49 protein-coding genes and 1 pseudogene (1 of these 50 running past the window's edge) are annotated in these 57,671 nt (G+C 35.6%); 30 read left to right on the forward strand and 20 right to left on the reverse strand.

The window, feature by feature from the left end:
• Window positions 1-1,114: pseudogene (locus CRV04_RS00005) on the reverse strand (hypothetical protein); the annotation flags it as partial.
• 162 nt (window positions 1,115-1,276) lie between these two features.
• Here CRV04_RS00005 and glmS point away from each other — a divergent pair.
• From glmS to CRV04_RS00090, 17 genes are all read left to right on the forward strand, one after another.
• Complete coding sequence (glmS, locus tag CRV04_RS00010) at window positions 1,277-3,085, forward strand: glutamine--fructose-6-phosphate transaminase (isomerizing) (protein ID WP_128994578.1); 1,809 nt, start codon at window positions 1,277-1,279, stop codon at window positions 3,083-3,085.
• Between the two features lie 108 nt (window positions 3,086-3,193).
• Window positions 3,194-4,405 (forward strand): methionine adenosyltransferase, encoded by a 1,212-nt coding sequence (gene metK, locus CRV04_RS00015; RefSeq protein ID WP_228126414.1) that lies wholly within the window; start codon window positions 3,194-3,196, stop codon window positions 4,403-4,405.
• Window positions 4,406-4,423: 18 nt separating this feature from the next.
• Window positions 4,424-5,287, forward strand: coding sequence for an acetyl-CoA carboxylase, carboxyltransferase subunit beta (gene accD / locus CRV04_RS00020; RefSeq protein WP_128994580.1), 864 nt, complete (start codon window positions 4,424-4,426; stop codon window positions 5,285-5,287).
• Window positions 5,288-5,330: 43 nt separating this feature from the next.
• A complete protein-coding gene (locus CRV04_RS00025; protein ID WP_336470497.1) occupies window positions 5,331-5,894 on the forward strand; it encodes a thiamine phosphate synthase in 564 nt (187 codons plus the stop codon).
• Window positions 5,891-6,349 (forward strand): 23S rRNA (pseudouridine(1915)-N(3))-methyltransferase RlmH, encoded by a 459-nt coding sequence (locus tag CRV04_RS00030; protein WP_128994582.1) that lies wholly within the window; start codon window positions 5,891-5,893, stop codon window positions 6,347-6,349. The genes CRV04_RS00025 and CRV04_RS00030 overlap by 4 nt, the downstream gene beginning before the upstream one ends.
• Before the next feature lie 53 nt (window positions 6,350-6,402).
• Complete coding sequence (gene dksA, locus CRV04_RS00035; protein WP_128994583.1) at window positions 6,403-6,756, forward strand: RNA polymerase-binding protein DksA; 354 nt, start codon at window positions 6,403-6,405, stop codon at window positions 6,754-6,756.
• A gap of 19 nt (window positions 6,757-6,775) precedes the next feature.
• On the forward strand, window positions 6,776-7,789 hold the full coding sequence (locus CRV04_RS00040; RefSeq protein ID WP_128994584.1) for a hypothetical protein: 1,014 nt from the start codon (window positions 6,776-6,778) through the stop codon (window positions 7,787-7,789).
• Between the two features lies 1 nt (window position 7,790).
• Entirely contained in the window at window positions 7,791-8,726 is a 936-nt protein-coding gene (locus CRV04_RS00045) for a tRNA dihydrouridine synthase (RefSeq protein WP_128994585.1), read from the forward strand.
• Between the two features lie 55 nt (window positions 8,727-8,781).
• Window positions 8,782-9,591 carry a 50S ribosomal protein L11 methyltransferase gene (locus CRV04_RS00050; RefSeq protein ID WP_128994586.1) on the forward strand — a complete coding sequence of 270 codons (810 nt, stop codon included), beginning with the start codon at window positions 8,782-8,784 and terminating at the stop codon, window positions 9,589-9,591.
• Between the two features lie 20 nt (window positions 9,592-9,611).
• The gene (ftsH, locus tag CRV04_RS00055) at window positions 9,612-11,702 is read left to right on the forward strand and encodes an ATP-dependent zinc metalloprotease FtsH (protein ID WP_128994587.1); all 2,091 of its coding nucleotides are present in this window, start codon (window positions 9,612-9,614) and stop codon (window positions 11,700-11,702) included.
• Between the two features lie 262 nt (window positions 11,703-11,964).
• Window positions 11,965-13,518 carry a 2-isopropylmalate synthase gene (locus CRV04_RS00060; protein ID WP_128994588.1) on the forward strand — a complete coding sequence of 518 codons (1,554 nt, stop codon included), beginning with the start codon at window positions 11,965-11,967 and terminating at the stop codon, window positions 13,516-13,518.
• A 15-nt stretch (window positions 13,519-13,533) separates the two neighbouring features.
• Entirely contained in the window at window positions 13,534-15,093 is a 1,560-nt protein-coding gene (locus tag CRV04_RS00065; protein ID WP_128994589.1) for an NAD-binding protein, read from the forward strand.
• A gap of 7 nt (window positions 15,094-15,100) precedes the next feature.
• Entirely contained in the window at window positions 15,101-15,796 is a 696-nt protein-coding gene (locus tag CRV04_RS00070) for a potassium channel family protein (protein WP_164969079.1), read from the forward strand.
• On the forward strand, window positions 15,797-17,782 hold the full coding sequence (locus CRV04_RS00075; protein WP_128994591.1) for a DUF1538 domain-containing protein: 1,986 nt from the start codon (window positions 15,797-15,799) through the stop codon (window positions 17,780-17,782). It abuts the gene before it with no gap.
• On the forward strand, window positions 17,766-18,104 hold the full coding sequence (locus CRV04_RS00080; protein WP_128994592.1) for a thioredoxin family protein: 339 nt from the start codon (window positions 17,766-17,768) through the stop codon (window positions 18,102-18,104). Before CRV04_RS00075 ends, CRV04_RS00080 begins: the two co-directional genes overlap by 17 nt.
• Window positions 18,101-18,520, forward strand: a complete 420-nt coding sequence (locus tag CRV04_RS00085) for a heme-binding domain-containing protein (protein ID WP_128994593.1) — start codon at window positions 18,101-18,103, stop codon at window positions 18,518-18,520. Before CRV04_RS00080 ends, CRV04_RS00085 begins: the two co-directional genes overlap by 4 nt.
• Before the next feature lie 3 nt (window positions 18,521-18,523).
• A complete protein-coding gene (locus CRV04_RS00090) occupies window positions 18,524-21,487 on the forward strand; it encodes a MutS-related protein (protein WP_128994594.1) in 2,964 nt (987 codons plus the stop codon).
• A 1-nt stretch (window position 21,488) separates the two neighbouring features.
• Here the strand turns inward: CRV04_RS00090 and CRV04_RS00095 are convergent, their stop codons facing one another.
• From CRV04_RS00095 to CRV04_RS00120, 7 genes are all read right to left on the reverse strand, one after another.
• Entirely contained in the window at window positions 21,489-22,808 is a 1,320-nt protein-coding gene (locus CRV04_RS00095) for an MFS transporter (RefSeq protein WP_128994595.1), read from the reverse strand.
• An 8-nt stretch (window positions 22,809-22,816) separates the two neighbouring features.
• Window positions 22,817-22,978: a hypothetical protein gene (locus CRV04_RS12790; protein ID WP_164969080.1), complete on the reverse strand. Its 162-nt coding sequence runs from the start codon at window positions 22,976-22,978 to the stop codon at window positions 22,817-22,819.
• Window positions 22,979-22,981: 3 nt separating this feature from the next.
• Complete coding sequence (locus CRV04_RS00100) at window positions 22,982-24,838, reverse strand: GGDEF domain-containing protein (RefSeq protein WP_128994596.1); 1,857 nt, start codon at window positions 24,836-24,838, stop codon at window positions 22,982-22,984.
• A 76-nt stretch (window positions 24,839-24,914) separates the two neighbouring features.
• The gene (hisA, locus tag CRV04_RS00105; protein WP_128994597.1) at window positions 24,915-25,622 is read right to left on the reverse strand and encodes a 1-(5-phosphoribosyl)-5-[(5-phosphoribosylamino)methylideneamino]imidazole-4-carboxamide isomerase; all 708 of its coding nucleotides are present in this window, start codon (window positions 25,620-25,622) and stop codon (window positions 24,915-24,917) included.
• A gap of 7 nt (window positions 25,623-25,629) precedes the next feature.
• A complete protein-coding gene (locus CRV04_RS00110; RefSeq protein WP_128994598.1) occupies window positions 25,630-26,487 on the reverse strand; it encodes a TIGR01777 family oxidoreductase in 858 nt (285 codons plus the stop codon).
• A 12-nt stretch (window positions 26,488-26,499) separates the two neighbouring features.
• On the reverse strand, window positions 26,500-27,108 hold the full coding sequence (gene hisH, locus CRV04_RS00115) for an imidazole glycerol phosphate synthase subunit HisH (protein ID WP_128994599.1): 609 nt from the start codon (window positions 27,106-27,108) through the stop codon (window positions 26,500-26,502).
• A 47-nt stretch (window positions 27,109-27,155) separates the two neighbouring features.
• Window positions 27,156-27,728, reverse strand: a complete 573-nt coding sequence (locus CRV04_RS00120; protein ID WP_128994600.1) for a ComF family protein — start codon at window positions 27,726-27,728, stop codon at window positions 27,156-27,158.
• A 188-nt stretch (window positions 27,729-27,916) separates the two neighbouring features.
• Here CRV04_RS00120 and CRV04_RS12920 point away from each other — a divergent pair, with 188 nt between their 5' ends.
• The 9 genes from CRV04_RS12920 (at window position 27,917) to CRV04_RS00165 (ending at window position 39,900) form a co-directional block, all read left to right on the forward strand.
• The gene (locus tag CRV04_RS12920) at window positions 27,917-30,157 is read left to right on the forward strand and encodes a methyl-accepting chemotaxis protein (RefSeq protein ID WP_128994601.1); all 2,241 of its coding nucleotides are present in this window, start codon (window positions 27,917-27,919) and stop codon (window positions 30,155-30,157) included.
• A gap of 165 nt (window positions 30,158-30,322) precedes the next feature.
• Window positions 30,323-32,470 (forward strand): TonB-dependent siderophore receptor, encoded by a 2,148-nt coding sequence (locus CRV04_RS00130; protein ID WP_128994602.1) that lies wholly within the window; start codon window positions 30,323-30,325, stop codon window positions 32,468-32,470.
• 10 nt (window positions 32,471-32,480) lie between these two features.
• On the forward strand, window positions 32,481-33,239 hold the full coding sequence (locus tag CRV04_RS00135) for a DUF4198 domain-containing protein (protein WP_128994603.1): 759 nt from the start codon (window positions 32,481-32,483) through the stop codon (window positions 33,237-33,239).
• A gap of 179 nt (window positions 33,240-33,418) precedes the next feature.
• A complete protein-coding gene (locus CRV04_RS00140; RefSeq protein WP_228126415.1) occupies window positions 33,419-33,934 on the forward strand; it encodes an RNA polymerase sigma factor in 516 nt (171 codons plus the stop codon).
• Window positions 33,934-34,917, forward strand: a complete 984-nt coding sequence (locus CRV04_RS00145; RefSeq protein ID WP_228126416.1) for a FecR family protein — start codon at window positions 33,934-33,936, stop codon at window positions 34,915-34,917. The genes CRV04_RS00140 and CRV04_RS00145 overlap by 1 nt, the downstream gene beginning before the upstream one ends.
• 172 nt (window positions 34,918-35,089) lie before the next feature.
• Window positions 35,090-37,438 (forward strand): TonB-dependent siderophore receptor, encoded by a 2,349-nt coding sequence (locus CRV04_RS00150; RefSeq protein ID WP_128994605.1) that lies wholly within the window; start codon window positions 35,090-35,092, stop codon window positions 37,436-37,438.
• 66 nt (window positions 37,439-37,504) lie between these two features.
• Window positions 37,505-39,091: a PepSY-associated TM helix domain-containing protein gene (locus tag CRV04_RS00155; RefSeq protein WP_128994606.1), complete on the forward strand. Its 1,587-nt coding sequence runs from the start codon at window positions 37,505-37,507 to the stop codon at window positions 39,089-39,091.
• Complete coding sequence (locus CRV04_RS00160) at window positions 39,088-39,393, forward strand: hypothetical protein (protein ID WP_128994607.1); 306 nt, start codon at window positions 39,088-39,090, stop codon at window positions 39,391-39,393. The genes CRV04_RS00155 and CRV04_RS00160 overlap by 4 nt, the downstream gene beginning before the upstream one ends.
• Window positions 39,394-39,405: 12 nt before the next feature.
• The gene (locus tag CRV04_RS00165) at window positions 39,406-39,900 is read left to right on the forward strand and encodes a hypothetical protein (RefSeq protein WP_228126417.1); all 495 of its coding nucleotides are present in this window, start codon (window positions 39,406-39,408) and stop codon (window positions 39,898-39,900) included.
• A gap of 98 nt (window positions 39,901-39,998) precedes the next feature.
• Here CRV04_RS00165 and lepA read toward each other — a convergent pair whose 3' ends face one another.
• From lepA to CRV04_RS00195, 6 genes are all read right to left on the reverse strand, one after another.
• Window positions 39,999-41,786 (reverse strand): translation elongation factor 4, encoded by a 1,788-nt coding sequence (gene lepA, locus CRV04_RS00170; RefSeq protein WP_128994608.1) that lies wholly within the window; start codon window positions 41,784-41,786, stop codon window positions 39,999-40,001.
• Window positions 41,787-41,899: 113 nt separating this feature from the next.
• Entirely contained in the window at window positions 41,900-42,913 is a 1,014-nt protein-coding gene (locus CRV04_RS00175; protein WP_128994609.1) for an OmpA family protein, read from the reverse strand.
• Between the two features lie 138 nt (window positions 42,914-43,051).
• On the reverse strand, window positions 43,052-43,987 hold the full coding sequence (locus CRV04_RS00180; protein WP_128994610.1) for a ribose-phosphate pyrophosphokinase: 936 nt from the start codon (window positions 43,985-43,987) through the stop codon (window positions 43,052-43,054).
• 70 nt (window positions 43,988-44,057) lie between these two features.
• Window positions 44,058-45,095 carry a tRNA 2-thiouridine(34) synthase MnmA gene (mnmA, locus tag CRV04_RS00185; RefSeq protein WP_128994611.1) on the reverse strand — a complete coding sequence of 346 codons (1,038 nt, stop codon included), beginning with the start codon at window positions 45,093-45,095 and terminating at the stop codon, window positions 44,058-44,060.
• The gene (gene folK, locus CRV04_RS00190) at window positions 45,092-45,574 is read right to left on the reverse strand and encodes a 2-amino-4-hydroxy-6-hydroxymethyldihydropteridine diphosphokinase (protein ID WP_128994612.1); all 483 of its coding nucleotides are present in this window, start codon (window positions 45,572-45,574) and stop codon (window positions 45,092-45,094) included. The genes mnmA and folK overlap by 4 nt, the downstream gene beginning before the upstream one ends.
• A gap of 63 nt (window positions 45,575-45,637) precedes the next feature.
• Window positions 45,638-46,663, reverse strand: a complete 1,026-nt coding sequence (locus CRV04_RS00195) for a M24 family metallopeptidase (RefSeq protein ID WP_128994613.1) — start codon at window positions 46,661-46,663, stop codon at window positions 45,638-45,640.
• Between the two features lie 66 nt (window positions 46,664-46,729).
• Here CRV04_RS00195 and aroQ point away from each other — a divergent pair, with 66 nt between their 5' ends.
• The 4 genes from aroQ to CRV04_RS00215 all read left to right on the forward strand — a co-directional run bounded on the left by aroQ (window position 46,730) and on the right by CRV04_RS00215 (window position 50,846).
• Complete coding sequence (aroQ, locus tag CRV04_RS00200; RefSeq protein ID WP_128994614.1) at window positions 46,730-47,206, forward strand: type II 3-dehydroquinate dehydratase; 477 nt, start codon at window positions 46,730-46,732, stop codon at window positions 47,204-47,206.
• A gap of 2 nt (window positions 47,207-47,208) precedes the next feature.
• The gene (gene mqnF, locus CRV04_RS00205; RefSeq protein WP_128994615.1) at window positions 47,209-48,429 is read left to right on the forward strand and encodes an aminofutalosine deaminase family hydrolase; all 1,221 of its coding nucleotides are present in this window, start codon (window positions 47,209-47,211) and stop codon (window positions 48,427-48,429) included.
• Window positions 48,422-49,303, forward strand: coding sequence for a signal peptide peptidase SppA (sppA, locus tag CRV04_RS00210; protein ID WP_128994616.1), 882 nt, complete (start codon window positions 48,422-48,424; stop codon window positions 49,301-49,303). The genes mqnF and sppA overlap by 8 nt, the downstream gene beginning before the upstream one ends.
• Before the next feature lie 184 nt (window positions 49,304-49,487).
• Window positions 49,488-50,846, forward strand: coding sequence for a DEAD/DEAH box helicase (locus CRV04_RS00215; RefSeq protein ID WP_128994617.1), 1,359 nt, complete (start codon window positions 49,488-49,490; stop codon window positions 50,844-50,846).
• A 31-nt stretch (window positions 50,847-50,877) separates the two neighbouring features.
• On the opposite strand, the gene CRV04_RS00220 is transcribed toward CRV04_RS00215, so the two are convergent.
• From CRV04_RS00220 to CRV04_RS00245, 6 genes are all read right to left on the reverse strand, one after another.
• Entirely contained in the window at window positions 50,878-52,077 is a 1,200-nt protein-coding gene (locus CRV04_RS00220; RefSeq protein WP_128994618.1) for an acetate/propionate family kinase, read from the reverse strand.
• A 31-nt stretch (window positions 52,078-52,108) separates the two neighbouring features.
• Complete coding sequence (pta, locus tag CRV04_RS00225) at window positions 52,109-53,101, reverse strand: phosphate acetyltransferase (protein WP_128994619.1); 993 nt, start codon at window positions 53,099-53,101, stop codon at window positions 52,109-52,111.
• Between the two features lie 244 nt (window positions 53,102-53,345).
• A complete protein-coding gene (locus CRV04_RS00230; RefSeq protein WP_128994620.1) occupies window positions 53,346-54,536 on the reverse strand; it encodes an acetate/propionate family kinase in 1,191 nt (396 codons plus the stop codon).
• Window positions 54,537-54,689: 153 nt separating this feature from the next.
• Window positions 54,690-55,307: a 3'-5' exonuclease gene (locus tag CRV04_RS00235; RefSeq protein WP_128994621.1), complete on the reverse strand. Its 618-nt coding sequence runs from the start codon at window positions 55,305-55,307 to the stop codon at window positions 54,690-54,692.
• Window positions 55,300-57,141: a putative nucleotidyltransferase substrate binding domain-containing protein gene (locus tag CRV04_RS00240; RefSeq protein WP_128994622.1), complete on the reverse strand. Its 1,842-nt coding sequence runs from the start codon at window positions 57,139-57,141 to the stop codon at window positions 55,300-55,302. Before CRV04_RS00240 ends, CRV04_RS00235 begins: the two co-directional genes overlap by 8 nt.
• 112 nt (window positions 57,142-57,253) lie before the next feature.
• Window positions 57,254-57,671 carry the end of a cation acetate symporter gene (locus CRV04_RS00245; RefSeq protein WP_128994623.1) on the reverse strand. It continues 1,232 nt past the right edge of the window, so the window shows 418 of its 1,650 coding nt (coding positions 1,233-1,650); the start codon falls outside the window, past its right edge — the gene reads right to left on this strand; it ends in the stop codon at window positions 57,254-57,256.

Raw genomic sequence — 57,671 nt, forward strand, 5'->3', positions numbered from 1 at the left:
CTTGTTTGGTTAATTGCACATCTAAATGTCCTTTTATGGCTTGTTCTACCACACTCAATGCTTCACTTACGGCTTCATTATCTTTAAGTAGTCCTGCTTGAATCTTTTTAATATTATCATTGACCACTGTGGACATCGCACCAAACTCATCTTTACTGTTTATTTCAATAAGGTGCGCCTCTCTCTCCTCTTTATTTAAGTATCTAAAGAAACTCAATAACCCGGTTTGAAACTGTGATAAAGAGTTATTGATGTTTTTTGAAAGAACCAACACCAATGCAACAATGATGAATATGATGATAATAGATACAACGATATTGATGATTTCAGTTATTCTAATAGACTCTTTTGTGTGCACATCAATCTCCTTGATGAGTTTGATAATATTCTCTTCTGTTTGATGTACGGTTGCTCGCATCTCTTTTCGAATACCTTCATCACTTGATAAACCTAAAATAGTTTCCTCTTCTACTAATGCTAAAAAATGATTTCGGTAGTTTCTAAGATCTCCAAGTAATTCTTCAGAAATATTGGATTGTAGAAGTGCATCAATTTTCTTTTTAAAAATCTCTACATACTTTAAATCACTTCGAAGCATGAAATCTTTTTCTTGTTTTCTTAAGTCATAAACTTGTGATAACAACTTAAAGTCTTTTGTTTGTGTTGCTGTTTCTTGAACGTGATGAACACTCTCTCTTAAGCTTCCATACAGACCATCTTTGGAATTCAGACCAATTTTTTGCTGTGTTTGTACCAACTTTGAAAATATCTGTTGATAGGACGTTGTGATGGTTTGAAAATTCTTTAACTCTGTGATTTCTAATGCTTGGTTGGCAAAGAAGAGTTCAAGTGTTTGAACCTCCTCTTGCATTTTTTTGAAAACAGTGTTGAACTGTTCAAAATATTTTAAATCTTTTCGTAAAAGAAAATCTTTTTCATGTTTTCTCAATTCTAATATTGAGAGTTCCAGTTTTTCTATACTCACTTTGACATCACTGAGATTGACCAATGTAATAATGGTTCTTTCATTTAAGAAAATAAGTGCCACTAAACCAATAACAGTCATAGCAGTGAGTAAAAGAAGTTTTGATTTTATTTTTAAGTTATTTAACATGATTCACTCCATAAATTAGTTTCATTTAATACTTGTCACATTGTATACTGCCCATATGATATTTGCATGATATTTTGAAATGAGTTCAGAAGATTTTATAAAAGCCGAGTTTTAGTAAAATTTGAATAAAATGCAAGGCTATAATATATTTGAAGGTAAGCTATGTGTGGTATTGTTGGTTATATTGGTAAGCAAAAAACAGTCAATATTTTATTAGATGGATTAAAGGAGCTTGAGTACAGAGGGTACGACTCTGCTGGAGTTGCTTTACTGAATCAAAATAAAATTTCTGTGTATAAAGCTTTGGGGAAACTTAATAACTTAGAAGAGAAAATCAATACCAGCAACGACAATGAAAGTTATGACTTAGGTATTGGTCATACACGATGGGCCACACACGGTAAACCTACAGAACTAAACGCGCATCCACATTTAGGAGAGTACTCTTATGTGGTGCATAATGGAATCATTGAAAATTATAAAGAGCTTAAAGATGAGCTTATATCTCATGGACACAAATTTGTTTCTCAAACAGACACGGAAGTGATTGTGCATCTTTTTGAGTATTATCAAAACAGTTTGAACTCGTGTCAAGAAGCGTTTGAAAAAACTGTAGAACGACTTGAAGGGGCATACTCTATTTTACTCATTTCAAAAGCGTGCCCTGAGAACATCTTCTTCTTTAAACATGGAAGCCCTTTGATTGTGGCACATGGCATGAATGAAGGGGAAGTACTGTTCGCTTCTTCAGATGCACCTTTAATAGGGCTGTGTAAAGATGTGGTTTATTTAGAAGATGAGTGTGGTGGTGTGGCTTCAAAAGAGGGTATTGTCTTTTTTGATGAGAGCCAAGTGCAATGGGGAAGTTTGCCCAGTTCTAAGCAATTTGCTCAAAAAGAGGGTTATCGTTTCTTTATGGAAAAAGAGATTTATGAGCAAAGCAATGTGGTCAGTGATACGATGTTGGGACGACTTCAAGACCAAAGTATCACGTTTGATGAGTTTGATGCAAGTCTTATTCAAGGCATTAATGAAATCAAAATATGTGCATGCGGTACCTCGTATCATGCAGGAATCACAGCATCTTATCTTTTTGAGCGATTAGCAAAAGTGAAATGTTCGGTTGAGATTGCAAGTGAATTTCGATATAAAGAGCCACTTTTAACCAAAGACACACTTTTTATTGTGATTTCTCAAAGTGGTGAGACCGCGGATACATTAGAAGCTTTGAAAATGGCCAAAAAAAATGGTCTCAAATCAATTGTGGTATGTAATGTAGATAACTCCTCCATGACCCGAGTGGCGGACCACTCTGTTTTAACGCGTGCAGGAATTGAAAAAGGGGTGGCAAGTACCAAAGCCTTTTCAACGCAAGTTGTGGTACTTTGGATGATGGCCTTATATTTTGCACAACAAAAAAAGGTTCTTAGCCAAGAGGCAATGCATACAGAACTGCACGCTTTAAGAGAAGTTCCCTCTTCTTTATTGGTATTAGATAAAGTTCATGAAAAAACGCGACGTCTCTCAAAGCGTTATTTACATGGCCATGGTTTTTTCTTTATAGGACGTGATGTCTTTTTCCCATTGGCACTGGAAGGTGCTCTTAAATTAAAAGAAATTTCATATTTACACGCAGAAGGATATCCTGCAGGTGAGATGAAACACGGGCCAATTGCATTGGCAGATCCAGAACTTTTTACAATTGCTTTAATGCCTCAACACTTGCTTTATGATAAAATAAAGAGTAATGTCGAGGAGTTAAGTGCACGTGATAGTACGATTTGTGCTATTTCGCCATTGAGTTTTGATTTGGCTGATGATTTTATACAAACCAATGTAAAAGATCACTACATGTTAGAGTTCTTTGAGATGTTGGTGGTGTTACAGTTACTCTCTATGGAGATTTCTGTACGATTAGGAAATGATGTGGATATGCCAAGAAACTTGGCGAAGTCCGTTACTGTTGAATAGAGTATTCAACAAACAATTATTGTAATTTATTATTTTTTTTTAACAACACAGACGTAATGAATAAAAATAATGGAAAACAAAAATGGAAAACCTACGAGGAAAACAAAAATGGAAAACAAAAAAGAGTATTTATTTACTTCAGAAGTAGTAAGCCCTGGACACCCTGATAAGTGTGCAGATATTATCGCAGACAGTATCGTTGATCGACTGATCATGGAAGACAAAAATTCGCGTGTCGCATCAGAGGTTTTTGTAGCAGGGAAACATGTTGTAATTGGTGGAGAAGTAAAATCCAATGCAAACTTAAGCAATGAAGAGTATGAAAAAATTGTAAAAGAGGCATTGGCTAAAATAGGGTATGATGGAAAGGGAGCTTTTACAAAAGAGCAGTGCTTACACCCAGATGAAGTAGATGTACAAGTATTATTAAACCAACAAAGCCCGGATATCAACCAAGGGGTTGATCAAACGGATGGTGAGATTGGTGCGGGTGACCAAGGAATTATGTTTGGATATGCATCAAGTGAAACAGCAGACTTTATGCCTGCAGCAATTACTTATGCACGAATGCTGTGTGATAAAGTCTATCACTATGCACTCAATCATAATCAAAAATTAGGTGTGGATATCAAAACTCAAGTTACATTGGATTATGGAACAAAAGAGAATTTTGAAAATTGTAAACCACAAAAAATCCATACGATTGTTGTCAGTGCTCCAAGTACTGAGAGCATGGATATTAAAGAAGTAAGAGCGTTGATTCAAGGTTTGATTGATGATACAGGTCTTCCAACTGAGTTGTATGATCCAAAAACAACCATCATTCATATTAATCCAACAGGACGATATGTGAGCCACTCTTCACTGCATGACAGTGGATTAACGGGGCGAAAATTGATTGTTGATTCATTTGGTGGCTATGCACCTATTGGAGGTGGAGCTCAAAGTTCAAAAGATTATACAAAAGTAGACAGAAGTGGATTGTATGCAGGACGATGGATTGCAAAACATATCGTTGCAGCAGGACTTGCAAAAAAATGTATCGTACAACTCTCATATGCCATTGGAGTTGCCAAACCAACGTCAGTGTCAGTCGATACGTGTGGAACATACACGACGGTTAATGATAATGATTTATCTACATTTGTAAGTAAAACATTCAGTTTAACACCACGATGGATTACTCAGAAATTTAACTTAGATAAACCAAGTAAAGATACATTTTTGTATGCAGATGTCGCTTCACGAGGTCAAGTAGGGCAAAGTGATTATCCATGGGAACAACTTGACGAATTAGAGAAGTTTGAAGCATTAAAATAAGAATAGAAGGATTGAAGTATGGATTTAAAGAATCTGTTTAAAAAAATTAACTTTGACAGAAAAACACAACCAACCAAAAAAGATGCACCAAGTCACTGGGTAAAATGTCCAGAGTGTAATGCATTGATGTTTTTCAAAGAGGTTGAAAACCAAAATAATATTTGTCCAAAGTGTAACTTTCACATGAGAATTGGAGCACAACGACGAATAGAAATTTTATGTGATGAAGGAAGTTTTGTTGAACATGATGCAACTTTAAAACCGACGGATCCTTTGAAATTTGTGGACAAAAAATCGTATAAAAAGAGATTGGATGAAGCGTTAAACAAAACCAATCGAACCTCTTCCGTTGTAAGCGGTGAGTGTACTATTAATGGCATTGCTGCTCAAATGGCTATTTTTGACTTCTCCTTTATGGGAGGAAGTTTGGGTTCCGTTGAGGGTGAGAAAATCGTACGTGCAGTCAATCGTGCGATTGAGAAACGACAAGGGCTTATTATTATCTCTGCTTCAGGGGGTGCTCGAATGCAAGAGAGTACGTTTGCTTTAATGCAAATGGCAAAAACCTCTGCAGCACTTAAAAAACTTGATGCTGAAAAATTGCCATATATCTCAGTCTTAACAGACCCAACAATGGGTGGGGTTTCTGCTTCATTTGCTCTTTTAGGCGATATTATCATGGCTGAACCAGGTGCATTGGTTGGATTTGCTGGTCAGCGTGTTATTAAACAAACCATTGGAGCAGACCTTCCAGAAGGTTTCCAAAGAGCAGAGTTCTTACTTGAACATGGTTCAATTGACATGGTTGTAAACCGACGAGACATGAAACAGACAATTTCAGATTTACTGACACTTTTTTCAAACGAGAACAGAGCCAGCTAAAATGCTTCGAAACTATTTTAAATCTTTGCCTCAAGCCTCAAGCTTGAGTGCAAATATTTACGCTTTGTGTGATTTTGATATGTTAAATAAACATGACATCACACTGGAACAGTATGTACAAACATGCAAAGTAAACGAAGTAAAGTTGGTTCAATACCGAGATAAAACCAACTCCATTGAGATTCAAAAACTGCACTTAAACTATCTCACTTCACATTTAGATGTTCCGATTATTATTAATGACAAGCTTGAACTTGTCGAATATGCACATGGATTACATCTGGGGCAAGAAGATTTAGAACGTTTTTTCGCAGACAAATCCAAAGCTGTGATGATTTTGAGAAAAAAACTCAAAGATAAGCTCTTCGGTATATCTACTCACAATGAATTAGAGATATTACGAGCCAATGAGTGGGATTTAGACTACATTGGATTAGGAGCATACAGAAATACTTCCACAAAAGATGTCAGCACGGTATTAGGAGATAAATTGCCTTACTTAGCCAAAGTATCCAAGCATCCTGTATGTGCCATTGGTGGCGTTAAAAAAGAGGATGTTTTAGCCAATGTATCTATGAACGTGATTGGTTCAGGTTTGCTTGTATGACAAAAATCAATATTTATGCGATTGTAAAACCAAGCAATGATGCATTTGACACAGTGATAAAAGAGTTTATAAAAATGTCATCAAAGTATGCTAAAGTAGAGTATCATTGTTTGTTTAACAAAAAAATTGCTAAAGCTCAAACCATTGGTGAAAAAGAGGCACAAGACTCTTACAGTGAAGCATTTGAACCATTGATGAATGGCTTTAATATTGCTTTGGATGTTTTGGGTAAAAAAACAGACAGTTTTGCATTTGCCAAACTTTTGCAAAAAGATGCCAATATTAATTTTTTTATTGGCGGTGCATTTGGATTTCAAAGAGATTTTTTAAAAAAATTTGATGCGATTATCAGTTTGAGTGACTTGACCATGGCACATAAAATTGCAGCTGTAGTACTGCATGAGCAGGTCTTTCGATGTCTTTGTATAATTAATAATCATCCATATCATAAATAATTTATATAAATTTCTGTATAATCTTGGACAAATTTTGAAAAAGAGGTTCTATTTTGGCAAATAAAAAGCAGATTGAAGAGTTAAAAGAGACTCTGTTAAAACGAAAAGAATTAATTACTAAAAACATTCAAGAGAGTCGAAACAGCATTGACGGTTTAAAAAACTCTGAGTGTAATGATGATGTTGATTATGCAGAAATCAGCAGTGACAGTTTTAAAGAAGGAATCATCGCCAATCAACAAGTCAAAGAGCTTGCTGAGATTGATGATGCGTTAAAGCGAATTGACAATGGTACATACGGGATTTGTGAAATGTGCGATGAAGCGATTGCATTGGGACGATTACGAGCAAAACCATTTGCAAAATTTTGTACTCCTTGTAGAGAGATTTATGAGGTTGAACAGTAAACCACACTAAGGAATAAATATGGGACTAAAGAAATATATTGTTGCGTCGATTATTTTTATAGCAGTTATTGCTGGATATGTGTTCAGTATAGCTCAGACACAATATGAGATAAAACTGTTTGAAAGCACTTTTTCACTGCCAGTAGCTGTATGGGTAAGTATCCCACTTGTTGTACTGTTTATTGCATCCGTACTGCATATGATTTTTTATGGTTTAAAGAACTACATCTCTGATATGAGTGTGAATAAAGATGAAGAGAATATTTTAAAATCATTAAAAAACAGCTTGGTTCAAAAAGACGAAACAATCAAGTTTAAGAATCCTATATTAAAAGACATGCATGAACTTTTAAGCAGTGCAACCGTGAACTTAAAAAAAGATTCATTGAGCACGAATAACAAAGAACTCAATGAATTGGCTCAACAACTCATTGATATTAAAAATGGGAAGTATGTTAATTTAAGTGTGAAACTTCCATCAAACAATACATGGATGATTAAAAATACGATTAACAAAATTAACGAACAAGTTGAGTTTGCATTGGATGTATTAAAGCGACCAAACAACTACTCACAAGAAGAGGTTGAAGCAGCGTTTACGAAAGTGATTGATGAAAAATCAATGACGTCTGTGAAAAAAGTATTGCCTAACATTAAATTAACTAAAGCAATGCTTCAAGAACTTTTTAAAAGAGACAGTGTTCAAGAAGAGTTCTCTTTAAGCAAAGAAGAATTGCTTAAACAAATTAAGAGCGTTGAGTTTGATAAAAACGAATATCTTGATATTGCAAAACTTTATAAAAGCAGTTTAACTCCAGATGAAATCATTGAGATTTTTGAAGTGCTTTCAAACGAAAAAGAGGAAGCATTGAGTGCATACGTTTATGTGCTGTTTGAGTTTGAGATGATTGATAAAATCAGAGACATTTTTGCAAGCACTGCAGATGATGAACTCACGGCATTTAAAGCACTTTTAGATTTAAAAGATGCAGGGAAAAACTACACCCTCGACGCGATTTGCTACTATAACTAATATGAATAAACTTGATTTTAGCCAACCCCTTATGGTGTTGGCTCCTCTTGCTGGATATACTGATTTACCTTTTCGTTCGGTTGTTAAAAAATTTGGTGCAGATTTGACCATCTCTGAGATGATTTCATCCAATGCTTTGGTCTATAACTCTTCAAAAACGTACAAAATGCTTGAAAAAAGTGAAAATGAAGACCCTTACTTTGTACAAATTGCAGGTAATAAACCAGAGCTTGTTCGTGATGCGGTTGAAATACTCAATGACATTGAAGGCATTGATGGCATTGATTTAAACTGTGGTTGTCCTGCACCAAAAGTGTTTAATCACGGAAGTGGTTCAAATCTTTTGGGGGATTTAAAAAAACTGGAAACGATTTTAAGTACCGTTAAACAATATAACAAAAAAGCCTATACCTCTGCCAAAGTAAGAATTGGAGTGAATGAAAAAATCCCTGTAGAGATTGCAAAAGCAGTGGAAGCGTGTGGGGTTGACTTTATCTCAGTACATGGACGAACCCGAGCTGGGCAATACAAAGCACCTGTGGATTATGATGCCATAAAAATGATAAAAGAATCAGTGCGTATTCCTGTGATTGCCAATGGGGATATCAAAGATTATAAAAAATCTCAAGAGGTGTTAAATTACACCAAAGCAGATGGTGTGATGATTGGTCGAGGAGCCATTGGAAAACCGTGGATTTTTCACCAAATAAAACATGGGCTTGATGATGATGCCATTTCTAATGAACTAAAAAAAGAGATCATCTTAGAACACTACGATGCCACGCTTAAATTTCATGGAGAACATGGTGCAATCATGTTTCGAAAACTGTTGCACTCATACTCAAAAGGGTACACAGGAGCAACAGAGTTTAGAGATATTATTAACCGAATATCAGACATTCAAGTCATGCGTGACATGATAGAGAGCTTTTTTTAAACTTCTTTCAACTTACTATTGGATACAATATTTGACTTTTAAATAAAGGAAAATGTTGCAAGATTACTATTATGAATTAAAAGTCAAACCAGCACAACAGTATGAGCTTTTTTTAGACCTATTAACTTCATTAACCAATGAAGCCATTGAAGAAGATAATGGGGTTTTGATTTCACGAAGTGAAGAGGATTTAAGCGATGTGGAGTTTGGACTACAAGCCTTTGCACAAAAACTCAGTATTGAGTGTGAAACATCAATAACACAACAAAAAAATGAAGATTGGATTAATAAATATAAAAACTCGATTCAACCTGTCGAAGTAGGGCAGTTCTATGTCTATCCTACATGGGAAGAACCAAAAGAGAATAAAATTAATATCATCATCAATCCTGCGCTTTCATTTGGTTCAGGACATCATGAAACAACGAGCAGTTGCTTGCAAGCCATTGGTGAGAACGTTCAATCCCAGCAATCCCTATTAGACGTTGGGTGTGGAAGTGGTATTTTATCCATTGCTGCACAAAAGTTAGGTGCAGTAGTTGATATTTGTGATACCGATGAAGATGCGGTTGACTCAGCTAAAGAGAACTTTGAGTTAAACAGCGCTGTATTCAACGAGGCGTGGACAGGAAGTGTAACGCACGCTAAACAAACGTATGATGTGGTTGTAGCTAATATTGTTGCCGATGTTTTGGTGCTGATTGCGAGTGATTTAAAAAAAAGTGTGAAAGAAGATGGTATACTTATCCTTTCAGGAATTTTAGAACAGCATGAACACAAAGTGCAAAAGAAATTTTCTGATTTAAAAGAGATTGACCGAATCGCTAAAAATGAGTGGGTCACTCTGATTTATAAAAAAGCTTAAAATTTAAGGAGTTTATTAAAATGGCTAAAAAGAAAAACAGCAGTCAAAACAATAACAACAATGGAAATAATAATAATTTTTTTAACAACAACCCACTGTTGGTTTTTGTACTGTTTTCAATAGTTACAATTTTTGTATTTAAAACGCTTTTTCCACAAGAACAGAACATGGGTGCATCCAATGGTCAGATTCAATCTTATGGGAAAACCATCAATAAATCTATTCCGTATTCAGAACTGAAAAAACTGATTACTTCGGGTAGTATTGAGTATGTGGGGATTGGGAATACAACCATTAAAGCAATTTCAAAACAAGGGAACAATGGTGTTACTGCTTACAATGCACGACGTGTGGTGCCAGATGATACATTGATCCCAGAGTTAGAGAAAAATAGTATTGCGTATGGTGGTGTGAGTGAAGAGAATTTTTTAGCAGATATGCTTTTTGGTTGGATTTTACCTATTTTTATCTTCTTTGCAATTTGGATGTTCCTTGCTCGAAGAATGCAAAAGAGCATGGGTGGTGGAGGCGGAGGCCTTCTTGGAATTGGCAGTTCTAAAAAGATGATCAATTCTGAAAAACCAAAAGTGAAATTTGAAGATATGGCAGGAAACAAAGAGGCCAAAGAGGAAGTTCAAGAGGTCGTTGAATTCTTAAGTGCACCTGAGCGATACATCAAACTGGGAGCTCAAATTCCTAAAGGGGTTCTTTTAGTGGGACCTCCGGGTACGGGTAAAACACTTTTAGCAAAAGCCGTTGCGGGTGAAGCAGACGTTGAATTTTTAAGTGTTTCTGGTTCAGCCTTTATTGAGATGTTCGTAGGTGTGGGTGCAAGTAGGGTACGAGATTTGTTTGAACAAGCAAAAAAAGTGGCACCAGCCATTATTTTTATTGATGAGATTGATGCCATTGGTAAAAGCAGGGCTTCAGGTGGTCCAATGGGTGGTAATGATGAGAGAGAGCAAACATTGAATCAATTGCTTGCAGAAATGGATGGTTTCTCAACAGAACATGCCCCCGTTATTGTGCTTGCTGCAACCAACCGACCAGAAGTTCTTGACCCAGCACTTCTTAGACCGGGACGGTTTGACCGACAAGTATTGGTGGATAAACCAGACTATGAAGGAAGGATTGAAATTTTAAAAGTGCATATTAAAGGGGTGACTTTAGCCAAAGATGTGGATCTTGAAGAGGTAGCACGAATGACAGCAGGACTTGCAGGAGCAGATTTAGCTAATATCATCAATGAGGCTGCACTTTTAGCAGGTCGAGCAAATAAAGATGAAGTCGCCAAAGAGGATTTTAAAGAAGCCGTTGAACGACAAATTGCAGGTTTAGAGAAAAAATCTCGACGAATCTCTCCAAAAGAGAGAAAGATTGTAGCGTATCATGAGAGTGGTCATGCACTTATTGCTGAGATTACGCGTGGAGCTAAAAAAGTAAATAAAGTCTCTATTGTTCCAAGAGGTCTTGCCGCACTGGGGTATACGCTTAATACCCCTGAAGAGAATAAATATTTGATGCAAAAACATGAGCTTATTGCAGAAGTAGATACTCTTTTAGGTGGACGAGCAGCTGAAGAGGTTTTCATTGGTGAAATTTCTACGGGTGCAGGAAATGACTTAGAAAGAGCCACAGATATCATTAAATCAATGGCATCAGTCTATGGTATGAGTGATGTGGCAGGTTTGATGGTACTCGAGAAACGAAGTAATCAGTTTTTAGGTGGACAAACACAAAAAGACTTCTCTGATGAGATGGCTAAGAATTTAGATGAACACATCAAAACAGTCTTAAATGACCGATACAACCATGTATTGCAAGCATTAAAAGATAATAAAGATGCAATTGAACAAATGACCAAAGAGTTATTGGACATTGAAGTTCTTGACGGTAAACGTGTTCAAGAGATCATTCGAGAGAATGGTGGAGAGGTTTTTGAAGAAGAGGATTTACACTCTGAAGCCGTTGAACCAGAAGAAGAAACAACTTCTGATGAAACTTCAGATTCACAAGAACCAACTGAAAAAAACAGTGATACACAAGAGTCTTCTGAAACAACACCAGATGAAGCGCCAACTGAAGAAAATCCTTCTAAAGAGGATAAATAAGAGTAAAAAGGTCAACTTTGACCTTTTTTACTTGACAAAAGTTATAATATAAATTATAATTATCTCACTAATATATAAGGAGAGTACCATGAAAATATTTGATTTTCAAAAATGCAATTTTATTAAAAGCGTAAATACTCTTCTGCTGCTCAAAATTTCCCTCTAATTTTATACAAAATTAATACAGACACAATCACAAACTTAGGTTTTATTTTTTTATTAAAAAATAGATATAATATATGTAATTTATAAAGGCATTACAATGGATAGAAATAAAATTATTGTATTTGATACAACATTAAGAGATGGAGAGCAAAGTCCAGGTTGCTCAATGAACACAGAAGAGAAGATTAAAGTTGCTTTACAGTTAGAAAAATTAGGTGTTGATGTTATTGAAGCAGGTTTTGCAGCTGCGAGTCCAGGTGATTTTGATGCAGTAAGCAGAATTGCACAAACAGTTACAAATTCAAGCATCTGTTCTTTAAGTAGAGCCATTGAAAACGACATCAAACAAGCAGGTTTAGCAGTTGGGTATGCACCAAAACACAGAATTCATACGTTTATTGCAACTTCCCCTATTCACATGAAGTACAAATTAAAAATGAGTGAAGATGAAGTGATTAAAAGAGCAGTACATGCTGTTGAGTATGCACGAACATTTGTGGATGACGTTGAGTTCTCATTAGAAGATGCAGGACGAAGTGAAATTCCTTTCATGAAAGAGGTAATGGATGCGGTGATTGCTGCAGGTGCATCAACCATTAACTTGCCAGACACTGTGGGATACCGATTGCCAACAGAGTTAGGTGCCATGGTAAAAGAGTTGAGTGATTTTGCAGGTGATCGAGCGATTATCTCTGTACATAACCACAACGACTTAGGATTGGCAACGGCCAACACTTTAGCTGCGGTGATGAATGGTGCACGACAAATTGAAGTCACCATTAATGGATTAGGTGAACGAGCAGGAAACTCTGCATTAGAAGAAGCAGTGATGGCGATTAAAACACGAAAAGATGCCTTTGGTGATTTATACACAACCATTAACACGCCTGAAATCTATGCGACATCACGATTGGTTGCAACCATCACAGGTGTTGAACCACAACAAAACAAGTCAATTGTAGGTAAAAATGCATTTGCTCACGAAAGTGGAATTCACCAAGATGGTGTTTTAAAACATCAAGAGACATATGAGATTATGAAACCTGAAGATGTGGGTGTATATAAAGAGAGTACATTAATCTTAGGTAAACACTCAGGTAGAGCTGCATTCAGAGATAAAATCACGCAATTAGGGTTTGATAAAGTTACTGATGAAGAGTTAAATGCAGCGTTTGAGCGATTTAAGTTATTAGCCGATAAGAAAAAAGATGTAACAGATGATGATGTAAGAATGTTAATCACCGATGAAGCATTGAATTCAATTAAAACCTTTGAATTGGTTGGATTACAGATCTCTGATTGCTCAAATGGTGTACCTACTGCAGCAGTCTCTATCAAACATAAAGATGAAGTGATGACCGATGCAAATATTGGTAATGGAACCATGGATGCTATTTTCAAAGCCATTGACCGATTAACAGGGTATAACGGAGAGTTAAAAGATTATAAAGTAACTTCAGTAACTGAAGGAAAAGATGCATTAGCAAAAGTAACTACTCGGGTTGTTTTTGATGACAATTCACCTTCATTTGTGGGGCATGGTTTAAGTATTGACACCATGTTAGCAACAGCAAAAGCATATTTAGGTGCATTAAACTCGTATCTTTCACAAAAAGAGCGACTTGCCAAAAAAACAGAACACCAAGTGTAAGTACAAGGGGATCCCTTGTACGGTTTTATGAAGCAAAAATTTATTCACTTTCTTTATTATTTAGATGCTTCAAAACAATATCTGACCGTAAAAGAATTTATAAAAAACATCCTTGAAAATGTTCACTACCCTTATAAAAAATATTTTGATATCTTTATGATATTTTTGGTTTTAAGTACCATTGGAATTTTGATTTACGAAGTCAATCACCCCAAACTTTTGATTTTAAACTCATGGGAATATTTTGCAGTGATAGTTTTTATCATTGAGTGGTTAAGCCGTGTTTGGGTTTACAGTGATGTTCGTAAAACAGTCATTGCAGAGTATGAAGAGTCACTGTTTTTAGCCAAAGAGTACTCGCTGAGTACCTCTTTGAAAAAAGTTTTTAAACAGAAGGTTGATTTTATACTTTCCCCTATGTCCATTATTGACTTATTGGCTATTTTACCATACTATCGACCTTTAAGAGTACTTCGTATTTTTCTTCTGTTTCGTCTGTTTAAAATCCTTCGATACACCAACTCGTTAAAAGAGTTCTTACAGATTTTTGCAGAAAGAAAGTTTGAGCTTTATACCCTTGCCATGCTCAGTGGAATGGTCATCTTTTTTGGTTCAACCATCATGTTTGTCTATGAAGGCCCCGTAGGTGTTAATGAAAAAGTAAACACCTATTTTGATGCAGTGTATTGGGCACTGATTACTATTTCAACGGTGGGGTACGGAGATATTGTACCTCTCACACCCGAAGGGAAGTTTGTAACACTGATTTTGATTATCAATGGTTTTTTGGTCATTGCAGTAAGCACCTCGATTGTTACAACCGGATTGGCTGAACGAATGGAGAGCATCAAACACAGCCGTGTTGAAAATGAGGTGAAGAAACTGGATGATTATATCATTGTTTGTGGCTTCAATGTCATGGCGAACAATTTAATAGAAGAGTTTAAGAAAATTCATCAAAAGTGTTTGGTCATAGACCTTTCAGAGCGAAAGATAAAAAAAGCCAAAGAAAAAGAGATATTAGCCCTAAAAGGGGATGCCACCAATATGGATTTTTTAGAGAGCATTTTATTGAAAAAAAGTGCCAAAACGATTATTGCTCTGACCAGTGATGACGCCACCAACTTTTCAATTGTTTTGGGTTCACGAACACTCAACAGTGAGATTAAAATTGTCTCTTTGGTCAACAATGAAGAGGTAGAGAATAAACTCAAACTCGCTGGAGCAGATTTTATCATCAATCCCAATCAAATCAATGCATTTGTTGCCAGTGAATATATTGGTCAACCAGTTGCTTTTGAAGCCATTGATGGAATTTTGCTCAATGAAGATGTCTCCGCTGAAGTCGATGAGATGGAAATAATCAGTGGCATGAATGTCATTGGTAAAAAGATACATGACATTGAATTTGAAGAGTATAATTTAACGCTGGTTGCAATTATCAGCAGTGCAAATAATAATGAGTTTCTTTTTAATCCAACAACAACCTCTTATGTAGTGCAAGAAAAAGATATCTTTGTGATGATTGGGTATCGACAATCTTTGACACAACTCAAAAAAGACTTTTTAAGTTAGGTACATGATGAAAAAAAATATATTGATTTATGGTTACTCGGTGTTGGGGATGAAAATTGCCCATATTTTACACGATAAAGCATACCAAGTCACCATTGCTGATTATGAGGAAAAAAATGTTATAAAAGCACAAGAAGATGGGTTTAATGCTTATCATTTAACCCTTTTAAATGATTCCGAGTTGCTTGATATTAAAGTGGGTTCAGGCATCGATTCTCTTTTTTGTGTCAGTGGCAGTGATCCCAATAATCTTTTTGTAACGCTTTCAGCTCGGAATTTGGATAAAAAACTTAAAATAGTCTCCATTGCCAAAACACGTTCTGAAGCAAAAAAATTTATGATGGCAGGAGCAACAAAAGTTTTAAACCCGAATGAACTGAGTGCCTTAAGAGTGTTTCGTTATTTAACCAAACCAAAAATGTTGGAGGTGCTTGATGAAATTTTGTTCAACAAATCCAACTTGCAAATTGCAGAAATTTATATTGAAAAGAATTCAAAATTAAATGGCACATTTTTGAGAAATTTGAGCATGCATAAGCAGTTTAATATATTACTTCTTGGTATAATGGACCATGAAATAAGCAACAAATTTATCTTTAATACCAGAGGGATAAACCATAAAATTGATGAGGGAGATATTTTGGTGATTGTAGGAGATACCCATAAAATAGAGAAATTTAAAGAAAGTTTGGAAAAAAACTAAATGATGCAGTTTAACTTTTTTCTCAAACTTTTAAAAGAGTCGTTTCGTGATCTGATGCCAATTATTTTGGTGATTTTGTTTTTCCAATTGGCAATCATTCAAGCTGTACCTGAAGACTGGCAGTATACAGCTGTTGGACTTTTAATTGTTGGTGTGGGACTGGCCGTATTTTTACAAGGTCTTGAAATTGGAATTTTCCCTGTGGGAGAAGGACTTGCACAAGGTTTTGCAAAATCAGGTTCTGTTTTTTGGATTCTGTTTTTTGGATTTTTAATTGGTTTTGGTACCACCATTGCAGAACCAGCATTGGCTGTTATTGCAGATAAAGCTGCATCCATTTCAAGCGGAAGAATTGATGCAACCGTACTTCGAATTGTTGTAGCTGGTTCGGTTGGATTTGCTATTTTACTTGGGGTGTTTCGAATCATTAAGGGACATCCAATTCACTACTACATCATAGTAGGGTATATCTTAGTTGTTGGGGTGACCTTTTTTGCACCACAAGAGATTATTGGTTTGGCCTATGACTTAGGGGGTGTGACCACATCAACGGTGACGGTACCTTTGGTTGCAGCACTTGGTATTGGTTTAGCCTCATCCATTAAAGGGCGAAATCCAGTTATCGATGGTTTTGGTCTTATTGCGTTTGCATCATTAACCCCTATGATTTTTGTGCAAATTTATGGAATAGCTGTATACAATCTTGTTGAAGCAAAAGATGTCGCGCAAGTGGTTGTAGAAACCGTAGTTTCAACACCAAAAGATATGACACCTACGGCTATTTTGACGGGTATTTTTAATGTTATTAAAGACGTTGCCCCAATTATTTTTATCATTCTGTTTTTTCAATATGGGGTGCTTAAAAAACCAATCAATAACTTAAAAACGGTTGTCCTTGGATTTGCTTTAGTGATTATTGGTTTGTATGCGTTTATTCTTGGTTTAGAGATGGGGCTTTTCTCATTAGGTGAAACCATGGCGTATCAACTGACTAAAAGAGACTCGGTATTTGTTATTTATGCCTTTGCTTTTGCCATTGGTTTTTCAACCACAATGGCAGAGCCTGCACTCATGGCGATTGCTAAAAAAGCAAAAGAGATCAGTGATGGTAAAATCAACGATTTCGCACTTCGTATCTTCGTATCATTTGGGGTTGCTTTTGGTATTGCTTTAGGGGCATTCAGAATCATTGATGGTGGACACATTCACTACTATATCATTGTAGGATACCTCATTGTGATCATTTTAACGTTCATTGCGCCGAAGTATATTATTCCTATTGCATATGACAGTGGAGGAGTGACAACTTCAACGGTGACCGTGCCTTTAGTAGCTGCACTTGGTATTGGACTGGCAACGAATATTGAAGGACGAAGTCCTCTTATTGACGGATTTGGGTTAATCGCATTTGCTTCACTTTTTCCTATGATTACGGTGATGTTGTATGGGGTACTCACTGAAAAACTGGGTGTTAAATCTGATACTGAGATTGAAACAGCCAATATCTTAAAAGATGCATTGGTTGATGCAGAAGATATGAGTTTAGCCACGGTGAATATCGATGGAACAGACCGACGTCACTCACTTAAAATGCAATTTTATGCGGTGGTATTTATTGTACCAAAAGATAAAAAAGTGGATGCCATTCAAGCAGCAAGTGCAGCTGGTGCTTCAGGAGTAACGGTTTTAGATGCGGATGGAATAGGACTTAATGAAATGAATAATTTCTATCGTACTTCATTTGAAGCCAATGATTTATTGCTTCTGTTTTTATTGCCTGAAATTAAAGTTAAACCTGTCATTAACGCCATTATTCACAGCTTGCATATTACCACCAGTGGAAAAGGGGTAGTGTTTGCTTTCCCTCTTACACACATGAAAGGTATCAGCTTGAGTCGTCATGAGATTTTTGAAGTCAAACATGAAGAGAAAGTCAAAGAACAAGAAGAGCAAGAAGAACAAAAAGACGATGAAAATTCTAAATAAATATGATGATATCATGCAGTTCATTGAAAACAATGCAGCTGTACTTCTTTATTTTAGTGGTAAGAATTGCTCGGTTTGTACCGTACTTAAACCAAAAATAAAAGAGAGCTTTGAGACACACTTTCCAAAGATTGTTTTGGTTGAAGTTCCAACCGATGAAGCGCTGGAAACCACAGCAAAATTTGGTGTTTTCTCTTTGCCCACCATGATATTATATATTGAGAAAAAAGAGTTTTTAAAACGTGGACGAAACATGAGTGTACCTTTGTTTGTTGAAGAGGTCAAACGTGTTTATGAATTATATTTTGAGGATAAAAAATGAAAAATACATTGCTTATAATTTTTGTACTTTTTATAGCAGCACAAATCATACAAACCCCACGGGATAACCCACTAAGCGATCCACAAAAAGAGATACAAGCACCCAAAGAGGTACATGCAGTATTGAAAAAAGCGTGTTATGATTGTCATTCAAATCAAGTGCAATACCCGTGGTATGCAAATGTTGCACCTGTCTCTTGGATGATTTCACGACATGTGGATACGGCACGACAATGGGTGAACTTTTCTGTATGGGAAGATTATACACAAGAAGAGAAAGAGAAAAAACTCAAAGAGATATTCAGAGCAGCTTATGCAGCAATGCCATTGAGTTCATACATGGCAATGCATGAAAAAGCCAACATTACAATGGAAGAGAGAAAACTCATTCGAGATTGGACAGGGGTTAGGAAATAAATTTTGGTCATTAATGAAGTCAATGAAATATTAGAGAATAAAAAAGATCTTTTAACTGTCACCTATTTTAAACTGCAACGTTTTTTTGAAACCAAGTATGGAGCCAATACGGTTGTTTTAATGGAGATAGGAACCTTTTTTGAAGTGTATGAAGTCAATAATGATGAAGAACAAGTTGGAAAAGCCAAGGAGATTGCAGAGCTTTTAAACATACAGCTCACACGAAAAAACAAATCAATTTTAGAAAATTCGCAAGAGAATCCTATCATGGCAGGTGTACCAACAATCTCTTTAGAGAAACACTTAGCACGTATTATTGGGGAGAAGAAGTACACTATTGTCATCATTCGACAAAAGGGATTGCCTCCTAAAGTAACGCGATATCTTGACACGGTGGTGAGTCCTGGTACGAACTTTGATTTTGTCATTGATCAAGATGAAAACAACATCACGGGACTTACCATTGATTGTAATAAAGGGATTTTTTCTATTGGTTACAGTGCCATTGATGTAACAACAGGAAAGTGTTACTACAATGAAGTACACGGTACGAGTGAAGATAAATCGTATGCTTTAGATGAAGCGTTTAACTATATGAACATGCACAAAACTTCTGAAGTAGTGGTCTCTTTTGCAGATAAAAATATCAATCAAAAAGAGATCATAGAGTATTTAGAACTCTCACATAAAACGTTTCATATCAGCTCCTTTCGACCTAAGATTATCTATCAAAATGAGTTGTTTAAAAATGTTTTTAATATTGAGTCTTTGTTAACCTCAATCGAGCATTTAGATATGGAACGTGTACCATTGGCCACAGAGTGTTTAGCCATACTTATTGATTTCGTCATCTCACATGATGCCAAGATTATTCAAAAGTTATCACTGCCTATTAAATTGGATGTTTCGAAGTATATCTATTTAGGAAACAATGCGTTAGAGCAACTTAATATCATTGATACGCCTCATAACCCAAGTCTGCTTCGTTTGATTAACAATACGTCTACGGCCATGGGGAAACGGCTTTTAAAAGAGCGATTAACACATCCTGTAAAAGAGTCAAAAGAGCTGTTACGACGATATGCTTTGTCAAAAGAGTTGTATGATTACCATGCTCCTATAGAAAACGAGTTGGCCAATATCTATGATATTGAAAGACTGACACGTCGTATTAAACTCTCCCGACTGCATCCGTTTGAATTGAACTATTTGTATGATTCTCTTTTAAGTATCAAAGAGGTGGTGACCTTTATGGAGAACTATAAATTCTTTGAACCACCATGCAGTTCCAATGATTTACAAATTTTCATAGACTCTATTGATTCTACGTTTGATTTGAGTATCAGCGGTAAGTATATGCTTAAAGATGTTGAAGATAATATGATCAGTGAGGGGATTAACGCTCAAATTGATGAGCTTAATATTGAAAATCAAAAACTTTTTAGTAAACTTGAAAATATCAAAGCACATATTCTAAGCTTTTTAAAAACAAATGATTCTAACTTTGTAGGAATCAATCGTTTAGATAAAGAGGGCTTTTTTATCTCATTGACCAAAAACCGATACAATTCGATTAAACAAGAGTTAGAAAATGCGCATATGATTGTTGAGGATGAGTTGTTGCTTTTTAAAGATTTTAAAATCAAGGTACAAACGAATTCTGTAAAAATCACGTGTTCTGTTACAGAAGATGTTTCTGATAAATATGTGCATAATCTGCGAAAAATTATTGAGTTGAATAAATTGGTTTTTAAAGAAAAACTTTTAGAGTTTGAAACCAAGTTTTCCCATCTGTTAGAAGAGTTGGTGATTTTTATTGCTGAAATTGATGTGACGGTTTCTAATATTAAAACGGCTAAAAAGTACAACTATGTTTGCCCAAAGATTGTTAAAACCAAAGAAGAAGAGAATTTCTTAGAACTCATTGAAGTACGCCATCCTATTATTGAAGCCAGTGAAGAACAGGGCATTTACGTACCCAATGACATTATCTTAGGGGAGCTTTCATTAGCCAGTGAAGAGTACAAAAACAATGTCATCATAAAAAATTCCAATCCGGTGAACATCTATGATAACAAAATGCATGGGGTATTGTTGTATGGGATTAATTCAAGCGGGAAATCTTCACTCATGAAATCCGTGGGGATTGCTGTGATTTTAGCGCAATCAGGTTTTTACGTGCCGTGCAAGTCGATGAGGTTCTCTATATTTGATGCCATTTATACGCGTATCAGCGGAAGTGATAACATTGCTAAAGGCCTCTCTTCGTTTGCTGTAGAGATGTTAGAACTTAAAAATATTTTCAACCGTGCTACTAAAAAATCCTTGGTACTTGGAGATGAAATCTCACACAGTACAGAAACCATGAGTGGAGTGAGTATCGTTGCCAGTGCTATCTTGAAATTGGCCAAACTGCAATCACTGTTTTTGTTTGCCACACACTTGCATCAGCTTCCTGAACTTGAAGAGATAGAGAAGCTTAAAAATGTGATTTGTTTGCATCTAAGTGTGATGTACCAAGATGAAGAAGATAAACTCATTTTCAATCGAAAACTGCAATATGGAAGTGGAAGCAGCATGTATGGATTGGAGTATGCGAAGTCTTTGCATATGGATAAAGAGTTTTTGCGTATGGCCAATGATATTCGTAAAAAAATCACGGACGATTATGAACCGCTTGAACGAATCACGCAACAAAAAAGAAGCAACTACAACAAAAATATGATTGTCTCTACGTGTACGATTTGTGGAAGAGCAGTGGATGATGTGCATCATATCAAGGAGCAAGCACGTGCCAATAAAGAGGGCTTTATTGGGCATGTGAATGTCAACCACAAATATAACCTCATACCACTGTGTAAAGAGCATCACAAAATGGTGCATGAAGGAAAGATTAATATCAATGGGTTTGTAGCAACCTCTAAAGGTTTAGAGCTTCACTACACCATGGTGGAAGAGAAGAAGTAAGTTACTCCTCTTCTTGAACTTCGGGCAGTTTATAGGTTAAATAGACCCCAATAAAACCGACAATGGAAAGTGTCAGAATAATTGAACTGATACTCATGATGGCATTTAAACTTCCAACAAAACCTGTTAAAAGCAGAATAAAACCAATAAGAGTATTGCTCACAGAGACATAATCTGTACGTTTATTCCCTTCGGCCATATCAACCACATAGGTCTTTCTTCCCACACGAATACCATGATAACCAATACTTAAAAAGAAATACAATATGGGCATAAACCAAATATTGGCAAACCAGTGTGGTGCTAAAAGGTCAATGCAAAACAGAATCACACCTAACACAGAGGTAATCATGGCACCAACTATCATCACTTTTCTGCTGGATAAATCTGCAAAGTTTCCCCAAAAAGGAGCCGAAAGAAGAGCCGATAGACCATTGGCTAGAATGAAAAACCCAAGCAAATAGGTATTGGAGTTGGTGTACTCTTGTGCTAAGATAATAAAAAAGGGAGCACTTAACACAGAAGATAAAAACAATGCTCGACTGATGACAAACAGACGAAACATTTTATCGGTTTTAAGCAGTGAAATTTTTTTTATAGCAATCGCGGCTGCATTGCCTCCACCCTCTGTTTCTCCAGGATACTCTGTGATGTTTCCATAAAAAATTGCAGCCAATATCCAACAAAGTCCCGCTAAACATAGTAGCACTGCAAAGTTTTCAGGTGAGAAGGGTTTCTCACCAACAAAAAGCAAATATGCACCCAATACAATCACAACCAAACCTGCAAAACTGCTTGATACACCTGTGAGTTTTCCACGTCTTTTTTTAGGAATGGTTTTTCCTAAGACATCTTTGGCTGCAACGGAACTCAAACCTCGTGCTAAAGAAAACAGAAGTAATAAAGCAATGATGGCATACCCTGCAACCATGCCTTCAAGTGTATAAGCAACCAAGGCAATTCCACCCATAGTCAATGCTTGTAATAGGGCACCTAACACCCATACCCATTTACGTATGGGTTTTTGTCGTATGTAAGCCCCAATAAAAAGTTGTGGAAGCATGGCACCTGATTCACGAATGGGTACTAAAAAACTGATCAAAAAAACAGGGGCGTTGAGTGTTTGCATGATCCAAGGGATGACCACTTTTGCATTAGCAATGGAATCAGCCAGCGTGTTGAAAAAGTAGCTTATGAGTGTAAGAAAGTAGTTGCCAGGAACCACACGACAAGCACGCTCCTCTATCGCTTTACATGCGCGTGCATCCTCTTCGTTTTGTAAACGTTCATTGAGATGTTGAGTAAATTTTTTAATGGGCATAATAGCTCCTACGTTTTAGTACGTTCTTTTTTAGTTGTAATGATATTTCGAATAAGAAGTGCAATAAAAAAAAGAGCTAAAACAAGATTGATAGAAAAAAGAAGCCAGTTGCTCTCTTGAAAGAAGGTGTAAGCAACGGCGATAAAAATAAGTGAGAGTACCAAACACATGGTTTAGTACTCTTCTTTGTTCGCATTTTTAAGAAGTTCTGGTTTAAATCGAATGACTTTGTTTCGTCCGGTCTCTTTTGCTTCGTATAAACACAGATCAGCAAACTTGATACATTTCCAGATTTGATCGGTATCTTTAGGAAAGAAAGAGTATCCAATACTGACTGTTTTACTGAATGATTCATTGTTGAAGTTAAAGACCAACTTCGCAAATTCAGCATTAATGGTTTGAGCCAATTCTAACGCACTCTCTTCAGTTGGATTTTTCATAACAATTAAGAACTCTTCTCCACCAAAACGAATGATGACTTCATTTTCACTGATAGACTCTTTCATCGTTTTAGCTAATTTTTGTAAAATAGCATCTCCTGCATCGTGTCCATAGGTGTCATTGACCATCTTAAAGTAGTCAATATCTAAGAACATGATGGCATAGGTATGTCCAAGTTCCAACTCCATTGGCATTTTTTTGTCAATGAATTCATCCAGATATTTACGGTTATAAAGACCGGTTAAACCATCAATGAGGTTTCGCTCTCGTAAGACATCCATGAGCATTCGGCTCTCTAAAATAGGTTTGGTCTCTTCAAGATATTTTTTAATGATACCAATTTGGTATTTCACATGTTTCAAACACTCATTGTCTTTGCACAGAATATGAATAGTCACACTTTTTTGCTCATTGATAGAGAACGGAATACAGACATAATCTTTGCAAGAATTGCAATCTGCCATTCGACACACTTCAGGGAAGTTCTCAGATGAGACGATGATATCGGTTCTCTCTGCTCGACACAGCTCTTTTACATCATTGGTGATATTACAACACGCCGTATCCCCTTCAGTTTTATAAATCAGCTTTCTTTCATCTTTGGTTAAGTCATTTTCAAAAATAAAGAAGTGATTTACAAGCAGTTTGTCTTTGAGTACTTGCACCAATCGATAGTAGATATCTTCTCGTGAAATATCAGTTTCAATGGTTTTTTTGAAGTGGTAAATCTCTGAAATGTCTTCAATAATCTCTTTGGCTGTAAGCAGTTTGTCATTATTGACATTGATGGAACGGTTATGCACAAATGCCGTTAGGTTTTTCTCAATTCCAGTCAATACCGTTTCAAGTTTTTCAATGAGTTCATTGAGCCACATAGAAGCCTCTTTATCCTCTTTAAGCGCTCCCTCTTTGGCTCGTACAGAATAGTTTCCTTCATGAACCATTTTTAACGTTTTAGTAATTGAGTCAAACGAAGAGGTATATGGTTTGATTTTTCGGCTGATAAAAATCAGAATGAAAATCAAAAAAAGAACCACAATCACAATGATATTAAGTAAAATGGCAATGCTTGAAAGACGGTCTTCTTGAATATCAAATTTAACAGAGATGGCTCCTAAGACCTCTCCCTCTTTGGCATCATGACATGAAAGACAGTTGGGTTTATCTAAAGATGAAGCGATATAAGGAATGGTGATTCTAAGCGTTGCTCGTTGCAAGGACTCATTAATTACAATCTCCTCTTTTCCAGTTTTTAAAACTTTTTCATCTGTAGTGTCTCGTGGAATTTCATTGGCCAATGATGAAACACCAAACTGTTTGCTCACCGTTGAAGAACGTACGACCCATAGCTCATCAAGCTCTTTCATACGTTCAAGCGAATTTAAGAAGACATTTCTTTGATCCATGTTTCCATTCACCATGTGTGAAGTTAAAGCATTTTTGACAATATCGGCTGTTAAGTAGGCACGCTTTTTAGCACTTTCGTATCCACTTTCACGTGAACCAATTGCAACCAGTGCTACTATAATCAATGTCAGTAATGTTACCATTGAAAAAATAATCAGAGTAATCTTCTTATTGGTGTTCATCTTCCCAAACCTTAAAAATTTTTGCAATATAATATCATAAATAAAATTATTATAATCTAATTTTTTAAGTAAATTTTTATAAAAGCTTAAATGCCTCTTCTAAATCAAGCGTACCCTCATAGAAAGCTTTTCCCACAATCACTCCTGCAATCTCGCCATTGTTTTTGCAGTTGATAATATCTTGAATATCTTTTACGCCACCACTTGCAATGGTATCCACGCCGCTTGCTTGTGCTATGCTGTGTGTGAATTCAACATTGACACCGCACAACATTCCATCTTTGCTGATATCTGTACAGATAATTGCTTGCACGCCTGCATGGGCAAACTCTTGTGCTAAATCGGTTGCTTTCATGCTTGATACTTCTGCCCATCCTTCAACAGCAACCATACCATTCATGGCATCAATTCCAACAGCAATGGGGTATTTGGCTGCCATGTCTTTTACAAACTGTGGATTTTTTACAGCAATTGAACCTAAAATCAGACGGTCAACACCTAAGTCAACATACATTTTAATGGTCTCTTCATCACGAATACCACCACCCAGTTCGATTTTTAAATTACAGTTTTCTCGAATTTTTTTAATTTGCTCTAAGTTTGCTGGTTCTCCTGCAAAGGCACCGTTTAAATCTACGATATGCAACCATTTGCTTCCTAACTCTTCAAATCGTTTTGCGACTTGCCACGGTTCATCACTGTAAATTTTAGCACTCTCCATGAGCCCTTTACTTAATCGAACGGCTTGTCCATCTTTTAAATCAATCGCCGGTAAAATATCCATTGTTTTCCTACTCTCCTAATAAATTTTCTATGGTTTGTTCTATGTTGTGATATTTAAACTCAAATCCACAATCTAACAGATGTTTTGGAACCATGCTTTGTCCATCGGTTAATACACTTGCACCCTCTCCATAAATCAGTTGCAGTGCAAACTGCGGTACAGGAAAGAGTGTTGGTCGATGCAACGTTTTGCCTAAGGCTTTGGTCAAACCTTTGTTGGTTGTTGGTTCTGGCGCACCTAAGTTAAAAATCCCATTATGTTGTGCATGTGTGATGATGAACTCATAGGCTCGAAGTAAATCCTCTATATGAATAAATGAGAAGTATTGACTTCCATCCCCAATAGTACCACCCACACCAAATTTAAATGGCGGTAACATGGTTTGAAGTGCGCCGCCATCTTTTCCTAATACAATGCCAAATCTGAAGATACATACTCTTGTATCCTCTTTGGCTTTAAAAGCTTCTTCTTCCCACTGTTTACATACATTGGTTAAGAAGTTGTCACCGTATTTAAAATCCTCTTCTGAATTGACTTGTTCATTCGAGTAAATACCCACAGCCGATGTTGAAATCAACACAGCGGGTTTATTCTCTACCTTTTTAATCGCATCCACAATTTTTTGTGTGGTATCAATTCGACTGTGATAAAGCAACTCTTTGTAGGAGTCACTCCATCGATGAATGATATTCGCACCTGCAAGATTTATCACTACATCGCTTTTGGCAATTTTCTCTTGCAATTGTTGTTCGTTGGATAAATCACTTCGTGAAATACCCACCACTTCGTACCCTAAAGGGGTAAAATACTCTTTAATATGAGTTCCTACAAATCCTGAAGCGCCACTGATTGCAATCGTTTTCATGATGTCCTCCTGTTATTTAATGGACATAAAGTTCTTTAAAATCCTTAATCCATTATCATGTGATTTCTCAGGGTGGGGTTGAATACCGTAAATATTATCTTTATTCACGGCACTTGCAAATTTATACCCATATTCAGTGTAGCCAATGACATTTTCATCGGGAGTGTCTACATGATATGAGTGTACAAAGTAAAGGTATGGATTCTCTAATCCATGAAACAGCATGCTGTTTCTGTTTTGGATGGTGTTCCATCCCATGTGAGGAATTTTCGAATCTTCGTGCATTTGTGATTTATCAAACAGCACAATTTGTCCTTCAATGAGACCCAAACCTTTATTCAGACCAAACTCTTGTGAAGCGTCAAACAGCAGTTGCATGCCCAAACAAATACCAAGCATGGGTTTTCCTGTTTGTGCAAACTGCATGACGGCTTCTTGCATACCTGTACTTTTTAAGTGCTCCATCGCATCACCAAATGCACCTACTCCTGGTAAAATAATTCGGTTATAGTTTTTTAATTCATTGGGATCTCGTACAATGTGCGCTTTGGCATCTAAAAGATGACAGGCGTTATACACACTGGCTAAGTTTCCCATGTTATAGTCAATAATTCCAATCATACATCGTCCTACGTTTATCTGCTGTGATTATATCTTATTGAAGGTAATTATTGTATAAATGTTGATAAGGTTAAAGCAAACAGGGGAGTAACTTTGTGTTTAAGTAAGGTTTTCCGTGCTTCTAAAAGTGTGGTGCCTGTGGTGATTAAATCATCCACTAAAATAACCTCTTGGTAAGGTAAACCTTTATAGACAAATTTTCTTGGATTTTCTTCTCTGTATTTTAAATCTTTTCCTGCATATTTAACCTGATTGGTCGCTTTGAGTTGATTGTATTTGGGTTTGATGAATTCAGATTTTAGATATTTTGTTAAAAGTGCCGTTTGAGAAAAGTCATGCAGTGTATGATCATCTATAGGAATGGCGTGAATGGTTTTGTCGTAAGTAAATGTTTGAGCAAACTTTTTAAATGAGAGTTGAGCCAATATGTTATAAACCCGATCACCATGAAAGTAGTATTTGCTCTGTATAAGTTCCTCTATCTCTTCATAATTATAAAAGGAGTAAACAAAAAAGTTTTTAGCCAACTCTTTTTTGTACAAGTTGGGCGTAAAAAGCCTTTTTTGACAGCTTTTACAAATGATGTTAAAAGAGAAAGTTTGGCAGCTGATACATCTCATAAAAGTATTATAACATAATTTATAAAATTACTTTTTTGTAAAAAATAATTTTTATTACATAACTTATACATATATAATCATTTTTTATCTTCGATAAAATCGGGAAAAAATTAAAAGTAAATATAATTTTACCAATAAAATAACGAAAACTTTGATATAATTCTTCAGAAATTATACAGGAGTTAACGATGCTTTCTTTTAAATCATTAAAATCGAAATTTTTAGCATACATTTTATCAACGTTAATTATTTTGTTTTTAATTGTAACGATTGTCTTATCAAATATTATTTCAAATCGTTCAGTACAAGAATCAAAAAAAGGGTTTCAGGCCAGTGCAGATCATATCTCTATTGCTTTTAAAAGTTTAGACAGCAATTTACACAATGTCATGAATGACTTTATGCGTGTTTTTAAGAGTTATTTGCCGTATGAGTATGAGATTTTCCCCGAAGAGATTCAAAAAGTAGGGAGCATAGATGCCCCCGCTTTTTTTAATGGAGACGTGCTTTTAAATAATAACTTTCTTCCTTTAGAAAGTTTTACAAAACGTACAGGGGTTATTGCCACAGTCTTTGCGCGAATGGGGGATGATTTTGTTCGTGTCTCAACAACTTTAGAAAAAGATGATGGTACACGTGCTTTTGGAACCATGTTGGGAAATAAATCTCCGGCACTCAAACCCATTTTAAATAAAGAGACTTTCTATGGAAAAGTGAAACTTTTTGGAAAAGATTATTATGTGGTCTATGAACCGATTATTGAAAAAGGTGAAGTGATTGGTATTATGTTTATTGGGTATGATTTTACGTCTGTTTTAGAATCATTGAAAGAGGATATTAAGAAAATTAAAATTAATGAACAGGGTTATGCTTTTATGATGGATAATAAAGGGACACTGCTTATTCATCCAAGCCTTGAAGGTCAAAATGTCTTAGAAACAAAAGATGACCAAGGTCGATTTACTTTTAAAGAGATGATTTCAGGTGAAGATCGATTTATGGAATACAATTTTAAAGGAGAACCTAAACTGGCGTATGTTAAACATTTAAAAGGGTTTAATGCGATTTTAGTTGTAACCGATGGGGCTGAAGATGTCTACTCTTTTAGTAAAGAGGCGACAATGGTTATTGCCATTGCCTTTATTGTTACACTCATTGTTATTACACTGCTTTTAGTGATACTTTCATCAAAAATTGTTGAGACACCATTGAAAAAACTCAATGATGGTTTATCTCAATTTTTTGCATTTTTAAACCAAGAGAGTTCAAATGTCTCTGCGTTAGAAATAAATGGAGAAGATGAGTTTGCACAAATGTCAACGGTGATCAACCACAACATTGAACAAACACAATTGCTTCTGTCTCAAGACAGAGCATTGATTGAGGAAGTGACAACAGTGGTCTCTAAAATCAAAGAGGGGGATTTTACTCAAAGAGTGAACTCTACAACGCATAACAAAAGTTTAGAACAACTCAAAAACCAACTCAATGAGATGTTGGACGTAACCTCACACAACGTGTGCAGTGATGTGAATCAACTCAAAGCGCTGTTACTTAAGTTTAAAGCCCTTGATTTTACACAACGTGTGAAAAATGATAAAGGGTTAGTCGCTCAAGGACTCAATGATTTAGCTGAAATCATCAATGAGATGTTGGTTGAAAATAAATCCATGGGGATTCAACTGGGAAAAAGTTCAACACAGTTATTGGATAACATGAGTCAACTCAATGATTCCACCAATGATGCGGCAGCTAACTTAGAAGAGACTTCAGCCGCTTTAGAGCAAATCACAGGCAATATCAGACAAAACTCACAAAATGTTACAAAAATGGCTACGTTGTCTCAAAACGTATTGACTTCAGCTAATGATGGTGAGAAATTGGCCAATGAAACAACGGTCTCTATGGATGACATCAATGAGCAAGTGACGTTGATCAACGAAGCGATTTCAGTCATTGACCAAATTGCATTCCAAACCAATATTCTCTCCCTCAATGCTGCAGTGGAAGCAGCCACTGCAGGAGAAGCAGGGAAGGGCTTTGCAGTGGTGGCACAAGAGGTACGAAACCTCGCCGCACGTTCAGCAGAAGCCGCCAAAGAGATTAAAGAGATTGTAGAAAATGCGACACTCAAAGCCACTAGTGGTAAAGAGATAGCTTCAAAAATGATTGAGGGGTACACAACACTTAATCAAAACATTACACAAACAATTGATTTGATTTCAGATATTGAGATGGCTTCTAAAGAGCAACTTCAAGGGATTGAGCAAATCAATGATGCGGTGAACAGTTTGGATAAGCAAACCCAAGAGAATGCAGCCATTGCAAATCAGACGAATGATGTCGCTGAAAGAGCGAATGTGATTGCAAAAACTGTTCTTGATAATGCCAATGCCAAAGAGTTTATTGGTAAAAATGACATCAAATAATTTCTACAAAAGAAGAATCTCTCTTCTTTTGTAGAAAATCTACCTCTTCAAAACAACTTAATATTGTAGTAATAATTATTATCAAAATTAAGTACCCATTAAGCTGTTTTTGCTAATATTGTGTCTTTGCAACTAAGTTGCAATAGATAAATATAAGGAAAATATATGCAGAAAAAAGTTTTTTCTATTGTAGCTGCATCGTTTATATTCTTTCCCAATATAATGTATTCAGCAGAGATAAAAACTAATGATACCGTTTCTTTATCTGACGTAACCATTGTAAGTGGTTCTGATGGCAATGAACAATCTTATTATAAAACAGAAGCTTCTTCGGCGACTCGTACAGGTACGCCTCTTTTAGAAACACCACAATCGGTTCAAATTGTTACAGGAGAAGTGTTAGATGACTTCAATCTGGTCAGCCTTAATGAGACTTTAGATTATGCCAGTGGAATATCACGACAAAACAATTTTGGAGGAGTCTGGGACAATTTTTCTATCAGAGGGTTTTCAGGACATGAAAACACAGGAATAAGTCTACTTAAAAATGGGTTTGCTGATAACAGAGGATTTAATGCTCCTCGTGATGCAGCGAATATTGAAACAATAGAAGTTTTAAAGGGACCATCGGGTTCTCTTTATGGAAATACTGAACCTGGTGGAACAATAAATATTGTTACAAAACAACCAAAATTCAGTAATGAAAATTCAATTACAACAATGGTTGGAAGTGATGATTTCTATAGAGTATCAGCAGATATAACGGGACCATTAAGTGAATCTTTTGCTTACAGATTGAATGTTGCTGCAGAAAAGAAAAAAAGTTTCCGTGATTATATTGAAAGTGAAAGATATGTCGTAGCACCTTCATTTCTTTGGGAATTCAATGATACTACCTATTTATCATATATGGGTGAGTATATCCGACAAGAAGCTCCTTTTGATAGAGGGATAGTTGCTTTTGATGGCGATCTTGATGGTGTTGATCATAAAACATTTTTTGGAAATCCAACAGATGAAAAGATGATACTTGAAAACTATACGCATCAGTTGAAGTTAGAGCATCAGTTTTCAGACAATTGGAGTGCAAAAGTTGGTTTGGCTTATAAAACAGGAGATTTTAAAGGAACAGGTACGGAGGTAAAACCTTTTGTAAATGTTACAAGTGACAGTGTGATGCTTCGTTCTCGATACAGAGACTATGAGTCTAAAGATATTGCTTTTCAAGCAGATATCAAAAATGTTTCAACCATAGGTGGGGTTCAAAATACTCTTTTATTTGGTGTGGAGTCTTATCGTTATGAGCAGGATTCTTTATTGTATACCCTTAATAACTCTTTAAGAATGGATAATATACGAAGTAATCCAACATACACTACGTTAGCAACAGGGAAAGGAAGCTTAAGCAAAGATGAAAATCAAGTGCAAAAAGGAGCAGCATTTTTTGCACAAGATGAAGTGGCTTTCTCGGACTCTTGGAGGTTATTGGTTGGTTTGAGATATGATGAAATTGATACTCATTTAAAGAACTATAAAAATGACACTTCTTCTTCTCAAAATGATTATGCTTTATCTCCTAGAATAGGATTAACTTACATGATTAACTCCAATTGGTCTTGGTATGCCACTTCTGGAAAATCTTTCAGACCAAACTCGGGAGTAGATGTGAATGGAAACACATTTGAAGCAGAAGAAGGAATCTCTTTAGAGACTGGTTTAAAGTTTGAATCAGATGATAAAGACATAGGTGCAAGTCTCGCTTTATATAGAATTGACAAAGAGAATGTTTTAACAGGCTCTGATCCCAATGGTGTGTACTCTATTGCCGCAGGTGAAGTAAGAAGTCAAGGTATAGAATTTGATATTGGAGGACAAATTACTTCAAACGTAAAAATCAATGCGAACTATACCTATACAGATGCAAAAGTGACTAAAGATGCAGGCGGTGCCGTTGATTGGTGGAGTGGTGCCGTTGTTAATTTGGAAGATAAACAGTTGTCAAATGTTCCTAAGCACAGTGGAGCACTTCTTCTTATGTGGGAAGAAAACATATCCAATAGCTCTTCTTATGGCATTGGAAGTAATATTGTTTATGTTGGGAAAAGAGAAGGGAATTATATCAACAGTTTTACTTTACCCGATTATATTACGGTGGGATTAACTTCGTATTGGCAAGCAAGTAAAAATTTAAAAGTTAAATTAAATATTAATAATATTTTTGATGAAGAGTATATCGCAAGCAGTTATGACCGTTCATGGTTAACACCTGGTTCGCCAAGAAGTTTTGCATTAAGCATGAATTATAAATTTTAAAAGGAATAAAATGAAAAAAATTTCAATATACATCATGTCGCTCTTTGTAGCAACATCAGCATTTTCTCACGGGTTGTGGGTTACAGGAACAAATGACGATATCATCAAAGCAACGATGATATACGGACATGATTTCCCAAAACCTGAAGAGATAAAGGAAGAAAGAAGAGTCCTTTTTGAACCTGTAAAAGTTATTGGTGAAAATACAAACATAACACTCTCTCAAAAAGGAAAATTTTACAATTATGAGGGAACAGAGAGATTAAAAGAGGGTACATATATTCTACAAGCGACATATGTACCAACACCTTGGACTGAAACAGCAGATAAAAAGTGGCACATGAATAAAACAAGAAAAGATATTAAAAAAGAAGTCAACCATTGTGCTGTTTATTCAATGTCAGCGAAATCGATTTTAAATGTAGGAAATGCAGACAGTGAGTTCATTACAAAACCTTTGGGGAAAGGAGTTGAATTTACTCCTTTGGAAAAAGTCTCACAATTTAAAGAAGGAATGCCAATAAAGTTTAAAGTAACAAAAGATGGGAAACCTTTAAAAATACAAGAAGTATATGGAAATTTAGAAGCATACTCTAAAAATGATATGAGTATGGCTTTTTATGGAAAAACAAATTTAAAAGGTGAGGTTACTTTTAAAGCTTTAAAAAGTGGACTTTGGTATCTTAAAACTTATTATAAACAAAACAGTGGTAATAAAGATTGCGAATCTATAGAAGATGCTGCAACCATATCATTTGAGATTAAATAATATAAATTTAAAAAGAACAAATGGGTTATTTATATTCAATTTAATGAGCTACATAACTATTTAATGTTAAAAAGAGAAGTGAACAATGCTTCTCTTTTTCTTCAAAATATAGACTGATTATACACAAAAATTCTTATGCATCATCAAGAACTTAAGTATACTTTAATTGATAATTATTTATGATAACGATTATTAATACTAAAATAAAAGATTTTGTGAAAATGATAGAATTCTATGATGAATTATTATATTTTATTAAAAAGAAAACCAGAAATCCTGACATAGCTGAAGATATACTTCATGATACCTACACCAGAATAATCTCTTTAGAAGAGAAAAAAACAATAGAAAACAAAAGAGCTTTTTTATATAAAATTGCCAAAAATATCATCATAGATGAGGTCAGAAAAAAGAGTAAAAAACGAGAAATTCCATATGAAGAGAATCGGATGGCTTTTCAATGTTTACAACCTGAAGAGATAACCATAGAGCATAACAGAATGACAATATTAATGAAAGAGTTAAAAAAATTGCCTGCCATGAGAAAAGAAGCCTTTGTACTGCATGTGTTAGAGGGGTATACAAGACAAGAAATTGCTGATATTATGGGAATATCCTCGCATGCGGTTGATAAACATATCTCACGAGCAAGTATCGAGTTAAAAAAACGATTAAAAGAAGAGGATGATTCTTAATGGTTATAGAAGAAAAGATACAAACAGAAGTAAACAAGTGGATCAGACTCGAATGTGAAGGAAAATGTTTAGAACATGATCCTCTTTTTTTATCATGGATTCATGAAAATCCAAAACATTTGCGGATGTTTAATGAACAAAAAACATTGCTTGCTGAAATAGATGAATTGCCTGAAGAATTCTTGCAAGAGCTTAAATCAGAGGTTAAAGAAAATAGAGAAAAAATCAATCAAACAAAACGCAGAAAAAAACTTTTTCTTAAATCCTGTGCACCATTACTGGTTGCTGCATCAGTTTTGTTTGTTATATACATCAGTTTTTTTGCACAAAGAGTTCTTTTTTCAAATCAATATTTAGCATCAAACAAAATCCTAAAAGATATTCAATTACCAGATTATTCAAAAGTGACACTCGATGTGAATACGCACATGGATGTTCAATACTATGCTACAAGCAGAAAGATTAAGTTATCAAATGGGAAAGCCGTGTTTGATGTTTTTTCAAATAAAAAAAGACCATTTACAATTGCAACCAACAGAGTCCATATCACTGTATTGGGTACCAAATTTGAAGTTGTGAATCATCAACAACAAACACAAGTTAATGTTAAAGAAGGGGTTGTTAAAGTCTCATTGCCCAAAGAAAATGATAGATTATTGGCATTGGTGAACAAAGGTGAAAGTCTGATTTTAGATAAATCTAATAATATCATATCTTTAAGTAAAACCAATAGTGATGATATGGCGCTTTGGAGTGAGGGCAAGTTTGCATTTTATCAAGAAAGCATAGAACATATTTTAAAAGAGTTTTCAAAATATCTTGATGTAGAGTTTTCCATTGAAAATAAAACAATAGCACAACTTCCCGTAAGTGGTAATTTTAATGTCAATCATTTTGATGATTTTTTGATGGTTTTACCTTTAATTCATCCCATAAATGTGCAAAAAAAAGAGAATAAAATCATTATTACGCATCGTCAATAATTTGTATGGACAAGGGTAATAAAACACTGTTATACGTAAAAAATAAAAAATTTACAAATATTGTGTCAAGAAATTTTAGCTTGAACGTCTTCTTATATAGAGAATAATTCTCAAAATCAATAAATGGGTTTTAAAAAACCTATTTTATATTCGATATATAAAAGGAGAGTAGATGAGTCTATTAAAAAAATCATTAATAGCACCCAGTGTCGCTTTATTATTAGTAAGCAGTCTATATGCAAAGGATACCTTTAGTATAGAGACTTCAAATTTAAGTGAAGCAATTGAAACAATATCAAAAACAGCAAAGATACCTTATATTGTGGATAAAAATATCCTCAAAGGTAAAAGTGCAAATAAGATAGAGAACATTGAGTCTTTAGAACAGGCTTTAAAATTGGTTTTTAAGAATACTGGACTTGAAGCAATCATTCAAAATAATACCATTGTAATCAGAGAAAAACAACAAAGCAGTAACAATGAGAGTGATTTAGGCAGTGTTGAAGTGATTGCAAATAAAGATCAACAAAACTCGTATACGATAAAAAACTTATCCAGTGCAACAAAAATGAATTTGAGTTTAAAAGATACGCCACAGTCAATTTCCGTGATTACAAGTCAACAAATAGAAGACCAAAACTTAGAGGATATCAATGATGTTTTAAATCAAACGCCAGGTATTTCATTGAGACAATTAGGTCAAAAATCAGCAGGACATACAACCTATTTTGCCAGAGGTATGGAGGTAACCAATGTTTTAAGAGACGGTGTGCCAGTCTCTGTTTCATCTTTTGGAACACAATCTTCAATGGGACTAGAGAGTTCAGCTATGTATGAACGAATAGAAGTAACACGAGGGTCAACGGGTTTGACCAATGGAAGTGGTAATCCAAGTGCAAGTATTAATTATGTAAGAAAAAGGCCTACTCAAGAGTTTCAGGGCAATGCAAAAGCTTCATATGGAAGTTGGGATAACTACAAAGGCCAAATCGATGTTTCCGGCAGTCTAAATCAAAGTAAAAGCATTACTGGTCGCTTGGTTGCTTCATACTCTGAAGGAGACAATCAACAAGACAGATATCACCAAGACAGTAGCTTATTTTATGGTGCTTTAGATTTTAATTTATCAGATAATACCCTCTTTACAACGGCTTTTTCTTATCAGAAAGTTGAAGCGGACAATGTTGCAGTTCATCATGTCACTTCAATCGATAAGAATGGAAATGAACAATCAATGTTTGGAAGAGAAAAAAATCCTGCAGCAGATTGGACATACAGTGATGCTGAAAAGACAAGCATACTTTTAGGATTGGAACACTATTTTAATAATGATTGGAAAGTGATCACAAATTATTCTTATACTAAATCAAAAGTTGATCGCTTAGTGGGGCTTTCTCGAACGATATTAAATACAGATACGGGTAATATTGAAGGTATGGCAATGAAAGCTAAAAATACACCTGAAGTTCATGCATTAGATATGTATGCACAAGGCAAGTTTAAAGCCTTTGGACAAGAACATCAACTTTCATTTGGAGCCAATGGGTATCAAATAAAATCAGATGATCCTTCTTACAGAGTGAGTCCCTCTTTGATCACTGCACCATATAAAAATTATGATGGCGATATTCCTTATCCTGATATTGTTGAAAATGGGCGAAGCAAAGTAGATGAGAAGCAAATAGGGGCTTTTGTTGCTTTAAATTTACAAATAATGGATCCATTAAAACTGATTGTGGGAAGCAGAGTCAGTAATTGGGAGAGAGTCAATGATAAAGATGAACCATCTGAGCAAACACAAAAATATCACAGTGAAATTACACCGTATATTGGATTGGTGTATGACATCAATAAAAATATTTCTGCTTATACAAGTTATACCTCAATTTTTAATCCAAACTCACAACAAAATGTGCATGGAGACTATCTTGACCCAGAAGAGGGAAATACTGTGGAATTTGGTTTGAAATCAGAGTTTTATGATGGTCTTTTAAATACAAGTCTCTCTTACTTTATTACTAAACAAGATAATAAAGCCATATCCGATGGTACTCGTTTAACACCTGAAGGGAATCAAGCGTATAAAAGTATCGATGGTGCAGAAATAAAAGGTTGGGATGTGACCATAAGTGGGGAACTCTTACCTGATTGGAATATTTCAGGTGGATATACCTATACGGATGCAAAAGATGAAAATAAAGAGCGTTTATCTCCCGGTGAGATACCAAAACATACTTTAAAACTATTTACAAGTTATCAGTACAATAAATTAACAATTGGAGCTGGTTTAAACTGGCAAAGTGAATTGAATACAGCATATACACGTTATGGTCTGAATAAAAATATTAAACAAAAAGCCTATACGGTTGTGGATGCCATGTTGAAATATGAAATTTACAATAACTTAAATCTTCTTTTAAATATTAATAATATGTTTGATGAAGAGTACCGATACTATCCTGGACAAGGTGGGTATGGTGATGAACGCAATTATGCATTGACATTAAATTATAAATTTTAAACAAAGCAATTACAAGAGCATGTTCCACACCCATTGGACATGCTCTATTAAGGATAAAATGTAATCATGATACATGAATTAACACAACAAGAAAAAAAAAGAGTTTTTAATCATCGACTTCAAAGAATACACGTTACATTGGGGATAAGTTTCTCTTTTCTTATGTATGTGGCGCTTTTTTTTGGAGTTTTTGCTATTTTATTGCCCTACATACAAAACTGGGAAAATCCCACAAGACATATTAAAATTGTAGATAATTACGACATTGATTATGACAAAATCATCACCCCTATTTTAAACGATAAAGAGTATCCCAAAATAAATCCAATTACGATTTCGTTGCCCGGATACATGAAAGATCCAACAGTAAAAGTCTCAACAAAGTTTGTGCAAGCCAAAATTTTTAATCCTGTAACATATGAAGAGATTCCTTATGAAAAAAGTAATTTCAAACTTGCCCAATTTTTAAATTATATGCATTATGGAAGAGTTTTTGGAGAGTTTGGTTGGTATGTATTTGGTTTTACAGCTGCTGCAGGTATTATTTTAATTGTGGGTGGTTTGTATCAAATTTTACAATTACAATATAAAAACAGAGTGAAAACATCTGCAGGATTTTTTTCCAAATGGCACAGAAAAATTCTTATTTGGACCATGACACCTTTTTTTATTATTACAATCAGTGCCGTTTTTATGAATTTGGGTAAAAAAACAGCTCCTTTAATGACCAGCATAGCGACAAAAGGTGAGACACATCAAGTAGGAAAATTTATATTTCCTGTATTGCATCCACAAGATGAAAGAGTGGAAAAACTAAATCGTAATACTCCCATGCTCTCTATTAATCAATTATTAAAAAAAGCACATCAACTAGAATCTGATTTGGATTTTTATCGAATAAAACTGAGCAATTGGAACGATGCCTCTGCGGTTGTTAAATTTGAAGGCTATCACCCTTATTTCCCTTTTTTTAATGGAATCTCAAATCAACCCAATATCACTTTAAGTGGCGTAGATGGGCATGTCATCAAACAAACAAATGTTTTTGATAGAAGCTGGGGTGTTATATTTTATGACGTTATTAATTATATTCATTTACTGTTTAATGTGGATGATATCACACGAAGTATAGTGGTGATTTTGATGCTCTTAACCACTTTAGCAATTGGGTTTGGAAACTTATTGTATTTGGACAAAAAGGCTAAAAAGTTTCCATCTTCTATCCCTGTGTATCAAAGTCTTGGAAAATTGTCATTGGCTGTAATGGTGGGTGTTTTGCCTGCAACAGGGTTGTTGTTTTTTTTACAATGGGCATTGCCTATGGACTTACACGATAAATCTTTGTATCAAAAAGGGATGTTTTCAGTGTTGTGGGTAGGAACCTTAACGTGGTCATTTTATAGAATAAATTCATATCAAGCCGCAAAAGAGTTCTTATATTTAGGGGGTATTTTATTTATAGGCAGCTCGGTGATTCATTTTATAAAGAGTGAATTTGACCCCATAAGACTTTTTAAAGAAGAAGTTTATACTGTATTAGCAATGGATGTAGCTTTAATAGTGTTTGGTTTGATTTTGATGGTTATTGCTAAAAAACTGCCTTTAGAGAGAAAAAAGATGAGTGATTTTTGGATAAACAAGGCTTTGCAATGAAAAAATTTATAAGAGAACTTAAAATCCCAGAAAAAAGTGGAAAAAAAATAGGTTTGTTTCGAACAGTGTGTGCCACTTTGGGTGGCTTAATTATAACGATTTTAATGATGGCACTGCTTATTACGATTATTTCGGTGAAAAAAGAGGATATGACTTTGATGAGTATTATCCTTAATGGAACACTGTGGGCATTGGTTGGATTTTGGATTGCATTGGCGTCAAGTAAATATGAAGCACTTTTAAGAGCGTTTATTCCAAGTGTGGTTTTAACACTGGCGTTCATTATAGTTTATAATTTTTAAAAAGGAATTGAGATGAAAATAATAGTTGTTTTACTTTGGGTTTGGGTCATGCATTCATCACTGTATGCACACTCGTTATTGATGAATATCTTTGATAATGAAGACAATACCATCACTGTAATGGCAGAGTTCAGTACCGGTGAAAAAGCTGCTGGAGCACTGATACGACTTGAATCATTGGTTACGGGAGAAGTTTTATACCAAAAAAGGCTTCCTTTAGAGAGTGAACTGACCATAATCATACCCAAAGAAGAGTATCAAGTTGTACTTGATGCAGGACCTGGACACACCATTGTAAAGGAGGGTATTGCACCGTTAGAAGGTTTTTTAAAAAAAGTAAAAGCAAAGAACACTGCAAAGTTATCACAAGCTCAAAAAACAAATAATCAATGGAGTGCATTGACAACTCTCTTTTTTGTAATCTGTATAATTTTATTTTTAATGACGATTTATTGGAGCAATAGAAATACCAATAGAATTTTAAAGCAATTAAAAGCTGAAATTTGATGTAGATTCAAGGCGGAATAGGAATTTTGAAGCAGGAGTTTACACAGTTAAATGACTGTTCTAAACTTCCTACTTCAACGCATAAGATATATTAAAAGTTAGATTTTAAGAACTGCCATGAATGCCTCTTGCGGAACATTCACCTTTCCAATTGCCTTCATTCTCTTTTTACCCGCTTTTTGTTTCTCAAGCAGTTTTCTTTTTCTGGTGATATCCCCACCATAACATTTAGCCGTAACGTTTTTTCCCATAGATTTTACAGTTTCTCTTGCAATAATGGTGTTCCCAATACTTGCTTGAATGGCTACTTCAAAGAGTTGTCGAGGTATCAGTTCTTTAAGCGCTTTAATGAATTCTCGACCTCTGTAAACAGCTTTATCTTCAGGTACAATGATGGATAAGGCATCCACCACTTCTCCTGCAACTCTGATATCGAGTTTTTTAAGGTTTCCTGGTCTAAATGCAATTGGCTCATAATCAAACGACGCATACCCTTTTGTCGTTGATTTGAGTTTATCATAAAAATCCATTACGATTTCATTCATCGGAAGGTCATACTCTAAAAGTACTCTTTTCCCTACATAGTCCATCTTGATTTGAATACCACGTTTGTCATTTAAAAGCTTGATGACATTTCCTAAAAATTCTTCAGGAACTAAAATGGTGGCTTTTACATACGGCTCATAAATGGCTTCAATGTAGTTTGGCTCAGGCAGTTCAGATGGGTTTTGAATGACAACTCTCTCTCCATCTGTTTTTTCAACTTCATACACAACCGTTGGTGCAGTTGCAATGAGGTCTAAGTCAAACTCTCGTTCCAATCTCTCTTTAATCACTTCCATATGAAGCATCCCCAAAAATCCCGTTCTAAAGCCACTTCCAAGTGCAGCTGAACTCTCTGGTTCAAAAGAGATAGAGGAGTCATTGAGTTGCAGTTTGGTTAACGCTTCTCGTAAATCTTCGAATTTATCGGTTTCAATGGGATAAATTCCTGCAAATACAAACGGTTTTGCAGGTTCAAAACCATCAATAGGCTCTTGCGTTGGATTTTTAGCATCGGTCATGGTATCACCCACGGCAATCCCATCAAGCGTTTTAAGTCCAAGCACAACAATACCAATTTCACCCGTTTTAATCTCTTGCGTATTCTCTCGTTTGATTGGGTGAGGGTACATTAAGTTCAGTACTGGGTGTTGCACTTTGGTGTTCATCATTTTGAGCATTTGGCCTTTTTTGATGCTCCCTTCATACACACGCACCAATGCCAATGCTCCTAAGTAGTTATCGAACCAAGAGTCATAAATTAAAGCTTTTGTCGGTGCATTTTCATCCCCATTGGGTGCAGGAATTCGTTCAACAATCGAATCAATAAGCTCTTTAACCCCAAGTCCAGTTTTTGCTGAAACAAGGTTATGTTCTGTACAGTCTAGCCCAATGGCCTCTTCGGTCTCTTCAAGTACTCTCATAGGGTCTGCACTTGGTAGGTCGATTTTATTTACAACAGGTAACAACTCCAACTCATTGTCTAAAGCAATATATACATTTGCAATGGTTTGTGCTTCAACTCCTTGAGTTGAGTCCACAATCAATAATGCACCTTCAGAAGAGGCTAAAGAACGGCTCACTTCATATGAGAAGTCAACGTGCCCTGGAGTGTCAATGAGATTAAGAACATAGGTCTCGCCATCTTTGACATAGTTTAACCGTACGCTTTGTGCTTTAATTGTAATACCACGCTCTTGTTCAATGTCCATGGTATCCATCATTTGTGATGTGAGTTCTCTGTCTGCTACGGCACCACACTCTTGAATAATTCTGTCTGCCAGTGTTGATTTTCCATGGTCAATGTGTGCAATAATACTAAAGTTTCTGATATTTTTTTGCAACGATTATATCCTGTATATTATAGTTTTCGCGATTATATCTAAATTTTCGTAAGTGTTACGTTAAAGTTTTAAAAAAGAGGGAAAAGCTTGCAAGCGGGAAGCTTGCAAGTTAGTTATTGGTTTACCGTCGCTTCTACACGTCGGTTTTGTGCTCGTCCTTGCGCAGTTTCATTGGTGGCTACAGGTTTTGTCTCCCCATACCCAATGGTTTTAATACGTTGAGCATCAATTCCAAGATTGGTTAATGCTTTTTTAACGGCATTGGCTCTTCGAATAGAGAGATCCATGTTGTACGCCTCACTGGCAGTGCTGTCTGTATGAGCATGCAAAGTGGTTTTGACACTTGGATAATCACTCAGTACTTTTGCAAAACCTTCTAGTTTGTTGTCATAAGTTGGTTTAATGATGGCTTTATCCACATCAAATAATATACGCAAATTAACTGTAATCGCACATCCATTAGTGTCTACAATAGTATTTTTTTCTGTTTTAGGACACTCATCAATGCTGTTGGCCACACCATCAAAGTCATTATCTCCATCGTTGGCAACAGGTTGACTTAGAGGTTGTTGAACCTCTTTTTTTGTTACTGGCATTGTGCTTGATTTTTCACCAAAAGGAATAGCAAGACCAACAGTATAGATTAAGTTGTTATCTCCATGATCATCTTCAATAAGGTGTCGTAAATCCATTTTAAGCGCCATTGCGTTGTCAAAAATATATTTGTAGCCCACCCCATAATTCACAAAAAGGCCTGTTTCATTGTTAAAAGCTTCATTAGAATAGACTTCTACTCCTGCCCCTGCAAGTGCATATAAGGCATTGTTTTTATTGAGTGAATACTCTTTGATGACATTGGTAAAAATACGACTGATTTGTGTATCTTCATTTGAATTTTTATAATCCACTTTACCCATAGAGGTTAAAAAGCCCAATTCAATTTGGTCAAACATGGAATCATCCAAGTTAAATCCCAGACTCAAGCCAGCATTGGCGTAGTTTCTTTCTAAATCCATGTTGCCTTCAGTATAAGTTCCAGCAATCATTGGAGTGATTTCGTATTTATAATTGTTTTGAGCCCATACAAAGCTGCCAAGCATACATAAGGCTAAAATAATCTTTTTCATGGCTATATCCTTTATAAATGCAATAGCATATTATAAACAATATCATAGCATAAAAGATTAGAATTGAGAATTAATTATTACAGAAAAGTTATGTATAAAAATAGGAAAACCCTATTTTTATACAAAGGAAGGTGGGTATTAGAAGTTAAAAATTTCGTTCACCGATTCGTTGTTGTAAATTCTTCTTACGGCTTCTCCAATCATTTTTGAAGCAGTTAATACCGTAATTTTTTCATGTTCTCGTTTTAATGGAATGGTATCAGAAACCACTAATTCATCTAAAGCGCTTCCATTATCAAGTCGTTCATATGCTGGTCCACTTAGAACACCGTGAGTACAACATGCCATTACAGAAGTTGCCCCTTTTTTCTTTAAAACTTCAGCCGCTTTTACTAACGTACCTGCAGTATCAACCATATCGTCAACTAAGATAACGTCTTTACCTTTAACATCACCAATGATGTTCATCACTTCAGAAACGTTGGCCTTTTCTCGTTTTTTATCAACGATGACTAAGTCTAAATCCAGTTTTTCTGCATAGCTTCGTGCTCGTGCAACCCCTCCAATATCTGGACTTGCGATAATTGGGTTCGCTAAGTTTTTAGATTTGATGTAGTTTACAAACAAAATTGAACCAAACAAGTTATCTACAGGAATATTAAAAAATCCTTGGATTTGTGCTGCGTGTAAATCAATGGTGATGACTCGGTTTACCCCAGCAGTCTCTAACATATCTGCAACCAATTTTGCAGAGATTGGAACACGAGGTGCGGCTTTTCTGTCTTGTCGTGCATAACCAAAGTATGGAATAACGGCCGTAATGAAACTTGCACTTGAACGTTTAAGTGCATCCACCATGATTAAAAGTTCCATCAAGTTATCGTTTGCAGGTGCACAAGTAGGTTGTACTATAAATACATCTCTTCCTCGGACACTCTCTGTAATTTGTACTGATATCTCACCGTCACTAAATCTTTTTAAGTCAGCTTCACCTACAGTAGTGTTTAAATAGGCACCCACTTTTGATGTAAACTCAGGATTGGCTGAACCACTAAAAAGTTTATATCCCCTCATTAATTTTCCTTTAATAGACTAAATTTTTTTTGATTATAACCAAAAGATGCTTGTATTTAAATTTGGCTTTTTACTTAGTGGTTGTAATCCATCCCGAACCTAAGACTCTGTCTGCTTCATAGAAAACAGCTACTTGACCACTGGCAACTCCGTATGCTGGTTCTTCAAGGGTAATGATGGCTTCATTATCATTGATAATCTCTACGTGACATGGTGTGGTGACACTTCTGTATCGCAGTTTTACACCACAATCAAAGCTTTTTTCATTGATGTACATGTTCAGGTTTTTTACGCGTACTTCATTGATTTGTAAAGATTCTTTTGTTCCAACAACAATGGTATTGTCTTTTGGATTGAGAGCTTTTACAAAGTGTGGGTCGTGTGCTCCATGCACGGTAAAGCCTCGTCGTTTTCCAATGGTGTAGTGCATGTATCCTTTGTGAATACCCACTTCTTCTCCCTCTTCATTCAGAACAATCCCTGGTTTATCAATGTTGGCATGTTTTTTAATGACATCGGTGTAAATCGTTTCAACAAAACAGATCTCCTGAGACTCTTTTTTCTGAGCAATCTCTTGATATACGACGTCCAGACTTGCACCCAATTTAATGATGTCCTCTTTTTTATATTTGCTCATAGGAAACATGATATATGGAAGAACCTCTTTTTTAACTTGTGCTAAGAAGTAACTTTGGTCTTTGGTTTTATCTTCGGCTTCATAGATGAATTTACCATCGGTTTTTGCATAGTGTCCTGTAGCAACGCAGTCTGCTTTGATGCTTTTAGCAAACTCAAAGAGTGCTCCAAATTTAATCGTACGATTACATTTAACACATGGGTTGGGAGTGATACCATCTAAGTAAGATTGAACGAAGTAGTCATACACCTCTTTTTCAAACTCAGCTGAAACATCTAAAACGTGGTATTTGATACCTAAAAATCGAGCGACTTTTTGTCCCGTTTCAATGTTATGTTCGTGGTAACCTTCTCTGATGTCATGAAGTTTCATGTAGACACCTTCTACTTCATAACCCTCTTTTTGTAGCATATATGCTGTAACGGATGAGTCAATTCCTCCACTCATTCCAACAACAATTTTCTTTTTCATTTATACATCCTTTTTAAAGGAATAATCACCGACTCTCTGTTTGCCCAATCTTTGTGAGGAATAATAAGTTTTTCACTGTTAATTTTTTTATTTGCAAAAAATATAATATCTATATCCAAGGTTCTAGGCGCATCTTGAAAGGATCGCTTTCTTCCTAATCGTTTTTCTAACCGAAGCATGCTGTTTAAAAATGCATTTGGTGCCAGGTCAGTTTTAAGCGCAATTATACCATTTAAAAAAGAGTTTTGTTCTAAAAAACCAAATGGAGGGTTTAAAAGTAGGGGAGAAGTTATAAGAATATCAAATCTTGAGTCTTTTAATAAACATAAGAAAAGTTTATCAAACGTTTTTTTGACATTTCCTACATTTCCCCCAATACCAATGGTAACATGATATTTTTTATTTGATTCATACTTCGCTTTATAGGGAAAGTTTGAAGTGTGAAATAGTGTTAAATCATCGCTTAAATTTTTTTTCATAATTTTCTTAAATTTACCCTTGAAAATACTATACTAATTTAATCAACATTAATAAAAATGGGATTATAGTATCACTGCGCGTCCATTTTTCATGACCACCGTATCCTCAATTCGCACTCCAAACTCTTCAGGTAAGTAAATACCTGGTTCAATCGTAAAGACCATGCCATCTTCAATAATCACATCTGATTTTGAGTTGATATATGGGTGTTCATGAATATCTAAGCCCACACCATGTCCTGTTGAGTGTACAAACTGTTTAGCGTATCCCGCTTTTTCAATTACACTTCGTGCAAGTGCATCAATCTCTTTGGCTTTCATGCCACTTCGTGCTTTGTTAATCGCATTGAGTTGCGCTTTTAAAACAATGTCATAAATCTTTTGTTGTTTTTTGTTTTTAAACTTTTGCTCTCGTTTAAAGTTGAGTTTCTCAAAATCCACATGTGCTGTACAGGTTCTATCTGAACAGTATCGTTTATATTTCACGCCTGCATCCACAAGCAATAAATCATTGACAATGAGTTTTTTGTCTGTTGGAAGGGCATGAGGTTTGGCACTGTTTTCATTAATAGCAACAATAGGGTCAAAACTCACATCCAAAAGCCCTGTTTGAGTCATCTTTTCAATGGCTTTAAAGTGTAAGAAACTCTCATCTTGGTCAAAGCCATTTTTACGAATATATTTTGCAAGTGCACTGAAACCTTTACGTCCGAGCTTTGAAGCTTTGGTTAAGTACTTAATCTCTTTTTTTGTTTTTATGATACGTTTTTTATGAGAAAAACTGGGTTGATTAACAAATTTGATGTTTAAGCCATTGACCAGTTTTGAGTAACTCTCAAAGCTGAAATCATTTCCATCAAAAGTAATCTTTTTAATCTTTGCTTTTTTAAGAACAGTTTGAGCAGATTTAATTAAATCTTTGCTCTCAATCACTTCGGCATTGGTAATATTTTCATTGGCTTCGATGGTATATCGAGCATCTGTTATAAAGTATCGGTCACCTTCTAAATTGATAAAGGTAACATTATCGCACGAATAACCACATTCGTAATAAACAGCATTTTCATCTTTTAAAATATAATTACCCATGTTTATCCTTAGTTTTACTAAATATTGAATATAATCATACCTAAAATTTATAAAAGGAATATAATAATGAAAATTGCAGTAATACAAGGTCCAAACTTAAACATGTTAGGCGTAAGAGAGCAAAATATTTATGGACCTATGTCATTAGAACAAATTCATGAGCAAATGAAAGCAAGTGCATCACAAAACGGTGTAGAGCTTGAGTTTTTTCAATCTAATTTAGAGGGTGAGATTGTCGATAAAATTCAAGAGTGTTTAGGTGAAGTTGATGGTATCATCATCAATCCAGCAGCATACACACACACTTCAATTGCAATCAAAGATGCTTTAGCAGCTGTGAACTTACCAACAGTAGAAGTACACATCTCTAATATCTATAAAAGAGAAGAGTTCAGACAAAAATCAATCACTGCAGGAAGCTCAACTGGAGTTATCTCTGGTTTTGGACCATTTGGTTACCACATGGCATTGATTGCATTAACACAAATTTTAAATGAAGTTAAAGCAATTCAAGAAGCGCAAAAGAAACAACAACAAGCATAATAATGAAAATTCTAAAAGCCTCTTGGCTTATTACGTCTAATGAGACCAACTGTATCATCCAAGATGGTGCGGTGGTCTATGACTCTACGATTATTGATGTCAATGACATTCAAACCATCCAAAAAGATTATCCCAATGTTGAAGTGAAGGATTTAGGAGAGAACTCGGTTTTAATGCCAGGGTTAATCAACACACACATTCACTTGGAGTTCAGTGCCAATAAAACTACACTGAAATATGGAAACTTTATGGATTGGTTGCACTCTGTGATTGCATCACGTGAAGAGTTGGTTTCTAAAGCCAATAAAGCACTCATTAAAAGTGAACTTGAAACGATTTTAAAATCAGGGACAACGACTATTGGAGCAATCAGTTCATACGCATTGGATTTAGAGCCTTGTTTAGAAACCCCATTGAATGTGGTCTATTTTAATGAGGTCATTGGTTCAAAGCAAGATATGATTGATACACTGTTTGCTGATTTTAAATCACGATTGGCTCAAACACAACAACATAAAAGCAAACGGTTCATTCCTGCTGTTGCGATTCACTCACCTTACTCTGTGCACCCTTTTTTATTACGAGAAGTGGTGAAGCTTGCTAAAGAGCAAAGCTTGCCAGTAACCGCACACTTTTTAGAAAGCAGTGAAGAGAAAGAGTGGTTAGAAGAGAACAGTGGCGGCTTTTTGGACTTCTTCTTAAACTTCTTAGGACAAGACAAATCAGTGACCTCTGCACCAGAGTTTGTTAAGCAGTTTAAAGGTGTGAAACCTTTGAGTTTCACACACTGTGTGGAAGCCAATGAAGAGGAGTTGACATTGATAAAAGAGGTGGGTGGTTATATCAATCACTGTGCAACATCCAATCGAATTTTAAACAACACCAAACTGCACATCAATAAACTGGGCGTTCCTTTTACTATTGGTACAGATGGTTTAAGTTCAAATAACTCTTTGAGTCTGTTTGATGAATTAAGAAATGCCTTGATGATTCATGTGAATCAAAACATCAATACCTTAGCAGCCAAACTCATAAAGAGTGCAACAGCCAATGGAGCACAAGCTTTAGGCTTAAACAAAGGCGTATTGCAAAAAGGGTTTGATGCCGATATAATAGCGTTACACTTACCTGACAGTGTAAAAGAGCAAAGCGATGTATGCACGCATGTTATTTTGCATACAAAAAATGTTGAACAAGTCATCATAGGAGGTGAACATGTCTAATTTTTTCAGAATACTTTTTTTGCCTATTACGGCACCTTTAGATTTTATCACCAAATATTTTAAAACCATTGTCTTTTTAACCATTGTCTTTTTTGTTGTGACTTCATCAAATGAAGTGGACAAAGAGTTCAGTGTGGCAAACTTGCAAAAAATAGATTTAACGGGTCCCATTTTAAATGTGGATAAAGTCTTAACACAAATCAATGAAGCTTCAAGTAATGCCAATATTCAAGGTGTGCTTTTAGATGTGAACTCTCCAGGTGGAGCAGTGGCACCTTCTGTGGAAGTAGCGTATGCAATTAAAGAGCTCGTTGCTAAAAAACCAGTAGTGGCATATGCCAGTGGTGTGATGGCAAGTGGAAGTTACTATGCTTCTATTTGGGCGAGTAAAATCATTGCCAACCCAGGAAGTATGGTGGGTTCGATTGGTGTGATTTTTCAAGGGGCAAATATTGAAGAGTTGATGCAAAAAATTGGTGTCAAAGCACAAACAGTAAAAGTAGGGCGATATAAAGAGACCGGAACATTTGCACGTGAGTGGAGCGAAGTAGAGAAGCAAGAGTTAGAGAGCGTAATCACAGATACATACAGTATGTTTGTCAATGACGTTGCAACGGCTCGAGGTTTAAAACCAAGTGAACACCAAACGTATGCAGATGCACATATTTTTACTGCACGACAAGCAAAGATTGTAGGACTTATTGATGAGGTTGCTACGATTACTTATGCACAAAGCGAGCTGTATAAATTGGCCGAAGTTGAAAATCCTGTTTGGACAAAAGAGGATAAAATCGATAAGTTTATTGATAAACTTATTCAAGAAAGTGCTGCACAAATCAGCACCTATTTCTCTTCAGGCTTAAAAGCCTACTAAGACAAAATAAAAAGAGGCAAAGCTTATAAGCTTTACCTTTTTTTATAATTGTGTTATACTCCGAAAAATATTGTAACCAAGCATACATACATCTTTGTTTTTATCTGAATTATAATTTATCATAGTTTCCTTCATCAACCAAGATTATCATCTCATTACGTATTAAATTTATCAAAGGACATGAATGTCATTTTCACAATTAGGACTGAATCCTAATATTTTAAAAGCAATCAAAGAGCAAGGGTATAGCAAACCCACTTTGATTCAAAAAGAGGCCATCCCAATGGTATTAGGCCGACATGATATTTTAGCAGCAGCGCAAACGGGTACGGGTAAAACGGCTGCATTTACGCTGCCACTTTTAGAAATTATGAGTAACAAAAAGGGTAAAAAAGAGAACAAACCTTTTATTAAAGCACTCATTCTAACGCCAACACGAGAACTTGCAGCACAAGTTGCACAAAATATTGAAGCTTATAGTCAATATCTTCCTTTAAAAACAGCAGTGATATTTGGGGGTGTGGGCATTAACTCTCAAAAATCTCTTCTACGAAAAGGAGTGGATATTGTGATTGCTACTCCAGGAAGATTACTTGACCATGTGGGGCAAAAAAGCATCGACTTATCACGAGTTGAGTTTTTGGTTTTAGATGAAGCAGACAGAATGTTGGATATGGGATTTATTCATGATATCAAAAAAGTGATGGCACATATCCCAAAACATCGACAAACATTACTGTTTTCTGCTACGTTTTCAAAAGAGATTAAAGCACTCTCTCAAACATTGTTGAATGAACCCAAACTTGTGGAAGTAACCAAAAGCAACAGTTCGTCTGAACAGGTCAATCAAGTGGTTCATTATGTGCTTAAAGATAAAAAAAGAACACTTTTAAGCTCTTTAATACGTACAGAAAATTGGAATCAAGTATTGGTCTTTACTCGAACCAAACATGGGGCGAATAAATTGAGTGATTACTTGAATCAATGCAATATCAGTGCAGCAGCCATTCATGGAAATAAATCACAAGGGGCAAGAACCAAAGCACTCAATGATTTTAAAGCCAAAACCATCAAAGTACTTGTAGCAACCGATATTGCTGCAAGAGGGATTGATATTGAGCTTTTACCTCACGTGGTTAATTTTGAGTTGCCCAATATACCTGAAGATTATGTGCACAGAATTGGTCGAACCGGACGAGCGGGCAATGAAGGTGTTGCAATGTCGTTGGTTTGCTCTGAAGAGTTGGAATTTTTAGAGAACATTGAAAAACTCATTAAGATGAAAATTGAAGTTAAAGAGGTTGAAGGTTTTACGATAAAGGCTTTGAAAAAAGTACAAACAGCCAAAAAACAGAACAACTTTAAACGAAGAAGTAATCATGCCTCAAAAGAGAGTGGGGCAATGAATGGTTCGTTTAAAACAGAAAAACAAAAAGAGCGAAAGAGTTTTGATAAGGCTCAACCAAGAGGTGAAAAAACAAGTCATCCAAGAAGAAACTCGAATGCTCAAAGAAATTCGAGCAATAAAAAAGGCAGAAGTTAAAAACTCCTGCCTTATAGTTATGAAGCAAAAACTATTTTGCTCCAGTAACCACTTTATACGTATCGTTAGCAATAACATACTCTTCGTTTGTAGGGATAACGAAGATTCGTGCAGCTGAACTGTTTGTTGCGATGTCTCTTGCATCACTTCTTCTTTTGTTGTTTTTAGTTGGGTCGATGATTAATCCCATACCATCCAGACCAGCACAAACAATCTCTCGAATCAGTGAAGAGTTCTCACCAATACCACCTGTGAAACATAATGCATCTACACCATCAAGTGCAGCCACATATGAACCAACATATTTTTTAATGTTATAAGCAACCATCTCAACCGCTAATCGACATCGGTCATCACCTTGTTGCATCCCTTCAAGAACTTCTCTAAGGTCAGAAGATTTTCCTGAAATTCCTAAGATTCCTGATTTTTTGTTCATAACATCAAGTGTTTCATTGATCGTCATACCCTCTTGGTTCATCATGTAACTAATAGCACCTGCTCCAACGTCACCTGCTCTTGTTCCCATCATTAAACCTTGAACAGGGGTAAGTCCCATAGAAGTATCAATACATTTACCGTTTAATACTGCACTTACAGAAGAACCGTTACCTAAATGACATACGATGATTCTTGTGTTGTGTTTTTTGTCTAACATTCCTCGTGCTTCATTTGATACGAAGAAGTGGCTTGTTCCGTGGAAACCATACTTTCTGATACCATGTTTAGAGTATTGCTCATATGGTAATGCATACATATATGCATAATCAGGCATAGTTTGGTGGAATGCTGTATCAAATACAGCAACATTTGGTTTACCAGGCATTAGCTCTTGGCAAATTTCCATACCCATAATGTTCGCTGGGTTGTGTAAAGGTGCTAATGGAATCAACTTTTTCATTGTTTCGATTACTTTTTCAGTGACCATAACTGAACCAGAGAACTCTTCACCACCGTGAACTGCTCTGTGTCCAATAGCTTCAATATCATCAATAGAGTTGATTACTTTACCTTCACCATCTGTTAGAGTTCGAAGTACTAACTCAATGGCTTCTTTGTGTGTTGGCATAGAAACATCAATTTGTAGTTTTTGTCCATCACCGAATTCGTGTTTTAAAACACCATCTATACCAATTCTTTCACATAGCCCTGAAGCTAATAAATCTTTTGTTACTGGGTTCATTAATTGATACTTTAATGAAGAACTTCCTGCATTTAAAATGAATACTAACATCGATTTAATCCTTTACGTTTATTTATTTGAATTAACATTGTGTTGCAGTGATTGCAACTAAGTTTGAGATATCTTCTACTGAACAACCTCTTGAAAGGTCATTAACAGGTTTTGCTAAACCTTGTACGATTGGTCCGTGAGCATCTGCACCAGCAAATCTTTGAACCAATTTATACCCGATATTTCCTGCTTGTAAGTCAGGGAAAACCAATACGTTTGCACTCCCAGCTACTTTAGAATCGGGTGCTTTTTTCTTACCGATTGCTTCAACAATCGCTGCATCTGCTTGCATTTCACCATCAAATGCAAAATCTACATTTCTATCTTTTAAAATTTGTACAGCGTTTTGAACCTTATCGACTAATGGGTGTTTTGCACTTCCCATAGTTGAGAAAGAGAGCATGGCTACTTTTGGCTCTAAACCAACTACACTTCGTGCAGTTGCTGCAGTTGAAGCTGCGATATCAGCAAGTTGTTCAGCGGTTGGGTCAGGTAATACAGCACAATCTCCAAATAAAATGAGACCGTTATCTCCAAACTGTCCATCTTTTGTCTCCATAACAAATGTCGATGAAACAGTTTTAATCCCCGGTGCAGTCTTAATTACTTGAATAGCAGCTCTTAATACATCTGCAGTAGCAGAGTTAGAACCAGCAACTAATCCATCTGCATCACCAAGTCGTACCATCATACAACCAAAAAATCTTGGTTCAGTTGTCATAATCTTTCTTGCTTCAGCTTCGCTTAAGCCTTTCGATTTTCTTAACTCAACCAATTCGTTTACATATGCATCAATATTGGCAAATGATTTAGGATCAATGATGGTTGCTCCTTGGATATTTGCACCACATTTTGCTGCATCTGCTTTGATTGTATCTTCATTTCCAATTAACACTACTTTAGCAGTTTTGTCATTGAGTACTTGCTCAGTGGCTTTTAATACTCTTTCGTCTTCAGACTCCGGAAGTACGATAGTTTTTAGCTCTTTTCTAGCATTATCTTTAATACTGTCAATTAGACCCATTCAAATTCCTTTCTGATTTAGTGGACATAGATTATAGTTTAAAAACGTAGCATTAAAATAGCATTGTAATTGAGCCATAATCTATAGTAAAAGAACATTTTATATTATCTTTTCAAAAATGTACATAAATTCTACATATATACAGATAAAAAAAATATGTGGGAATTTTCGTAATATTTTGAAATTTATTTTTGTGATTGTTTAAATAAAATTGAAGTAAATAAGTTAGTTTTTAACAAAAGCATTAAGCTTTTGTTAAGTTATAGGTGTCATTTGCAATGACAAACTCTTCATTGGTTGGAATGACATATATTTTTGTTTTTGAAGCTTCTGAGTTCACCTCGCGGGTGCCTTTTGTTCTTTTTTTATTTTTGTTTTTATCCAGTTCAATGCCCATGAACTCTAAACCTTCGCACACTTTTTCTCGTATGACATCAGCATTCTCACCCACTCCTGCTGTGAAACAAATGGCATCAACACCACCCATGACACCTGCGTATGAGCAGATATATTTTTTAATACGGCTGCATTTTAAATCAATCGCCAATTGTGCTCTGGAGTCCCCTTTTTCACTGGCTTCAATGATTTCTCTTAAGTCTGAACTCACCCCAGATACTCCTAAAAGACCTGATTTTTTGTTTAAATAATCCACCACTTCATTGGCACTCATTTGTTTTTTCTCCATTAAAAATGAGATAACAGCAGGGTCCAAATCGCCTGAACGTGTTCCCATCATTAAACCTTCTAATGGTGTCAGACCCATTGATGTGTCAACTGATTTTCCATCTTTAACGGCACAAATAGAAGAACCGTTTCCTAAATGACACACAATGATTTTTGACTCTTTTTTGTCCAACAGTTTGGCTGCTACACTTGAGACATAGTTGTGACTGGTACCGTGAAAACCATATTTTCTGATTTTATGTTCCGTGTAATCTTCATAAGGAAGTGCATACATAAAACTGCTTGCTGGCATGGTTTGATGAAATGCCGTATCAAATACTGCTACATTGGGTTTTCCAGGTATTAACTCCATACAAATTTTAATGCCCAAAATGTGTGCTGGGTTGTGTAAAGGCGCCAGCGGGATGAGTTTTTCAAGTTTTCTTAGAACGTTATCATCAATAATGACTGATTCATGAAAATACTCTCCGCCATGTACAACACGGTGTCCAATGGCATCAATATCTTTTTCAATGGTATCCACAACCTTTTGAGGCCCTTCAACCAGAAGCTTCAGTACATGTGCAATTGCTTCTTTGTGGGTAGGAAGATCTATTTCCGTGGTTGTTTTTAATTCATTCGCATCGTGAATAATTCGCCCATCAATACCAATTCGTTCACATAACCCTGAAGCTAAAACTCGGTGAGTTGCGTGATTCATCAATTGATATTTCAGTGAAGAACTTCCTGCGTTTAAAATAAATATTAACATCTGTTGCCCTCTTTTAATAATAAAGTTGAATATTTTACCACAAAAGTATGTAAAAGATGTGTACAAGTATTGTACGGCATAAAGCGGGCTGTTATTATGCTTTATGCTGATATTATGTAGGAACTAAAAGTAAAGTGTGTACAGAAATTGTACTTACAGTTTTACTTTGGGTTGATTTTTGAGTTTTAAAAACATCATGGAAGTCATAATGGCATCATTAAATGCATCATGTTTTCCAAGGTGTGGTATGTCCAAATCTTTCATAATTGTATCAAATCGTAGGTCGATGTGCCCTTGAGGTATGGCTTCAATTTTCCAGTCATGATAAATTGCAGATACTTCATGTCGTTTATTGGGAAGTTTGATGCCCAAACTTGGTTTGATGTATTTGTTAATCATGGCCACATCAAACTCTAAAAAGTATCCTACTAAAGTACGATTTCCAATGAAATGTAAAAATTCATTTACAACTTCATTGATACCTTCTGCTTCTTCTAAGTCACACTCTCTGATGTGATGCACTTTAATGGCTTCGATTTGAAGTTTTGTTTTAGGTTTAACGAACTTCACAAACTTCTTACTGGATACAATGGTGTTCTCTTTAATAATGACCGCACCTATAGAGATGATGTCATCTTTTTGTACGTTTAATCCCGTGGTTTCACAATCAAAACAGACATACTCATCTGGATGAGGCTTTTCAAATAAAAAAGTGTATTGCTCATCTTTGAGCCCTTTTTTGTTGTAGTAGTTTTTTATCGTTCTAAACATAGTTTAACTTATAGTGGTGTTCGAGTTTTTTCTTCAACTTATTGACGATTTTAAACGAGTCTTTTAAAAGATCTTTCTCCATGGTGTTTAAATCATCTGGGTTGATATAGTTATTGATCTCTTTGGCTGCATCCAGTTTATCCAAGTTTGATTTGAGTTTGATGGTGTTTAAAAAGTTAAAGGCTTCAATCAACTCTTGTTTAAACTCATCATCAATTTCACCGACATTGTTGAGTTCCATGATACGTTGAATGGTATTGGTTTTAAACAACTTATGTTCCAAACTCAAACTTCGAATCCCTTGTACCAGTATAAAAATACCCCCACGTTTGATATCGATTTCATCTTTGTGCTCTTTGTCATCGCTGTCAAACACAAAGCCATCAAAAAATCCAAGCGGTACATTGAAGCTGGTGATAATTTTGGCAAAGTGCATGTAGAAACTTTGTGTGGAAGCGCCCACTTTAAAGATATACTCTTTAACCTCATTTAAAAGATCTTTGTTTCCACTGGCACACACTGCATCATAAAAAATGGCTAAGTTCATAAAGTCATCACCCGTTTTATTAGAAATCCATGAAAAGACCAAGTTTTTGAACTCTTTTTGTCGTCGGCACCAGTATGGATTTGAAACCATGATATTTCCTTCACATCGTGGGAAACCAAAGTCAACAAGATACTCCGTATAGTCATGGGTAAAGGCTCGAAGTTTTTCCTCTTCTATCTCACAATCATCAGCAAGAATCAAGGCGTTGTCTTGGTCGGTTTTAAGAATTTGCTCTCCTCGACCTTCACTTCCCATGACCACTAAGCATGACTTACCAATAAGTTCTTGGGGTGCAGTTATCATAAAGAGTTTATGCATCAGTTTTTGGTTCAGTTGATTGATCAATTTGGCAATAAAGTCAATTTTTACTCCTTTGGCATTAAGGGAACGAATGATTTTAATAAACGATTGACTCGCTTTTTTAAGCTCTTCAATGGTTTCGGCTTTTTCTATTGCATTTGATACTGAAAAAGTGTGCGTTGCAAAAAAAGAGGAGAGAGAGATTTGATCAATGATGCCTACAATCTCATCTTCATTGTTTTTTACCACCACTCTTTTAATGCCGTGTTTGGCCATGAGAAACTGGGCATTAAATAAAAAGTCGTTTTCATTGACAAAGATAAGCCCAGTCGAAGAGATTTTCCCTACAATATCATCATAATCCATTCGGTTTAAAATGACTTTTTGTCTGAAGTCTGAATCTGTAACAATGTGGATTTCACCCAAATCATCTTTTAAAAGTAGGGTGGGTACTTTCTCTTTTTTTATGGTTAATGCTGCATCATAAATAGAAGTAGTATAAGGCACAATGACTGCTCGGTGTACATTGGCATCTTTGACTTTTGCCACCATCATATTGGCCAACTCTTTGTTTTTTTCATTAGAGATGTTGGCATTGAGTTTTTGTGAGATGGATTGAAAAAAGTAACTCTCTAATTGATTGTTTTCATGTAAAATTCGAATAAAAATCTCTCGTGAAAGTGTATAACAAATCGTCTCTTGTGCAGTTACAAAAGTATGTTTTGAATAGTTCTCAACAATTGAAACTGCATCAAAAAACTCATTGACTGAGTAGATTGACATCACTTCCTCTTCATGTTTTTCTTGCACTAAGCCTTTGATGATAAAGTAGAGTTTATCGGGTTGCTCACCGGTTTGTTGAATGACATGATTTTTTTTATAGTATTCAATATCCAAATTTTGTGCAAACTCATCGAGCTGTGTTTTGGTTAGGTTGTCAAAAGGATGAATTTTTCGTATGAAGTAGGTCTGTTCTAGTATACTCATTGTTGTTCCCAATTAAAGATTGTATGAAAAACAATAGCATAAGAACAATATAAAATTAATTAATAATTAATTAAATAATTACTAAAGAGAAAATCTCTTTAGTAATGTATCATTAATGGTCAACTGCCCCAGCTGAACCAATACCTGTATTTGCTCGTACGTTTTGTGCTCTGAAGAGCTCTTTTTCATCTTTTCCTCTTTGAGAATTGTCGGTTTTAGAGAAGAACCAAATCGCAACAAACGCAACGGTTACGGAGAAGAGTGCAGGGTGTTTGTATGGGAATAATGCTTCTGTATTTCCTAAAATTTGTACCCAAACAATCGGCCCAATGATTACAAGTGTAACAGCTGTAACCAATCCAGCAAGACCACCTAAAAAAGCACCTCTTGTTGTAAGTCCTCGCCAATAAATAGATAAGAACAAAATTGGGAAGTTTGCTGATGCAGCAATACCAAATGCCAAGCCCACCATATATGCAATGTTTTGTTGTTCAAATGCAATTCCTAAAATAACCCCAACAATTCCAACA

The sequence above is a fragment of the Candidatus Marinarcus aquaticus genome, assembly GCF_004116335.1.
GTDB lineage: Bacteria > Campylobacterota > Campylobacteria > Campylobacterales > Arcobacteraceae > Marinarcus > Marinarcus aquaticus.

Coding starts and splice junctions, on each gene's coding strand:
- mnmA (WP_128994611.1), bottom strand. CDS start 45,095: ATGAAAAAGAAAATTGTTGTTGGAATGAGTGGAGGAATTGACTCATCC.
- CRV04_RS00195 (WP_128994613.1), bottom strand. CDS start 46,663: ATGGGTAATTATATTTTAAAAGATGAAAATGCTGTTTATTACGAATGT.
- CRV04_RS00075 (WP_128994591.1), top strand. CDS start 15,797: ATGATGCAGTTTAACTTTTTTCTCAAACTTTTAAAAGAGTCGTTTCGT.
- ftsH (WP_128994587.1), top strand. CDS start 9,612: ATGGCTAAAAAGAAAAACAGCAGTCAAAACAATAACAACAATGGAAAT.
- CRV04_RS00070 (WP_164969079.1), top strand. CDS start 15,101: ATGAAAAAAAATATATTGATTTATGGTTACTCGGTGTTGGGGATGAAA.
- sppA (WP_128994616.1), top strand. CDS start 48,422: ATGTCTAATTTTTTCAGAATACTTTTTTTGCCTATTACGGCACCTTTA.
- folK (WP_128994612.1), bottom strand. CDS start 45,574: ATGAAAAAAAATTTAAGCGATGATTTAACACTATTTCACACTTCAAAC.
- CRV04_RS00130 (WP_128994602.1), top strand. CDS start 30,323: ATGCAGAAAAAAGTTTTTTCTATTGTAGCTGCATCGTTTATATTCTTT.
- CRV04_RS00240 (WP_128994622.1), bottom strand. CDS start 57,141: ATGAGTATACTAGAACAGACCTACTTCATACGAAAAATTCATCCTTTT.
- CRV04_RS00080 (WP_128994592.1), top strand. CDS start 17,766: ATGAAAATTCTAAATAAATATGATGATATCATGCAGTTCATTGAAAAC.
- CRV04_RS00220 (WP_128994618.1), bottom strand. CDS start 52,077: ATGTTAGTATTCATTTTAAATGCAGGAAGTTCTTCATTAAAGTATCAA.
- CRV04_RS00040 (WP_128994584.1), top strand. CDS start 6,776: ATGGGACTAAAGAAATATATTGTTGCGTCGATTATTTTTATAGCAGTT.
- CRV04_RS00085 (WP_128994593.1), top strand. CDS start 18,101: ATGAAAAATACATTGCTTATAATTTTTGTACTTTTTATAGCAGCACAA.
- mqnF (WP_128994615.1), top strand. CDS start 47,209: ATGAAAATTCTAAAAGCCTCTTGGCTTATTACGTCTAATGAGACCAAC.
- CRV04_RS00180 (WP_128994610.1), bottom strand. CDS start 43,987: ATGAGGGGATATAAACTTTTTAGTGGTTCAGCCAATCCTGAGTTTACA.
- CRV04_RS00030 (WP_128994582.1), top strand. CDS start 5,891: ATGACAAAAATCAATATTTATGCGATTGTAAAACCAAGCAATGATGCA.
- CRV04_RS00160 (WP_128994607.1), top strand. CDS start 39,088: ATGAAAAAATTTATAAGAGAACTTAAAATCCCAGAAAAAAGTGGAAAA.
- CRV04_RS00110 (WP_128994598.1), bottom strand. CDS start 26,487: ATGAAAACGATTGCAATCAGTGGCGCTTCAGGATTTGTAGGAACTCAT.
- CRV04_RS12920 (WP_128994601.1), top strand. CDS start 27,917: ATGCTTTCTTTTAAATCATTAAAATCGAAATTTTTAGCATACATTTTA.
- pta (WP_128994619.1), bottom strand. CDS start 53,101: ATGGGTCTAATTGACAGTATTAAAGATAATGCTAGAAAAGAGCTAAAA.
- glmS (WP_128994578.1), top strand. CDS start 1,277: ATGTGTGGTATTGTTGGTTATATTGGTAAGCAAAAAACAGTCAATATT.
- CRV04_RS00145 (WP_228126416.1), top strand. CDS start 33,934: ATGGTTATAGAAGAAAAGATACAAACAGAAGTAAACAAGTGGATCAGA.
- CRV04_RS00060 (WP_128994588.1), top strand. CDS start 11,965: ATGGATAGAAATAAAATTATTGTATTTGATACAACATTAAGAGATGGA.
- hisH (WP_128994599.1), bottom strand. CDS start 27,108: ATGATTGGAATTATTGACTATAACATGGGAAACTTAGCCAGTGTGTAT.
- CRV04_RS12790 (WP_164969080.1), bottom strand. CDS start 22,978: ATGTGTTTGGTACTCTCACTTATTTTTATCGCCGTTGCTTACACCTTC.
- CRV04_RS00215 (WP_128994617.1), top strand. CDS start 49,488: ATGTCATTTTCACAATTAGGACTGAATCCTAATATTTTAAAAGCAATC.
- CRV04_RS00120 (WP_128994600.1), bottom strand. CDS start 27,728: ATGAGATGTATCAGCTGCCAAACTTTCTCTTTTAACATCATTTGTAAA.
- CRV04_RS00175 (WP_128994609.1), bottom strand. CDS start 42,913: ATGAAAAAGATTATTTTAGCCTTATGTATGCTTGGCAGCTTTGTATGG.
- metK (WP_228126414.1), top strand. CDS start 3,194: ATGGAAAACAAAAAAGAGTATTTATTTACTTCAGAAGTAGTAAGCCCT.
- aroQ (WP_128994614.1), top strand. CDS start 46,730: ATGAAAATTGCAGTAATACAAGGTCCAAACTTAAACATGTTAGGCGTA.
- CRV04_RS00155 (WP_128994606.1), top strand. CDS start 37,505: ATGATACATGAATTAACACAACAAGAAAAAAAAAGAGTTTTTAATCAT.
- CRV04_RS00140 (WP_228126415.1), top strand. CDS start 33,419: ATGATAACGATTATTAATACTAAAATAAAAGATTTTGTGAAAATGATA.
- CRV04_RS00095 (WP_128994595.1), bottom strand. CDS start 22,808: ATGCCCATTAAAAAATTTACTCAACATCTCAATGAACGTTTACAAAAC.
- hisA (WP_128994597.1), bottom strand. CDS start 25,622: ATGGATATTTTACCGGCGATTGATTTAAAAGATGGACAAGCCGTTCGA.
- CRV04_RS00165 (WP_228126417.1), top strand. CDS start 39,406: ATGAAAATAATAGTTGTTTTACTTTGGGTTTGGGTCATGCATTCATCA.
- CRV04_RS00230 (WP_128994620.1), bottom strand. CDS start 54,536: ATGTTAATATTTATTTTAAACGCAGGAAGTTCTTCACTGAAATATCAA.
- CRV04_RS00100 (WP_128994596.1), bottom strand. CDS start 24,838: ATGAACACCAATAAGAAGATTACTCTGATTATTTTTTCAATGGTAACA.
- CRV04_RS00235 (WP_128994621.1), bottom strand. CDS start 55,307: ATGTTTAGAACGATAAAAAACTACTACAACAAAAAAGGGCTCAAAGAT.
- CRV04_RS00150 (WP_128994605.1), top strand. CDS start 35,090: ATGAGTCTATTAAAAAAATCATTAATAGCACCCAGTGTCGCTTTATTA.
- accD (WP_128994580.1), top strand. CDS start 4,424: ATGGATTTAAAGAATCTGTTTAAAAAAATTAACTTTGACAGAAAAACA.
- CRV04_RS00045 (WP_128994585.1), top strand. CDS start 7,791: ATGAATAAACTTGATTTTAGCCAACCCCTTATGGTGTTGGCTCCTCTT.
- CRV04_RS00135 (WP_128994603.1), top strand. CDS start 32,481: ATGAAAAAAATTTCAATATACATCATGTCGCTCTTTGTAGCAACATCA.